Source organism: Enterococcus sp. AZ079, from assembly GCF_050547255.1.
Classification (GTDB): domain Bacteria; phylum Bacillota; class Bacilli; order Lactobacillales; family Enterococcaceae; genus Enterococcus_D; species Enterococcus_D casseliflavus.
Genome location: NZ_CP172955.1, coordinates 115,343 through 173,013 on the forward strand (window position 1 = coordinate 115,343; position 57,671 = coordinate 173,013).

Here is a 57,671-nt window from a genome sequence, read left to right on the forward strand (position 1 = left end):
AAGCTGACGATCAACGGCGATATCCCTGATCGTACCAAAGGTTTAGAGCTAGCAGAAAAATATGGCGTAGACGGAATCATGATCGGTCGGGGTATTTTCAAGAATCCTTATGCCTTTGAAAAAGAACCGAAAGAGCATACCTCAGAAGAGCTATTAGACTTGTTGCAGCTGCAATTAGACCTGCAGGACCATTACGCCAAAATGGTGCCACGCTCGATCGCAGGATTGCATCGTTTCTTTAAAATCTATGTCAAAGGCTTCCCTGGAGCCAGTGATTTGCGGGCAAAATTGATGAATACCAAATCAACGGATGAAGTTCGGCAACTGCTGGCAGAGTTTGCTGAGGGAAAGACAGAATAACTTAGGCTGCTCCTTAAAGAAAGACGAGTGAAATAGATCGAAAGTAAGATGATCGTTTGCTGAACGGGTGATTATTAATAAATGTAAACATAATAAAGCAGTTCCCTTTTTCTTTTATTCGAAAAATGGGACTGCTTTTTTGTTTTTGCATTGATCGATAGTGAAGCAACTATGTTTCTTATCTGTAGATAGTTCAATTAATATCGGTGAAAAGTGAATTGTATCCGTTTTCTATCTTGCTTAAAATAAGAAAAAAAGGAGGAATTCCATGAATATCAGGAAGATAATAATCAATCACTTAGACGCACCAATTGGTGTTGGCGGAGAACAAGTAAGTTTTTCGTGGCAAATCGATTCGGAAGATAGGAATATTAAACAAAAACGGTATGATTTGCAACTATCATTAGACAATGAGTTTAAAACGGTTATCTGGCATCACAATGAGTGGAGCGAGCAATCAACGAATATCCCATATAAAGGCCCCAAGCTGGCTTCTCGACAAACCTATCATGTACGGGTAAAAAGTCTGGCGAGCACTGGACAAGAAAGTGATTGGGGAGTAACTCATTTTGAGACAGGCTTGCTTGAAGCAGGTGATTGGCAAGCCGATTGGGTGACAACAAAATGTCCCATTGTTGAACAAGGGAAAATAAAACCGTTTACAGGTGCTTACAAGTTTACGATTCAACAAGAAGTTGTGAAAGCCAGAATTTATCTCAGTGCTCTGGGTATCTATTTTGCAGAATTAAATCAAATGAAAATTGGGGATGATTATTTTACTCCAGGCTGGACAGACTATAACGATCGTATTCAATATCAAGTTTATGACATCACTTCGCAGTTGCAGCGCCAAAACGAAGTGCAAATAACCGTTGCGGAAGGATGGTATAGCGGCTATCTTGGTTGGGAGAAAAAGAAAGACACTTATGGAAACTTTAATGCATTTATTGCTCAGATTGAACTGACTTATGCAGATGGATCCACCGAAATAATCGGTAGTGATGAAACGTGGCAGGAGTATAGCAATCAATGGCTTTTTGCTGATTTATACAATGGCGAGGAGCAAAATCTTCTTCTAGAAAGAAAGTATAACGGTCATTTGAAAGCGATCTCTTATTCAAAAAAACAATTAACCAATCAAGAAAATGAGCCAGTACGAAAGCAAGAGGAATTGACCCCGATTGATTTGTTCCGTGATCCTTCAGGGCGTCTGGTTTTAGACATGGGACAAAATATGGTGGGATGGGTGCGTTTTACGATTAAAGGAGAAAAGAACCAAGTCGTTCGTTTGATACACGGAGAGGTGTTAGATCGAGACGGTAATTTTTATCGTGGCAATATACGGGATGCCCAACAAACAGATACGTATACATTAGACGGTTCTGTTCAAACGATCGAGCCGATGTTCACCTTTCATGGCTTCCGTTATGTTCATTTAGAAAACTTTCCTGAAGGCATCAAAAAAGAAGATTTCTCAGGTGTGGTTTTACATTCTGACATGCCAAAGACTGGCCTTTTCGAGACCTCTGATGCAGCAATTAACCAACTACAGCACAATATTCTTTGGGGACAAAAAGGAAATTTTTTAGATGTCCCTACCGATTGCCCGCAAAGAGATGAACGGCTAGGCTGGACTGCTGATGCACAAATTTTCTTTCCTACGGCTAGTTTTAATATGGATACGTATCAATTCTTTTATAAGTGGTTGAAAGATTTACGATTTTCTCAAATGAAAGATGGCTCAGTTCCCTTCGTTGTTCCAGATGTCTTAAAAGGAGTCTTTGCAGATAATGCTGCAAGAACAACCGCAGCTTGGGGGGATGCTGCAACGATTGTACCGTGGGAAATGTACCAACGATACGGGGATCGCCAAATCTTAGAAGAAAGCTTTGACAGTATGAAAGCTTGGGTGGATTACATCCGAGGACAAGGGCCTGAAGAAGCGCTGTGGAATACGGGATTGCAACTTGGGGACTGGTTAGCGCTGGATGCAGAAGAAGGCAGTTTTTTTGGCGCAACGGATGAAACACTCGTTGCTACTTGTTATTTTGCTTATTCTACCAGAATCGTTGCAAACACTGCTCGCATATTAGGGAAGTATCAAGAATACAAGATTTATGATGAGCTGTATCGCACAGTCAAAACGAAAATAGGAGAAACTTATGTTACAGATAATGGGTTAACTAGCGATACTCAAACAGCCCATATTCTTATCCTGATGTTCGAACTTTATCCAGAAGGGCAAAAGCTTTCTATTGTCAATCGACTAGTAGAATTGATTGAACAAAAAGATCGGCACCTCGATACAGGCTTTATTGGGAGTCCCTATATCTGCCACGTTCTCTCGGAAAATGGTCATTTAGATTTAGCCTACCAGTTACTTTTTAACAAAGATCTTCCCTCATGGTTGTACCAAGTAGAAAAAGGAGCGACAACGGTTTGGGAGCATTGGGATGGAATCAAAAATGACGGAACGTTTTGGGATGATGGGATGAATTCGTTTAACCATTATGCATATGGATCGATTGGTAATTGGATGTATGAAATAATCGCCGGCATTAAGATAAAAGCTCCGGGTTATCAGCAATCAATTATTGCTCCTAAATTATCTCAGCACTTAACACATTGCAATGCTTCATTAGAAACGATGTTTGGTTCCTTGTGTAGTAGTTGGAAACGAAACGAAGAGACTTATGAACTAACGGTTGTAGTACCTGCTAATACAGAAGCAGAGATCGTTTTACCATCAGTAGCTGATCAAGAAAACGTGCGAAGAGAAATCAGTGAAACCTGGCAGCCAAAGCGATTTGGTCACAGATCAGGTCGCACAGTCGTTGATATCGGCATTGCGAAATATGTGGAACATGAAGCAGAGTATCCATCGGTACAAGAAGGACCAAATGATCTCACAGTCTTCGTGGGATCAGGCACCTATCATATACGTTATGAATTAGAAAGGAAAGAAAATAAATGACGAAAAAACGAGGTTTCCTATTTAAGTTAACGCTTTTGTCAATCTCTTTATTACTAACATCGGCGAATGCTATTTCCATGACAATTCCTATGATTCAAGCTAATTTTCCAGATATCAGCCAAACGACAATTGAATCTTTAGTGACCGTCCCCTCTTTTACCATGATGATTTTTGTCTTGTTAAGCGGTTTTATTTCATCAAAAATTGGAAGCAAGAAAACTGTTATGCTAGGCTTGTTGCTCTCTTTGGTTGGTGGTGTGTTTCCCCTATTTACCCAGAATTTTACGTTGATTTATCTGTCTCGCTTTATTTTTGGGGCAGGTCTAGGCTGTTACAACTCTTTAGCTGTAAGTTTAATCAACGATTTTTATGAAGGTGATGAAAAGCAAGCGCTGATTGGGTTTCAAAGCGCTGCCCAAAGTTTAGGATCAAGTTTTGCAACGTTTTTAGCAGGGATCCTTGCAACTGTCAATTGGCATTATGCTTTTGCCGTCTACTTATTGGCATTGCCTCTCTTGATCTTATTTCAGTTTGTTGTACCAGAGACTCAAGGAGCTTCTCAACAGACGAAAAAGACAAAACAACAGATCAATCTGCCAACGTTTTTTTATGCAGCTGGCCTCTTTGCGCTCTTGGCAATGGTAATGGTCGTCTTTACAAAAGTAGGCTCTTTGGTCAGCGAACAGCAGATGGCGCATGCTAATTTTCTAGGGACAGCACTCTCCTTAATGACGTTAGCAGGGTTTATTAGTGGCTTAGTGTACGGAAAGTTCTTTCAGATTTTTCGCCAATTTACCCCTGTGGTTGGTGGGGTAGTGGCAACGATCAGTTTCTTTTTGCTTTCGATGGCTACTAACATCTATGCAGTGACTAGTTATCTTGTGTTGATTGGATTTTGTTTATCTTTGTTCATTCCTTACATCTTTGGTGCTTTGCTGGGCGCTGCACCAAAAGGATCAGAAACATTAGCAGTTTCGGTGGGGATGGTCGGCTCGAATCTAGGGTCTTTTTCTTCCCCTTACATTAGCTCTTTTTTCGCTCGTATTTTTGGAAACACCACAGCAAGTTTTGCTTTAGGAATTGCTGGTGCTGGCTTTCTTATGTTAACGGTGATTTTCTTTGTGGATATTTTACGAAAAAGAAAGCAGGTAGCCAATAACTAAATGATTTTGCTGAACATACCCTAATGAGTTTTTCCATGGCTCCGCATACTTTTGGGAGTCATTTGAAACGCTCGTTTAAATTGCCGATAAAAATAGCTTGTGGAGTGAAAGCCTGCAGTAGCAGCAATTTCTTCTATTGAATAAGTCGAATGCAACAGTAGATCTTTCGCAACTAATAGCCTTTTTTGGAGGAGCGTCTCTTGGAAATTTTTCCCAGTTCCTTTTTTTAACGCGTTGCTGATATAGTTTGCATTGAAGTTGAAGACTTGACTAAGCTCGTTTAAGGACACACTTTGGTAGTGTTCATCAATATATTCAAGAACATCAAGCGCATTAAACTGACTGGTCTGATTTCTACTAACTTCGATCGTATAAAGCCGCATCAATTCTGAGAGGATCAGTTGTAAATATTGGCTAATAAAACGAAAATCGATGACTTCTGATCGCCAGTACTCTTGCAACAGTAATTGAACTTGTGTATGTAAGTGCGGCGTAGAGCTGGTATGAAAAAGTAGGAACTGATCATGTTGGGCTTGTTCATCAAATGCAGTAGCCAAAAAATTCCCGATCAAGCTATTATTACGTTCTAACTGTAGGCAAAATAATGAAGTAAAGGTTTGATCATTAATTAATATATTGATGAGTAAGTCGTCTTCTTTTAATGGATCGATAGAGTGGGGAACATCGCGATCTAACACACAAAAATCGCCTTCAGTTAGGAGTATTTTTTGACCTTTGATGTATTGGGTACATTCGCCACTATAAACATAATTTATTTCAATAAAGTCATGAATGTGTTCGATCATCGGACCAAAACGATTGTGCTTTGCAATATATACCTGATTTCCTTGGAAAAACGGGGCTTTGGGCAGTCGGAAATGACCTGTTGCAGAATCAAATAAATCGTTACCATTATCTGAAAGGTTCGGAATATTATTGATGCTCGTCCCTGTTTTTCGTTGTTCTTTTTCGTAGTCATTGATCTCTCTAAGGTAGGTTTCTAATTCTTGTTGATTCAAGAGCGATATCCTCCTATTAATTTAAAACATGGTATGTAATAAAAGTAGCAAGAGAAAGGAAAGATAGCAATGAAAACTTATTTGGCAATTGATATTGGCGGAACATATTTGAAATTCGCGCTAATCGATGCGTTTGGAAAAATGCAAGACGTCCAAAGAGAGAAAACGCCGCAAACCTTGTTCGGGTTAAAGCGATTGTTAGTATCGATCATAGCTGCACAAGGAGGAGATATTGCTGGTGTAGGAATTTGTTGCCCTGGTAAAATCGATCATACTCAAGGGATAATATTTAATGGAGGGGCATTACCGTTTCTACATGAATTTGCTATCTGTGATTTTATTGAAACAACATTTAATCTCCCTTGCTCAGTCTGCAATGATGGAAAGGCAGCAGCATTAGCTGAATTATGGTTGGGTAATCTAAAAGGAAAGAAGAATGCTGCAGCGATCGTTTTAGGAACAGGCGTTGGAGGTGGAATCATTTTAGATGGAGCGATTCTTCAGGGAGAGCATTTTCAGGCAGGGGAATTGAGTTTTTTGCCACGAACACCAGAATCTGGCGAAACAAAGAACCTCATGGGAGTTACGACTTCAGCTGTTCAATTTATTCAGCGTGCCGCAAAAGAATTAGGGTTACTAGATTTAGATGATGGAAAAGCTGTTTTTGAGGCATTAGAAATGGGGGATCCACGAATAAAAGAGCTCTTTAAAAATTATTGTCGAGAAGTTGTTCATATTATTTTGACGTTGCAAGCTGTGCTAGATATTGAAAAAGTAGTGATTGGTGGAGGTATTAGTCAGCAACCGCAATTGATCAGGGAAATTAAAGTTCTTTACCAGAATGTCAAGAAGCAGTCTTCTTTGGTTGAGGAAACCATCACTTCTGTTGTTATCGAAAAATGTAAATTTGGTAATGAAGCCAATCTTCTAGGGGCGCTTTATTTGCTGCAATTAAAAATAAACGAGAAACAAAAAGATGTGTTTAACAATGACTAACGAGTGGAACCAAAGGCCTACAGGAGGAAATGTTCTTTCCTGTAGGTGTTTTTCTATGGGCAATTGGTTGTGAAGGATGAATGAAACGTGGTCTGTCGCTTGTTCTTTTTTTGTTTTTGGTTGCTGTACCCGCTCTCATTGTCAATCCTTTCTTGACAATAGATAGGTACCTATGTAAAATGGAGAACGGACTTTTAACTAGGTACCTATCTAAATAGTGAAGAGGCGAAAGGAGCTGAAGGTCGATGGTTTCCGAACAAGAAATCGTGGAACGATTGTTTGAAGTGTATAAATTAAATCGGCGGTATGCGGAACAAAAATATGGGCGTTTTATGCCAGGTCGGGGACAGTTCAATTGCCTACTGGTATTGGACGAAAAAGGGACGTTGACCCAAAAAGATCTCGCCGCGTATTTAGCGATCCGTTCGACATCCACTGGCGAACTACTAAAGAAACTGGCTGAAAAAGGGCTGATCCAAAAAGAAGTCGATCCGAAAGATAAACGCAGCCATCTGATTTCGCTGACGGAAGCAGGCAAAGAAGAGGCACAGCGAATGAAAGAAAAACGCAGCAAGGCGCACCAAGAAATGCTGACCTATTTGACGGCAGAAGAAAAACAAGCCTTTGGTCAAGCCTTAGCAAAAATCGAACAGTTTTATCTTGAGAAGGAGGCGGACGTTGATTGAGTGAAACAGTCCAACGAACGGAACGTCAGCGGACGCTGATTTTTATTAATTTAATGATTACATGTATTGCCGTATCCATGTTGGCGACCGCCTTGACGACGGCTTTACCCGCCATCGTCATTGACCTGCAGATTTCCGTCACTACGGGCCAATGGCTGACAAGCGGTTATTCCTTGGCGATGGCGATCGTTATGCCCTTGACGGCATATCTTATGAATCGTGTGCCAACCAAAAAGCTGTATCTCGCTGCCTTAGGAATTGCGTTGGTGGGCTTGCTGCTCTGTGCTGCAGCGCCCAATTTTCTAGTCATGATGCTTGCTCGTATTTTGCAGGCCGTAGGCAATGGAATCTTGACCGCAATGGCGCAAGTGATCCTTTTATCGATCTATCCGATCAATCGTATCGGTGTCGTGATGGGCTGGTATGGACTCTCAATCACCGCGGCACCCGTGATTGCACCGACTCTTGCTGGGTTGATCGTAGACCGCTTGAACTGGCATGCGATTTTTTATATCGTTGCCGTGATTGTTTTGATTTCACTGATTTGGGCCATAAAGGTTTTTGATGATGTGTTGCCAGTAAGCAACAGCAAATTTGATCAGACCTCTTTTGTTTTGAGTGCCTTCGCTTTTGGTGGGATTACTTTAGGCTTTGGCAATATCGGCAGCTATGGCTTTTTCAGCTTACCCGTTTTAGGAACCTTAGGGCTCGGTTTGGTAGCAGGGATCTTCTTTGTCTTCCGTCAGTTAAGAGCGGAAACTCCATTTTTGGATCTGCGGGTCTTAAAAACAAAAGAGTATGCCATCAGTGTCTTTGGCAGTATCATGCTTTACTTGGTCTTGATGGGTTCGGCGATGCTGATGCCGCTATACGTGCAGTCGATTTTAGGCAAATCAGCGACGATCTCGGGATTAGTCGTTTTGCCAGGCTCTCTGGTCTCGGCTTTCTTAAGTCCCGTGGCTGGGCGAATCTATGACAAAGTCGGCATCCGTCTGTTGACGCTTTTTGGCGGCGGCTCACTGGTCTTGAGCAACATCGGCATGTATTTTATCCATATGCACACGGGTATTTGGGTAGCAGTGGTTTTGAACATGCTGCGCTGTGCCGCCACAGGCTGTTTGTTGATGCCCTTCGTGACGTGGGGAAATAAAAATATTCCGCCGCAGTTGACGGCGCATGGAACAGCATTATTGACTTCTTTGCGAACGGTGGCAGGCGCCATCGGGACAGCATTATTTGTCGGGATCATGAATAGTGTGGCGCAAAACAGCACGACCTTAACGGGGACGAGTGCACTGCTTCATGGGATGAATGTTTCTTTCTTATTGATGACGATCGCTTCTGGTCTGCTGTTTGCAACGGGGCTATTTTTGATTCGTGATCAGAAACCAGAAGCCGTGTGGCTGGAAGGTGCGGAAGAACCGCTGGAATAAAGAGGGGCACCTTTCTTTGAATGGTGCTTTTCTTGATTTATTTCATGAAACTCTATGAAAAACCAAAAAATTCGATATAATAAGATAACTTATGGTTTAGGAGGAGTATTTTTTTTCAGGAAAGACTTGCTTTAATGGAAAAAAATCAGGGAGAAAATGAAGAATAAAGGCGTTTATTTTGGGTTGTCTGCCTATGTCTTGTGGGGCTTGGTCACACTATATTGGAAAATAATCGTTGGGGTTTCCCCGTTAGCAACGATGTGCTACCGAATCGTGTGGTCCTTTGTTTTTATGGTGCTGTTTATTTTGCTTTCCGGGAAGAAAACGCAATTTTTACAAGAAGCGCGTCTGCTGTGGAAGAACAAAGCATTTGCTGGACTGATCGTTTTAGCGTCTGTGCTGATTTCCATCAACTGGTTCACCTTTATCTTCGCGGTGAGTGCGGGCCACGTGATGCAAGCCAGCTTAGGCTATTATATCAATCCGCTTGTCAATGTCTTGTTAGCGACCGTTTTTTTGAAGGAACGTCTTAGTCGTACTGGCATGCTGGCGTGTCTGCTGGCAAGTATCGGGGTGATCTTATTATCGATCCAAACAGGAACGATTCCTTATGCCTCACTGATCATGGCCTTTTCCTTTAGTACGTATGGCTTGATCAAAAAAAGAATCCCCATTAGTTCGGTTACTGGGTTAACGATCGAAACGATGGTGATTTTCCCCTTTGCCCTCGTGTATATTTTAGGATTTTCAACCGTCGGCTTTATGAACTATCCCTTGCAAACCAATCTCTTATTGATGGGTGCTGGGATCGTGACGGCTATTCCGCTGTTACTGTTTGCGGAAGCGGCGAAAAATGTTTCTTACATTACGCTTGGGTTTATTCAATACGTCAACCCGACGATCATGCTTTTGTTGGCCATCTTTTTGTTTCACGAAACCTATTCACTGGCCCAATTTTCCGCCTTTGCGTTTATTTGGCTGGGGATCGCGGTCTTCACCTATGGTACGTTAGGCACGGCGATGAAAGAGCGGCGCATGGGACAGCAAAGAAAGCAACTCTGATAGATCAGGAATGGCTGCAACTGGGCCGTTCCTTTTTTGATTAAAAAACAACTCAATTTAGATAGTGAAGGATGTTGCAAGGAGAATTGTTCAATGGTATAACAAAGGAAAAGCACGTTGCAGAAATTCTGATTGAAAAGGGTTGCATCTGCCACAGGGGTGTGTTATTATTCTTTCAGTTACAAGGATTGTTACTGTTCGGCAGGCAAAACCAGAATTGACCGTAGCGCGCTAATGGGGAGATTCTAGGTTTTTTTATTTTGGAGTGAGGGAAAACGATGGTTATTGGGAAAATATTAAATAATAATGTCGTCATCTCGACCAATGATGCCGGTCAGGAAGTGATCTATATGGGCCGCGGCATTGCGTTTAAGAAAAAAGTCGGCGATCCAGTGGATGAAGCCTTTGTCGAAAAAGAATTTGTGTTAAAGGATACCTTTACTGCAAATCAGTTTCAGCAATTGTTTTCAGACATTCCTGTGGAAGAAGTCGAAGCCGTCAAGCAAGTGGTGGATGATGCAGAAGCATCCTTGGGGATCGAGCTGTCGCCAAATATTTATTTGACACTGACCGACCATATCCATTATGCGCTGGTTCGGGCACGTGAAGGCATTGAGCTGCCGAATCCATTGTTGTTTGAGACCCGCAAATTTTATCCGAAAGAGTATGCGGTTGCAGCAGATGCCGTTGCTTATTTTGAAAAAGTCTTCGGGATTACATTGCCAGAATCGGAAATTGGCTTTATCGCCTTTCATATCGTCAATAGCGAACAAGCCAATGGCACGATGGAAACCACGATGCAAGCGGTAGAAATCGTACGTGATGTACTGGCGATCATCAGTCGTTTTTATGGACGGGTCTTTAACCCAGATTCCTTGAATTATCAACGGATCACCACGCATTTGCAGTATTTTGCGCAGCGTTATTTAAGCGATGAACTTTCAGGGGGAAAAGATGAGTTTTTATTTGCCCTTGTGCAATCGAAGTACCCTAAAGCGTTTCAAACGGTCCAACGGATCAACGAGTACTTGATCAAAACCTACGACAAATCGATCGGTGAATCAGAAATGATCTACTTAACGATCCACATCGAACGTGTCGTCAATGATCAAACCAATTAACATTCAATCATTAACGGATTGTTACTGTCAGGCAGGCAATACCCAGATTGAAAAGACAACAGTCAGCGAGGAAAAGACTCGTTGGACGGTCGTTTTTTCAATCTGGGTTTTTTTATTAAAAAAGGAGTGTTGAAAAAATGAGTTCAAATAAAGAAATTGCAGTTCGCGTCCTCGATGCGGTGGGCGGCAAAGAAAATGTCAACAGCGTGGTGCATTGTGCGACCCGCTTGCGTTTCAAATTAAAAGATGAGAACAAAGCGGATACGGCACGCTTGAATCAAGACGACGATGTGATCCAAGTCGTTCAAAGCGGCGGACAATACCAAGTGGTGATCGGCAGTCATGTCAGCGACGTTTACCGTGAATTGAATGGAGTAGCGAACTTCGATGGCGAAGCAGACAGCAAAGGCGACAAAGGCAATTTGTTGAATCAACTGGTGGATATTATTTCGTCGATCTTTACGCCGTTTTTAGGCGCAATGGCAGGTGCCGGGGTCTTAAAAGGATTCTTGACGCTGGCAGTAACCTTGAATTGGTTAGCAGCTGATTCTGGGGTCCACACCGTATTGTATGCGATTGCTGATGGGTTATTTACCTATTTACCAGTGATGTTGGCTTTTACTGCAGCGAAGAAATTTCGTACCAATGAATTTCTAGCGGTTTCCTTAGCGATGGCGTTGGTTCATCCAGACATTACCGCTTTGGCTGGGCAAACGTTGAGTTTCTTAGGCCTTCCGGTCATTATTGGTGCGAGTGCTTATACGTCTTCCGTCATTCCGATTATTTTAGCGGTCTTTTTACAAAGCTATGTGGAGCGTTTCTTTAAAAAAGTCATTCCTAGCTTCTTACAGATCATCTGTGTGCCTTTAGCGGTCTTCTTGATCATGGCGCCATTGACCTTTATTGTCGTCGGTCCACTAGGAACGATTTTAGGAAACTTGTTAGGTAGTGCTTATGACAGCATTTACCACTTTAGCCCACTGATCGCTGGCGCTGTCATGGGTGGTTTATGGCAAGTCTTTGTGATGTTTGGCATGCACTGGGGCTTCGTACCGATCATCATGTTGAATCTCAGTCAAACCGGTGTCGATACGATGGTGCCGATGCTGTTGCCAGCTGTCCTTTCTCAAGGGGGTGCAGCGCTAGCAGTGTTCTTTATGACAAAAAATGTGAAATTGAAAGGGTTGGCCCTTTCTTCAACGATCACCTCAATTTTTGGGATCACAGAACCGACGGTGTACGGGGTGACCTTACCTCTGAAAAAACCATTTATCGCCGCGTGTATCAGTGGTGCCATCGGGGGAGCCTTCATCGGCTTCAGCCAAGTCGAAAACTATACCTTTGGGTTAGTCAGCTTACTAAGCCTGCCTTCTTTTATCCCACAAGATACGAAAGATCTAAGTGGTCTGATCGCAGCTTCGATCGGAACGGCTATCGCTTTTGGCGCCGCGTTTGTCTTGACCTTCTTCTTACGTTTTGAAGATCAGCCAGCAACCGATGCCAGTGTAACACCAGCGAAAGAGCCAGCAGCACCCACAGAGAGTTCGTCTAAAGAACGAGTGATCCTCAGCAGTCCGTTAGAAGGCAAAGTGGTTCCCTTAGCAGAAGTCAAAGACCAAGTCTTTTCTTCGGGTGCATTAGGAAAAGGCATCGCCATCGAACCGACCGTCGGGGCTTTATATGCGCCAGCAGATGGCACCATCACGACGCTCTTTCCTACTGGCCATGCCGTTGGTTTGACCACCACGGATGGAGCAGAAGTCTTGATGCATATTGGTATGGATACTGTGGAACTAGACGGCAAAGGCTTTGAGGTCTTTGTTAAACAAGACGATCAAGTCAAACGCGGCGATTTGTTAGTGAAGTTTGATCTAGATACGATCAAAGCAGCTGGCTTATCCACGATCACACCGATCGTTGTGACGAACACCCCGCAATATTTAGATGTGATGGATATGAACCAAACCGATGTCTTGCAAGGAGAAGACTTCTTAGCCATCGTAAAATAAGCAAAAGAAACCCGATCCTCGACTGAATATCAGCAAGGATCGGGTTTTTTGTAAGAAAATAAGGCGCAGTTGCCCTTCTCGCTTGCCTTATTTGGTGGCAAACGCTTGTCACAGCGCGAGTTAAGGGCAAGACCAACATCAGGAACGCCTACTCAGGGAAAACCCGAACATTCTTGGAAACTGCTCCTTACACATGGCTTAAATTTTCGGCAAGCGACTCTAAAGCGGGGAAATCGAGAATCGCATAGCCCTGTTTTTGTTTTTCGATCAGCTTGTCTTCTCGAAAGCTGGTAAAGGTTCGCAGCAGGTGGCGATAGCTGACATTCAAGATCGCCGCACAGGTGGTCAACTGAAAGGAAAAGTGTTGATTTTCTTGATGCGCAAGAATAAATTTGGCCAACCGTGTCTCTACAGGTTCCGTCAATGAATTCGCTAAGTTGATCCCCGAATTCAAGCGGGAACTGAGCAACTGACAGATGGTTTGCAAAAAGCGGACGTCTTGTTGCAAGGTGTTGCGGTAGCGATTCAAAGGGATGCAGACACAGACGCAAGCAGAAGCGGCTTTGACACTGCTTTTCGGCAAGAGTTCCCATAAAGAGGAAGCTTCTCCTAATGGTGCAGCTGGCTTGGCGTAATCAATACAAATCGTTTGGGTATCCGAAGAGAAGGAATAGACCATCACGGTTCCTTCTACGAGAAAATACAAGTATTCAGAAGGCGTACCCGTTCGAATCAAGTGCTCTTCTTTTTCAAAGGAATGCAAAGTGGCCATCGCTAACAAATCATTGTCCATATAAGATTGCAGATCGTATGTGTCAATGTAATTACTGAGGCGTGCGGTATCATCGATTTTTTTCATGGAAATCAGCCACTCCTGAATGGTTTTCTTTAAGTATAGCTTAGTTCCCCTTTTGACTCAACACGAACGATAAATAAAATCTAATGTAAATTGTATGTAAAAATAAGGTAAAATAGGACATATGTCACTTCATTTTGACGGGATACTTGGTATGATTTGAATGTAAGAAAGCTTCAAACCATTAGGAGGAGAAAAAATGCCATTGAAACGAATTGTTAAAGGAATGTTAGGAATTGCGTTAGTTGCCGCATTGACCGGCTGTGGGAATGGGAGCAGCAGCAGCGACAGCAGTGCCGCAGCCGAAAAAGAAAAGCTGGTGGTACAATTCGTACCGACCAATAATGACGGCTCGATGCAAGCCAAAGCAAAACCGTTTGCTGAGTATTTATCAAAAAAATTAGACCGTGAAGTAGAAGTAACGTTAGCAACGGATTATTCGACGATCGTAGAAGCGATGGCTTCTGGACAAGTTGATTTAGGGATCATGCCGCCAGCCGCTTATGTTCAAGCCAAAGACATGGATGCAGCTGAAGCGATTTTGACTTCTCAATTAGGTGCTTATGATCCAGAGACGGGCTTGCCATTAGAAGGGGAAAAAACCAATACCTTCAAAGGGGAAATCTTGGTCCGTGCGGATAGCGATATGACAGAATTAACGGACTTAAAAGGGAAAAAAATCGCCACATTGAGTCCAAACTCTGCCAGCGGCTATATTTACCCAGTTGCCGAGTTGAAAGATGCAGGAGTTGATCCAACGACGGATGCTACATTAACGACGGTGAATGATATTCCAAGTGAGATCACTGCAGTCTTGAATGGTCAGATGGACGCCGCCTTTGTGTTCCAAGGGGCACGAAATGTCTTTGCGTCAAGCTTCCCAGACAACGACTTATTCAAAGACCTAAAAGTCCTTTACTTAACCGAAGGGGACATCCCGAATGACGCCATTGCCGTTCAACCGACGATGGATGCTGAACTAAAAGAGCAGATCAAAGAAGTGTTCTTGAATATGGCAGACGATGAAGAAGGCGCCGAAGCAATGAGCTTGTGGGGACACCAAGGGTATGAAGAAGCAGCTGATTCTGCTTACGATACCATTCGCGACTATACTAAACGAGCAGCAGAGTAAAAAATCAGGGATTGCGGTAGAAGGATAACGGGACACGGAGATGTGCAGCGATTTACTAGGGGAATAGGTGGAATACGCAGTACCAGTGCATTTTTTAGTGAAATAGACCGTGACCGATTGGGGAAACTTTGCCGCGGTCCCTACATAATGGAGAAAACAGATGATAACTTTTGAGAATGTATCCAAAGTCTACCCAAATGGGGTCAAAGGATTACAGAACATAGATGTAACGATTGAGCAAGGTGAATTTGTGGCCATCATTGGCTTGAGCGGTGCTGGTAAGAGTACCTTTTTGCGCTCGATCAATCGCTTAGTGCCAATCACTGAAGGAGATATCCGGATAGACGGCAAATCAGTCACGAAAGCCAATAAAAAAGAATTGCGCTTGATTCGTCGACAAATCGGATTGATCTCGCAAAGCTTCAATTTGGTCAAACGCAGTACCGTTCAAAAAAATGTTTTGTCTGGGCGCTTGGGGTATTACGGGACCTGGAAAAGTATTTTAGGGTTGTTTACGAAAGAAGACTACGAAAGAACGAAAGAAGCGCTAGCGACTGTCGGCTTGTCAGACAAACTGCAAACGAGAAGCGACCAGTTGAGTGGGGGGCAACAGCAGCGGGTATCCATCGCCCGTGCCTTGGTCCAACAAGCGCCGGTGATTTTAGCAGATGAACCTGTGGCATCACTAGATCCCATCACGACAGAGAAAGTGATGGAGGATCTGAAGAAGATCAATCAAGAAATGGGCAAAACGATTGTCATCAATCTGCATTCGATTCCCTTGGCTCGTCAGTATGCGACAAGGATCATTGCCTTAAAAGCAGGTGCGATCGTTTTTGACGGCAACGCAGCCGCTTTGACAGATCAGCGTTTAGAACAAATCTATGGCAAAGCAATTTTTGAAGAAAAGGCAGGAGAAATCGATGAAACTGAAAGAAACAGTTCATTTTAATTGGTACAAACACCTGCTGCTGGTTCTTTTATTGCTGCTCTTTTTTCAAAGTAGTGCCTGGATCACAGGGGCTGATTTTGCACAAGTGTGGTCGAATCGCAGCCAGATGACGGCTTTCATGGCTCGCTTTTTGCACCCAGACTTTAGTTATCTACCGCAACTGATGATGCCCTTGATCAAGACATTGCAGATGTCCTTTTTAGGCACCGTTTTAGGAGTAGTCGCAGCGATACCGGTGAGTCTGTTGGCGACAACAGTCGTGACAGAAAGCCGTTGGGTCTCGGTGCCGATGCGTTTTCTCTTAGGTCTGGTGCGGACGATCCCCAATCTATTGTTGGCGGCATTGTTCGTAGCTATTTTTGGAATCGGTGAAGCCACTGGTGTTTTGACCATCGCGGTCTTTACCTTTGGTATGGTTTCACAGTTGATGTTCCAAGCGATCGAAACCATTGATTTTGCGCCGATCGAAGCAGCAGCGGCGGTAGGAGCGAATAAATTTCAAGTGACCGTTTGGGCGATCATTCCCCAAGTCATCAGCCAGTTTGCCAGCTATACTTTTTATGCCTTTGAAGTCAATGTTCGAGCTTCGACGGTGTTAGGGTATGTGGGTGCTGGCGGGATTGGGGTCATCTTGAACGCCTCATTGGCATTGTTGAATTATGAGCGGGTCTCGATCATTATCTTGACGATTTTGCTGACGGTAGCGATCGTTGATTTTCTCAGTGAGCGGGTAAGGAGGTCTTTCCTATGATGATCAGAGAAGTGAAGAAAACGACTTGGCTGTTATGGGGGCTCTTTGCTGTCTTACTAGTTTTATCCGCTGCGACGCTGGATTATTCTGGATTAAGCACCTTTTCCTTAGCGATGGGAAGAGATGTCTTGCAAGGGCTGAGTCAGCCAGACTGGTCCTTCTTTTATGACGGCAGTGGGGAAGATCTGTGGAGCTTGTTGTTACTGACGATCGGGATCGCTTGTCTAGGAACGATGATTGCAACAGTCTGCGCGATTCCAGTGACCTTGCTGAGTGCCGCCAACCTATGGACCTCGACACCCTGGGTCGCAAAAATCGGCAAAATGATCTGCAATATCTTGCGGGCATTTCCCGAGCTGGTTTATGCGATTATTTTTGTCCGTGTGGTAGGTCCAGGACCTTTTGCTGGAGTTATGGCGATCGGTGTCCACCAGATCGGTATGCTGGGCAAGTTGTTTACCGAAGAAATGGAAGCCATGGATGAGCGCTTGACGGAAGAGATGCAAGCAGTCGGTGCCAATTTTTGGCAGACGATGTTTTTCGTGCGGGTCCCTTACTTAGCACCCATCTATAGTTCCTTTGCATTGAATCATTTTGAAATTGCGGTCCGCAGTGCGGCAACATTAGGGTTAGTCGGTGCTGGCGGGATCGGTGCACCATTGATTTTTGCTATTCAAACCAGAACCTGGAGCAAGGTAAGTATTATTTTGTTGGGCGTCGTTGTGACCGTCTTCTTATTAGACCAGTTGACTGGAATCATCAGAAAGAAATTGAGATAAACCTATGAATGTATTGCATATATCAGATATCCATTTTCGAGAAAGTTACCTGCCTTGTGAAGAAGGGTATCAAGGAATGCTGGCAGCCATGCAAAATCCTTTGATTCCTCTTGAAGAGTGTATCCAAGATGCCAAGGCGCGAGCAGCGATCGATTTGGTGGTGATCAGCGGCGATTTGACCGAAGATGGCGCGCCTGCCGATTATGCCTCTTTGAAGCAATATTTAGAAAAAGCCTTTGGCTCAGTGCCCATCGTAGTAACGCTAGGCAATCATGATATCAAACGGCATTTTCGCCAAGGCTGGCAAGGCAAGTCAGTAGAAACCGCCAGTGATACACCTTTTAATCAAGTCTATGAAACGGAGACATTGGCGATCGTGACTTTCGATAATTCCTGCTATGGCTATGCCGACGGTATCGTAGATGAGCGACAGTTTGAATGGCTGCAAGCCACGCTGGCACAGCTCAAAGAGAAAAAGATCGTTTTTGTGACACACCATCATTTGTTGCCCGACCAAGCAAGCACGCCGGCATGGGCCGGTGCCAATCGTTTGGTGGCATTATTGCAGCAGTATCAAATCTCTTGTATTCTCAGTGGACATACCCATCATGCGTTTACGGGAACGATCGCAGGGATTCCTTACTATACTGTGGCAAGTATGTCGTTTGTCGGGGAAGATGAAGGCGATGGGATGGTCCGTTTTGAAGAACGCTATGGATACAATTTGTATCGTTTCGAGGAAGGTGCATTGGTTCATCAATCCTCAGAAAACTATCGACCGAACCGTGTATTGATGCGGGTCAACATGCAAGGATAAAAAACAGACGTTCCGTCAACGCTGCCTTTAGCAGCAGGAAAGGAACGTCTGTTTTTGTGTGAAAAAGGCTTAACTTTGATTGCCAAAGGTTTTGACAACTTCAATCGTGCCGTCGATATGAAAAAACAAGGTATAATTTTCTTCGGTTTTGATGCCATCAAAACGGCGGGCATAATACGTGACCGCGTCTTTGAAGGTTTGTGGGGGAACCCCTAAAAAATCAGCGCATGCCGCCAATGTTTTGCAGCCTTCTTCAAAACAAGCGATGATATCATAGGGCGTGACCACGATCGCAGAACCAATGTCGCGGGCTTTGCGTTCTTGTTTGCGTTTTTCGTTGGTGTCTTGGGCGGTAATGTCGCCAGCACTGGTCAGATAATGACCGATTTCTTCACCGATGGTGCTCAAGAGGTCTTCTTGTGATTGGTCAGGGTTCAAGTAAATATGGTGATCGATGTACAATCCTTGCTGACCATCAGGCATATTTTTATCGAAAATAAAGTGCAAGTCTGGGTAGGCGGCCATCAGTTCTTCTACTTTATCCATTTCCATCATTCCTTTTGGGCGTGCCGCTGTTTTATAAATTCAATATAGCTGAGGATATCTTCCATCTGCTCATCGGTGACGTCATCATCAATATGGGCCGCAACGGTTTGAACTTTTGCAGAGGGCTGCGTAAAGCCTGACGGGACTTGTCTGCCTAATAAAAAATCGGTGGATACTTGAAAAATCTCCGCAAGTTTGACGATGGTCTCGCCATCGGGTTCGTTACGATCATTTTCGAAATGCGAATACGCTGCGCGGGTGATTCCCAGCTGATCTGCGATCTGCTGTTGGGTTTGATTGGTTCGTAGTCTGAGTGTTCTTAGCCGTTCGCCAAGCATGAGTGATCGCCTCCTTTTTTGTAGTATAGCACGTTAGATATAATTTGTATCTATTTTTGTATTATTTGATATAAAAAATATCACATCAGTTGACGATACGAATCGTATCTTTTATACTGGAAACAGATGATATGAATCGTATCAAAAGAAGGGGGGAGGATCATGGATACATCGATCGTAACAGTTGTCTTGCCGTCACTCATTACTGGTGTACTTACCTATTTGGCTACCCGAGTATCCAGCAAAGCGAATTTGGAACAAACGAATATCGAAAATGCCCAGAAGCTTTACCTAAAATATGAACAGATCAATCAAGAATTGACCCATAAAATCGATCAGTTGGAAGAAGAAGTCCAAAAGACCGCCAAAACCTACCAAGAAGAAGTCTTAGTTTATCAAGGAAAGCTTGCTACTGCCCAAAGCGAAAGGGATTTTTTGCGGGCAGAAAACCAGGTGCTGAAAGAATTACAGCGAGGGAATCAAGTGCCTGTGGCGCGTGAAGAGAAGCAACATTCAGCCGTTGGCTAATAAAAAAAACTGCTTATCCGTCAATAAGCAGTTCAGACTGTAGACAAAGTACTAGTTTTTAGTGCTTTGTCTTTTTTTATCCGTTAAAATAAGAGTATCAATTGGAGGTGTATCCAGATGCTCTCAAAACAAGATATGAGTAAACGCGCACAAATCGGTTTCTTTTCTCTTGAAGACTTGGTCCCACAGGACCATTTATTGCGGCAAATAGATCAATGTATTGATTTCTCCTTTATTTATGAATTGGTTAAAGAGAAATACGATGAAATCCAAGGACGTCCTAGCTTGGATCCTATTCTTCTAATTAAATTACCAATGATTCAATATCTATTTGGTATTAAAAGTATGAGACAAACAATAAAAGAAATAGAAGTGAATATCGCTTATCGCTGGTTTTTAGGTTTGAGTTTAGAAGATCCCGTTCCTCATTTTTCAACATTTGGTAAAAACTATACGCGACGGTTCAAAGGAACAGATCTCTTTGAAAAAATTTTTTATGAAATTCTAGAACAATGTATCGCTGAAGGTATCGTAGATACTTCCGAAGTATTTATTGATAGTACGCATATTAAAGCACATGCGAATCGTAACAAAAAAGAATCTGTCGAAGTAATGGAACAAGCTGTTTTTTATACAGATAAGCTGACAAAAGAAATCACCAAGAATCGAGAAAAACATTTAAAAAAGCCCTTAAAAGAAACAAACGCAGAAAGTAAAACTTCCTTGAAAAAAAGAAGTACGACTGATCCTGAAAGTGGTTGGTTTCATAAAGGTGAACACAAAGAAGTTTTTGCCTATAGCTCACAAGTGGCGTGTGATAAACATGGATGGATATTAGGTTATACTACACACCCAGGGAACTTTCATGACAGTCGTACGTTTGTTTCTTTATTTAACAAGCTCAAAGGAGCTTTTCCCCTAGAAAAATTAATTATGGATGCTGGGTATAAGACACCAGCAATTGCACATTTACTACTCGAACATAAATTGACCCCAATTTTCCCATACAAACGTCCTATGACTAAAAAAGGCTATTTCAAGAAACATGAATATGTTTATGACGATTACTATAATTGTTATATCTGTCCCAATAATAAAATACTCTCTTATGCCACTACCAATCGCAAAGGATATATCGAATACAAAAGCAATCCAAAGGATTGTAAAAATTGTCCTTTCTTGTCTAAGTGTACCAACTCAAAAAATCATATCAAAGTAATCACTAGACACATTTGGGCTGAAGCTATAGAGACCTGTGAAGAGATACGCCATCAAAGTTGGTTCAAAGAACTTTATAAAAAGAGAAAAGAAACCATTGAACGAATTTTTGGGACAGCAAAAGAATTTCATGGGTTACGTTATACCAATCAAATAGGAATTGAAAAAATGCACATGAAAATTGGGCTTACTTTTGCGTGTCTTAATATGAAAAAGCTAGCAAAAATAAAAAGGATCAGAGCGCAAAAGAGACGTTTTCCTAAAGGAAAACTGCCTAATCTATCGATTATCCATAGAATATTACATAGAAAAAAGACAAACCTCATGTTTGTATAAGGTTTGTCTACAGTCTGAGACATTCCAGCGAATGTCTTTTTTCTATTGTTTATTTTGATGATGGATTGTGATCCCCAACACCAAGGCTAAAATCCCTGAAACCACCCAGATAGTGCGGTGGAATAAGAAAATCCCTAGCAAGCTGCTTAAGACTGCACCAAAAAAGAAGCCGCCGATGATCAAGGAAATAGAAATAATCTTGGGCGTCACTGATCGGTCCTTTTTAAACCAGCGCATGTACACATAATCAGCCAGTGAACGTAAGTTGCCGGTGGTCATCGTGGTGGCATAGGGCATCCCTGCCAATCGACGATAGGCGGCATATTGAATCGCCGCAAAAAAAGATAACCCCGAATCGATCATGACATTGGGTAATGATCGAGCAAAAAAGCCCAGAACAAAAATACCGATTGCTTCAAAGATCAATGCGGCATTTTGCCAAACGATCCAGCCCCCTGTCGGAAAATGATGCTGCAGATAATTCGTCACTACGATCCCCACTAAAAACATGAAGATTGGTGGCAGATATCGAAAGGCTTGTTCAAACTGCCCCGTTGAAATATTGATCCCTAACAAAATGACATTCCCCGACTGCATACTTGCAAACACTTCCCCGTGAAACAAGTAGGTATACGCATCTAAAAAACCGCCCGCCATAGCAAGAAGAATCCCCACCGGTAAACTTTCATGCACGACAAACTCCGATTTTCTTTTGGCACTACTCAAACTTTTTTCCATTGGTTTCGCCTCTTGTTTTTTATACTTTCTGACAGCTTAACGCTTAAAAACGCCGAAAACTCGTTATCTTTTGCGGCGTTTAGGTGACTTTTTCGATAGCTGACAAATCAACCAGCCCAAAAGAACGGCGGTCAGTGCTCCAGCTGAATCCAGCATGACATCTTGAAAAAGCGGCGTCCGTCCTCCCGTCAGCATTTGATGGTATTCATCGATCCCAGCGTAGCCGGTGGCTGCCAACCAAGCAAAAAAAGCGGCTAGCCAATACGGCTGTTTTCGAAAAACAAGCGTTAAGAACAAACTGCCACCTAGGACAAAATAGGTAAAGAAATGCGCGCCTTTACGAATGAAAAATTCCACAAATGAGAAATAGCCTTTTTCCGCAATGCTGATCTCCGAACCAGCATAGGAAAAAGAAATCTTCTCTAGCCACTCTTTCAATGGTTCGTTTTTTAAGATTCGTGAAAGCAACCCAATTTGCGATTGCTGCTCATAGGTTTGTGAAGAGCTGATAAAGAGGATGACCATTACCGCAATTGCAATACAAAAGTAAAAATTCGGTTCTTTCAGTAATTTTTTCATAGTTTTCACTCCTCATTTTCCTATCTTACCATTTTCATTTGGTGATGCAACTGTTTTTCCAGCAAACCATGGAGACATTGCACACAAAAAAAGAGTGCTTCCGTCAAGATTAGAAGCACTCTTTCTTTTTAAAAATAGCCATCGGTATGAAAAGCCGTCACCCGTTTGGTTGTGAGATCTTGGGGCTTGTGACGTTCAGCTCCTTCAACGATTCTCAGGGCTGTTTTGCGTTTTTTTCTCCAGTAAACAATGACGAACCCATCTCGTAGCCTTCTACATAATGATTCAACCGCTCGACGACCTCTGCTGCCGCTTCTTGTGACGGCGTGATGATCAATAAAATATCAAACCCTGCAATCGTGCCGACAATTTCTGGCAGCTCCATTTCATCAAGATAATTGGCGATCACATCGGCGCCGTTTTCAGCCGTATGAACGACAACTAAAAAGTCAATCTGCGTAATCTTTTTTAGATACTCATACATCGAAAACGCAATTCTGTCTTCTAGATCCTGCTCTTTGGATTCAAAGATCGAATAATACGGTCGGCCATTTTTGGCATACGTTTTAGCGATGTTCATTTCCCGCATGTCTCTAGAAATCGTGGCTTGGGTAGCTGAAACATTTTCTTTTTTTAATAAATTCATCAATTCTTCTTGAGACTCAATCCGATGTAGGACAAAGAGTTTTTTGATAATTGCTTGTCGCTCTTTTTTTTTCATTTACTTGATCCGCTCCTCTCAAGTCGCCTCGCTTACTGAAATAGTTGATCCGTCTCGTTCACTTCTTGAAACGCAGCTTACAAGAACAACATCGAGAAGATTAAAATGGCAAGATTGGAAATTCCGATAACCAGTAACGGTTTGCGCATAAAGCGAGTCCAAGTAGAATAGTTGACCCGCGCCAGCTCCAATCCGCCCATCACGACGCCAGAAGTTGGTGTGATCAAATTCACTAATCCGCAACCAGCAGTAAAGATCATGACCATGACGTTCGGATTGAGTCCGATGCTTTGCGCCAAGGCACCCATGATAGGGATCGATACATATGCCAGTCCTGAAGTCGATGGAATCAAGAACGATAAGAGCAGATACAAAATATAGGCGCCAATTACGAACAGGACAGGTGATAACCCTTCTAAAAGATGGGAAGCCCGATCCAAAATAAACAGATCCAAGTACGTCGTTTGCATAATGTAGGAAGCCCCCCGTGCCACAACGATGATCAAGACAACGGATAAAATGTCTTTGACCCCATCGATAAAGTTGGTCACGATTTCTTTTTCTGAGAATCCTTGAATCAATGCAATGATGATACTGACGTAGAAGAACCACATAGCCAAATCACCAAAATACCATTCACCGAAGCTATTCCCGGTCAAAAAGGCGGTCCAACCGTCAAACACATGGATATCAAAGTCGCCCCAAGGAATCAAGGAAACCACCATGATCACAAAGGATAAGCCAAAAATCGTCAAAATCAAGCGATGCTTTTGCGTAAACGCCAAGGCTTCGTTCGTGTCTTTGACAAAATGCTCTTCCATTTCTTTTTGCTCTTGCAGCGATAAGATCGTGGAGCCTTTGTCGGCTTTGACTTTTTTTGCATAAGACATCACCACAAAGATACAATACGCGGTCGTGACTAACCAAAGCAATGCGCCAACTACTAGGATCGTGCCATTATTCGGAGCAATATCAATGCTTCGTAAGGCATCCATTGCCACCCCAGTAGCGAAAGGGTTAACGGTGGAGCCGATCACACCGGCACCCGCCCCCAACATGACGGTTCCTGCTGCGACGATCGTATCAAAGCCCGATGCCACCATTGTGATTGCTAATAAGGAATAGAACGGAATCGTTTCTTCCGCCATTCCATAAGTTGAGCCACCAATTGAAAACAACACCATCAAAATCGGGATCAAAATCAACTCGTTGCCTTTGAGTTTTTTGACTAAATGCTGAATACCAGCTTCTAAAGCGCCTGTTCGTGTGACAATATTCAAAAAGCCACCCAAACAAAGAATAAACACACAGATCTCGATCGCATCACGAAATCCGTTAAAAGGCGCCATAAAGAAATCAGAAAACTTGGCACCGACGACTTGGCTGACCATCTCTTCTTGGCCTGCTGGTAATGAAGGTGCAAAGGGCTGACCAGCTAGTAGCCAAGAAGCGACCGTCAACGCAATAATGATCAGAAATAAGATACTGAACGATGTCAGCGACTTTTTTTCTTTTTGCTTTTTTTTCATCTTCGTTCCTCCTCTATTGAATCAATCTTAGGTGCAAATTGCCAACAGCTAGTCTGTCTGTGGTCAATTCGCAACATGGGAAAAATAATCTTTGTCATAAATAATGAGTTCTTTGTAACGATAATAAATCTTTCTTTTGTGCACGAGCGCCTTGATGGTTTGACTGACCGTCTCTCGCGTCGTTCCACTGTATTTAGCGATATCATTGATAAAAACTGGAAAAGGAATGCGAATCTGCTCTCCTTGTGACTGTCCGTGCTCGATCATCAAGAGACCGATCGTATTGACGACTCTTGTCTGCGCGCTAGAGGTGACACAGTACTCCACTCGGCGTCTTTGCTTCTCCAACTGCTGGCTCATTTGCTTATTCAGCCACAGCAACTGACTTGTAGATGAAACAACCAGCGGTTCAAACAGCGACATCGCTGCAAACTGCACGACAATGTCTGTTGCAGCGAATGCCGATACATCATAGTTGTCTCTTTCAAACAAGCCAATCAAAGGAAATAACTGATCAGGCCCAACAAAATCTACATAACAATAGGAATCAGTTCCGTCGGTTTTTTCGATCCGTACGAGACCTTCGATCACATGGAATATCCGATCTCTTACGTCGCCTTCATAAAAAAGCACTTGGCCTTTTTTGTACGTACGGCAGTAAATATGCTCCTTCAACCGCTGTTGATTTTCTTCTTCCAGCCATTGAAAGCTATTCGCTCTTGTTGATGGATCTTTTATTTGGTAGTCGATCATTTCTCTCACTCCAATGTTTTGGACTTGCTTTGCTACTTCGCTTATTTCCAGGTGATCTGTGTACCAGCGTCTTCAATTTCTGCCAGCTTATCTAAGGAAGTAATCACTGCCCGTTTTTCCGTGCCCATTTTGACAAAATTCAAAGCTGCTTGTACTTTCGGTAACATGCTTCCCGGTGAAAAATGCCCTTCATCGACATAGGTTTCCAATTCAGCGGCGGTCACATGATCCAACCACTGCTCATTTTCCTTGCCAAAGTTCAAAGCGATTTTTTCCACGCCCGTCAAAATGATCAGCTGATCCGCATCGACTAAACGAGCCAATTTTTCAGAAGCAAAATCTTTATCGATCACGGCTTCAACCCCCAGCCCATTATCTAACACGGGAATGCCCCCGCCGCCTGCGCAAATAACGATCGTGTTTTGTTCAATCAGCGCCTTGATGCTGGCAACTTCTTGAATCGCTTGTGGTGCTGGACTGGCAACGACTTTCCGCCAACCACGACCAGCATCTTCACGATAGATGGCATCTGTTGCCGCCATGGCTTCTTTGGCAGCTGTTTCCGTTAAGAAAGGACCGATCGGTTTGGTCGGATGGGCAAATGCTGAATCTTGGGCATCGACTGTAATTTCCGTCACCACTGTCACCACCGGCTTAGCCATTTGGGCTTCTTTCAACTGGATTCTCAGCTCATTTTGTAACCAATAGCCAATACTGCCTTGCGTCATTGCCACACAGGTATCTAAAGGCATCGCTGGGTTTTTGCTAGAATCACTGGCTTGTTGCTGCAAAACCAAATTTCCCACTTGAGGCCCATTCCCATGGGTAATGATCAAATGAACATCTTTTTGGATCAGGGGAATTAAATACTCGACGGTCTGTTTAAGCCGTTCTTTTTGCCCTTTGGCACTGGCATCATCTGCTAGGATAGCGTTGCCGCCAAGGGCGACAACGATCGTTGGTTTCTTTTCACTCATCTGCTCACTGCTCCTTCTTACACTCTAGGAATAAAGAGATCGCCTAAGGTTACTGCCATGATTGCTTTGATCGAGTGCATTCGGTTTTCCGCCTCTTCAAATTGACGGCCCCATTGACTGCGGAAAATGTCGTCTGTGATCTCCATTTCAGAAATGCCGAATTTTTCTTCAATCATTTTTCCATACGTCGTATTCGTATCATGGAACGCTGGCAAGCAGTGAAGCACGATCAAGCCATCGTCTTGTTTTCCAGTAGCCATTACCATTTCGCGGTTGATTTGGTAAGCTTTCAACAGCTTCACCCGTTCTTCAAACTGGTCTTCTTCCCCCATTGAAACCCAAACATCGGTATACAGAACATCGGCATCTTTGACGCCTTTTTGAATATCGTCTGTTACCATCAGCTGACTGCCAGATTCTTTGGCAAATTTGTTGGCATAGTCTGTCACTTCTTCAGCTGGGAAAAGTTCTTTTGGTGCACAGATGCGAACATTGACACCTAAAATCGCCCCCGTCACTAACAAACTATTCGCCATATTGTTTCGGCCATCGCCCACATAGACTAACGTAATGTTTTCTAATGTACCGAAGTTTTCTTTGATCGTCATGAAGTCAGCGATCATTTGGGTTGGATGCCATTCATCGGTTAAGCCATTCCAAACAGGAACGCCAGAGAATTTGGCTAAATCTTCAACGACTTGTTGGCTGAACCCGCGGAACTCAATGCCATCAAACATACTGCCTAAAACTCTGGCGGTATCTTCAACGGATTCTTTTTTGCCTAGCTGGATATCATTCGCACCTAAAAATTCTGGATGGGCACCAAGATCGATGGCAGCCGTCGTAAATGCCGCCCGTGTCCGAGTCGACGTTTTTTCAAATAAGAGGGCGATGTTCTTGCCTTCCAAATAGCGATGAGAAATATTTTGCTTTTTCAACTGTTTCAAATAGATGGAAAAATCAATAAGGTATTCTAACTCGGCTTTCGTAAAATCTTTTTCTGCTAAGAAGCTTCTTCCTTTAAATACTTGTTTCATTAGTAATTCCTCCTCTAGATTAAATATCTTCTCTGATAAATGGCATGCTCATGCAGCGAGGGCCCCCACGGCCGCGAACCAATTCACTGCCGGAGATTTTATGCAATTTGATGCCGGCTTCAGTTAATTTTTGATTGGTGATCGTGTTACGGTCATAGACCACGACTTCACCAGGTGCGATCGTCAAGGTATTGGAACCGTCATTCCATTGTTCCCGAGCTGCAGCGACCAAATCGTTCCCCCCACAGCGAATCAATTCCACTGCATCTAATTCTAAGTAGCGGCACAAAATGTTTTCTAACGTATCTTTTTCTTCTTTGATGGTTACGCCATCCCCGTCACGTGAGATTGAATAAACGGTCAGTTCGCCTTCAATTTCTGGATGGATCGTAAATTTGTCATAATCAACCATTGTAAATACCGTATCTAAATGCATGAATTTGCGTTCTTGACCAATATCAAAAGCTAAGACGTACTCAAAACTTGGTTCATGTTGGAACACATTACGAGCCAACTGTTCAATGGAAGTGGCATCTGTTCGTTGGGAGATCCCGATCGCTAACACTCGTTTTGACAGAACCAATTCATCGCCACCTTCAATTCGTGTTGGCTGATCACGGTCATAAAGCAAGTGCGGTGGCTGTTGTTGGAACATTGGATGATGAGCAAAAATGTATTTGCCATACAATGTTTCACGACGTCTTGTTTCTGAATACATACGATTCAAGGAAACCCCGTTACCGATCGTCGCAAACGGATCGCGAGTGAAATACAAATTCGGCATTGGATCGATCAAAAACGGATACTGGTCATCCACAGCACCAGCTAAGCTTTGACTATGGGGCAATTTCAATTCATTTTTCGCTAGACCTGCCATCGTTTTATCGATGAATTGACGGTTATCTTCAAAAGATAAGAAATAATCGGTAATTTCAGCAATGATTTCTGGGCTTTGTAACGTTGTTTCTTCTAAATATTCCTTGATAAACTGCTCTTTGATTTCTTGACTAGTTAACGCTTCTGCTGCTAAATCTTCTAAATATAACACCTCCACATTATTATTACGCAATACATCGGCAAATTGATCATGTTCAGCCCTTGCTTGTTCCAAAAAGGGAATATCATCAAATAACAAGCGATTTAAATGATCGGGCACGAGGTTTTCTAATTCTCGACCAGGGCGATGGAGCATGACTTGCTTCAAGCGGCCGATTTCTGAAAAAACATGAATAGCATTTGACATTTCTTTACATCCTCCTTTGTTTTGATTACGCCTACATAGTACAAGAATGTATGCGCTTACCAAGCGACGTATTTCGCCTTCATTATGCAAAGCATTTGTCATTATGCAATAAAGAGTGAATATCTTCTTGCGAGCGTTTTTTTACTCGTTGTTATTTTTTTTTATGTAATATTTATTCAGCAATTTTTAAATAAGAATTTGATGAGAATGAAAAAATGATCGATTTTGTTCTTTTCTTTGATTTTGACGTCCCCGACCAATGCAGGCAAAGCTTGCGAAAGAAAAGAACTTTTTCAACCAACAGCTTTCCTTTTTCGATTAAAAAAATCCGATGGTTGCGACTAAATGTGGCTATGCTATACTTAATAAGATCGTAGGAAAAGAAAGGGGTTTGATAGGAATGACCTATTCAATCAATTGGGATCTAGAAACAATTTTTCCAGGAGGCAGTGATTCTGTTCAATTAAAAGAACGCATGAGCCAGCTGGAAGAAGAAATCAAAACTTACCGTGAAAAAGTTGACGCTTGGGCACCAAACGCTACAGACAATGCGACAAAATTAGAGGAATTAATCGAACTTTCTGGCACAATCAATCAGGGATTTTCACAATGTGGCAGCTTTATCAATGCCTTGCTTTCAGCGAATGTCAACGACAGCAAAGCCAAAATCCTGACAGGCGACCTCTACGCAAAACTGCCAGCATTGCAAGCAGCACAAACCGTTTTCTCGAAAAAATTGACAGAAATTTCTGAGGATGATTGGACCGCTTTACTTACCGCGGAAAACTTAGCACCAATCGCTTTTCGTCTAAGCGAGATTCGTCGCGACGGCAAAGAATTGTTATCTGAAGCAGAAGAAACCATCATCAACACGTTAAATTTAGATGGCTTAAATGCTTGGAGCCAACATTACGATACGATCGTTGCCTCGATCGAAATTCCTTTCCTTCAAGAAGACGGCACGACGATCAACTTGTCCGCTGGTCAAGCCTTCAATAAAATGATGGGTGATCCAGATCCAGAAGTTCGTGCACGTTTATTTGACACTTGGGAAAAGACTTGGGCAGAAAAAGAAGACCTCTTTGCAGATACCTTGAACCATTTAGACGGCTTCCGCCTTTCTACCTTCAAGCTTCACGGTGTCACTGATTACTTGAAAGAACCATTAGAATACAATCGTCTGCAAAAAGCGACATTGGATGCTATGTGGGGCACGATCCAAAAGAACAAACAGCCGATCGTTGATTTCTTGACCCGCAAAGCCCAGCTTTTCGGCAAAGAAAAAATGGAATGGCAAGATCAAGATGCGCCGATCATCCTTGGGGACATGGAAGAAAGAACCTACACCTTTGATGAAGCAGCTGACTTTATTTTGACAAACTTCCGTAAGTTCAGTCCGAAAATGGCTGACTTTGCCCAAGTTGCTTTTGAAAAAAGCTGGATCGAAGCAGAAGATCGTCCTGGCAAACGTCCTGGCGGCTATTGCACCAGCTTGCCAGAAACCAAAGAGTCACGTATATTCATGACCTACAGCAATTCAGTCAACGAAGTAGCGACGCTTGCCCATGAGTTAGGTCACGCGTTTCACAGCAGCGTTCTTTGGGAGCTACCAGAATTAAACCGCAACTATGCCATGAACGTCGCCGAAACAGCAAGTACCTTTGCTGAATTGATCGTTGCTGATGCAACCCTCAAAGAAGCGACAACGAAGGAAGAAAAAATCAATCTATTGGATGCCAAAATGCAAAATGCGATCGCGATGTTCATGAACATCCATGCACGCTTTATTTTTGAAAACAGCTTCTACCAAGCCCGTCAAAACGGCTTAGTTTCAGCGGAGCAAATCACGGAAATGATGACAGCGGCGCAAAAAGAAAGCTATGCGGATGGGTTAGCAACTTATCATCCACATTTCTGGGCAGCCAAATTGCACTTCTTTATTGATGATGTGCCGTTTTACAACTTCCCTTACACCTTTGGTTACCTCTTTAGCATGGGGATCTATGCGTATGCCAATGAAAAAGGGTCTAGCTTTGAAGAAGAGTACATTGCTTTATTGCAAGATACTGCTTCAATGACGACGGAAGAACTGGCGCAAAAACACCTTGGTGTTGATTTAACAAAACCAGACTTCTGGCAAGCAGGGATCGACATGGTCCTAAAAGATGTTGCCAGCTTTATGGAATTGACTGAAGACTATATCTAAAAGAAAAAACCCTCTTCCAACACGACGCTTGGAAGAGGGTTTTTCTATCAGGCATTCAATAAAGTTAAGCCAATCGTTAAGTAGCCTGCGTACAGACACCAAATCAAATAAGGAATAAACAAGTACATTGCTTTTTTGTCGATGCGAGCAAAGAGGATCATACAAATAATCACTGATAGGACTAACAAGACAATAATGACCGTTCCTGCCCAGTAAGCATTCCAGCCAAAGAAAACGATACTCCACAAGAAGTTTAGTACTTGCTGGATCGCAAAGAAGATATAGGCATTCTTTTTAAGCGCTGGATTGACTTTGGCTACGATCAACAGATACAATGCTGTTCCCATAAAGGCATACAAAATCGTCCAAACGATCCCAATGATCCCACCAGGAGGGGCTAAAAAGGGTTTTTCCATTTGCGCATACGTTCCAGCGATGTCTCCTGCAAACAAACTCGAGATGATTCCTGTTGCTTCGATGCCGATCACACAGACCAGCCAAATCAAAAATTTCATGTTCTCCACTCCTTCTTTTTTTCATGACTCTCTCATTTCATCGTACCATCGAATCGAAAAAAAGCAGAATAGAACGCTTAAAAAAGAAACGCCCGTGTGGACGTTTCTTTCAAGATAATTATATTCAATGACAGCTACTTTGATTGTTTTTCTTCAAACTTCCGTCGTTCATTTTCCACATACTTGTATAGCGCCCCGTAGCGGCTGCGGTAGCCTTTTTTCCATGGCTTCTCTTTGCCGCAAAAATGTAACAAAACGGTATGCTCGATGACCCAATCCAAACTCCATTCCCCTAAACTGATCGTTTCATAGGTACGGTTTTTTCGTACGTCATAGTTGTAGAGCTGATCAGGGATCGCCAGCACCCGATCGCCGTACAACCCATTCAAAATGTCTTGATCTGGCAAAAAGAGGTTCAAATGATTTTTCTCAATGAACGCTGCGATCTCTGCTTCTTTGACCTCTTGCCGCAGCTGGTGCACATTCATCAGCAAAACGCCTGAATTATAGTAGCCTTCCGACTCATAATTGCGCAAACGGACTTTATTGATGACTGTTGTTACTTCTGTCAGCTTAGAATGGCTGGCGGCGACATACAGAAAATCCCCTAACGTCAGCTCATACAAGGGGCGCAAATCATTGATGCACAAAATATCCGCATCCAGATACAGGATTTTTTCCACTTGCTGCGGCAAGTAATTTTGTGCCAATAATCGATAGTAGATCGACTCAGGGTAGCGATCACTGACTGGCGCGGTTTTAAAAATCGAGCCAGAACCGATGATGATGGGATGATAGGTCATCGCCAGCTTTTGACAAAAAGCCTCCAGCTCTGCAGCATGGCTCAATTCTTTTTCTTGTAAGACATAGACATCAAAGGATGCTGCTGTCGTATGACGTTTGATTGAATATAACGTTGTTTTTAATTGTTCACTGAATCGATCATCAATCGCAAAAAGTAGATTCATGCTCTTGTTCACTCCTCTGTTACTGGCAGCGTGCAGGTTTTTGGAAAAAAATCGATTGCTGTTGCACGCAGCTTCTGTTCTTCTAGTATACCCGATTTTTGGTCTTTCTTTCAGTGAAACACCCTTGCCAATCGAACCCTTGCTTGGCAGACGCCAAAAAAGCTGTTCCATCCATGGGATGAAACAGCAAAGGATCGCTTATAAATGATTGTGTCTTAAAAACAGATCAGCGGATCGTTGCAAAAGCTTTTGACCACAACAACAATTCATCTAGCATATCATTGACACCCGCCGCCATGTGCGCACCGGGTTTGAAGGTACTGAAACTTTCAAAATCAGTAAATAAGTTGAAGGCTGGGTTGGTCCGCACGGTGGCAACTTTTTGTTCAGCTAATACGTTGCGCAATTGTTCAGCGGCCCGAATCCCACCGCCAGAACCGTAGCTGACGATCCCAGCAGCTTTATCAAACCATTCTTCCCGAGCAGAATCTACGGCATTTTTCAAGGAAGCTGCAAAACCGTGGTTGTATTCTTGCACGATGAAGATATAGCCATCTAATTCAGAAATTTTTTTGTTCCATGCCAGGTTTGGCTCAGCTGTTCCCATAAACGGTAGATCAAATGCCTTTACATCAACGATCTCAAACTGATGCTCTGACCGTTGATTAGCAATTTCTTGAATATATGCTCCGACTTGCGGACTTACGCGTCCTTCTCTTGTACTGCCTAAAATAATACCAAATTTCATGATAGGTTCCTCCTAAGATTGTTTTCGTTTGTTTTTTTAACGATTGGCAAATGTGTCTGCCCAGTCCAATAATTCCGTCAACATGTCGTTCATTCCTGCAGTCATATGCTCGCCAGGGGTAAAGGTGGCAAAGTTTTCAAAATCAGTAAATAAGTTGAAGGCAGGATTGGTGCGCACCGTGGCTACTTTTTGTTCCGCCAAAATCAAGCGAACTTGCTCAGCGGCACGAATCCCTCCTGCCGAACCATAGCTGACGATCGCTGCTGCTTTGTTGAACCATTCCTCTCGAGCGCTGTCCAACGCATTTTTCAAGGAAGCTGATATGCCATGATTGTATTCTTGTACGATGAAGAGGTAGCCGTCTAACTCAGCGATTTTTTCGTTCCACGCTTGGTTCACTTCACCTGTACCCATAAATGGCAAGTCATAGTCTTTGATATCAATGATTTCAAACGAGCGGTCGCTATGCGCGCGTGCTGTTTGTAAAACATAATTGGCTACTTGCGGACTCACGCGGCCTTCTCTCGTACTGCCAACGATGATCCCGATTTTTTGCGCTTTTTTCTTTTCAGGGGTGCGATACACCTCTTTAATTACTTCTTTTTCAATTATTTGTTCTTTTTTCCCAAATCCAAAGACCATTCTTTTGTACTCCTTTTGTTGTGGTTTCTTTAACGATGGACTCAGCATACCAAACTTACTTTTAGTAAGTCAATCATTCTGCTTACTTTTTGTTAGAAAAAACTCTCAGCTGCTTCTTATTGACATTCGTTCGGTACCGAACTATAATCAACTCATCGATATCGTTAGGTACCGAACGATAAACCAAAAGGAGTGTACACCATGAGTACAATGACCGACCACTTAATGAAACAGCTTCGTTTTATCAGCGAAGCCAGCAATGCCTTTATGAGTCAAAACAACCAGCGCCTTTCGGGACAGCAACGTGTCCTGGCCGTTTTAAATTTAGAAGACGGCTTGGTGCAAAGTTATCTTGCAGAAGTCTTAGACCTACGGCCAAGCTCTCTAGCGGAACTATTGAAGAAAATGGAAAATAGTGGCGATATTCAGCGCAAAGAAGATGCTGCTGACAAACGGATCAAACGAATCTACCTGACAGAAACTGGCCGAAAAAAAGCAGAAAAATTACTGGCACAAAAAGAAGCCACCAGCAGTCAGTCGTTTTTTGCAGGGCTCTCAGAGGAGGAACAAACCGAATTTGCTCGTCTGCTTGAAAACATTGCCGCTGGGTGGGAGACGGACTTCCAACAGCAGGCACAACGCTTTATTGACCCAATGGATCGTTTGCAAGCCATGCAAGAGATTCGGGAAGAAATGGTGAAGCAATGGGGCGGAAATTGGCAGGAAATGTCGAATGACGAGCGCCGAAAAATGAGGCAACAAATGAAAGATACTTGGCAAGAAATGGGCGTTGATGAGCGACGCAAAATGAAAAAACAGATCGAGGAAGCCATGCGGCAAATGCCGTTTCCTGGACATCGCGGCATGGTTGGCAATCGACCATTTGAGCCGTTTGGGCCGTTTGGGCCGTTTGATAATAGCGAGGCGAATGATCCACGGTACACATGGGTAAAAGGCAACTTTTTTGATGCCTACGGGTTTGGACAAGACCGCAAAGCAAGACCGACTTCCGCTTCTAAAGACGAAGCAGCCGAGGAGGATTGGCAGGATTTCTAATAACACCTAATTAAAAAGAAAAAGCAGTGAGCCATCTTGCTTGCTGCGGAGGAAAACGAATGGAAACAACGACACCAACAGTGAACAAAAACAAATTTAAAATGAAAGACTTTATCCACCTGATCGTCAGTGTCAATCCTAAGAAAGGCTTGTTTCTTTTAGGGATGCTCTTTAGCCTGATCACAAGTGTCGCCAGTTTGGTCGTGCCGCAGCTGACGAAAACGCTAGTCGATGCCAGCGGCACCCCCACGTTCAGCACCTCCATGCTGGTCGTTTTGATCCTAGCCTTTGTGCTGCAATTAGGCGTAGGGACTTTAGGCGGCTTTCTCTTGCGCTATGTGGGAGAAAGTGCTGTGAAAACGTTGCGGGAACGTCTTTGGAAACATCTGCTGCATTTGCCAGTCAGCTATTTTGATGACCACAAGTCGGGGGAAAGCAGTTCGCGACTCGTCAATGATACTTCCGTGATCAAAGAGCTAGTCACCTCGCAATTTCCCAGCTTTGTCACTGGCTTGATCCAATTGGTCGGTTCGATGATCATCTTGTTTTTGATGGACTGGAAGATGGCTGCGATCATGTTCAGTGCGGTGCCTTTGATCACCTTGATCATGTGGCCAATCGGCAAGATCATGTCAAAACTAGGACGCCAGTTGCAAGCAGCGACCGCCGATTTCAATGCGGATGCCAGCGAAAAACTCTCAGAGATCCGTTTGATCAAAGCCAGCAACGGAGAAGCCAGTGAACAAGAAAACGGTCGGCGCAACATTGGGGCAATTTTTACCCTCGGGGTCAAGGATGCGAAAGTCAGTGCGATTTTGCAGCCAATCATGACGACGGCCATGCTGGGCTTACTCGTAGGAATTCTCGGTTATGGCGCGATCCGTGTGCAAGCCGGCACCTTGACGAGCGGCGCATTGATCGCTTTTCTACTGTATCTCTTTAATATTATTGCGCCTGTAACGACGTTTGCAATGTTCTTTTCACAAGTCCAAAAAGCGATGGGTGCTACGGAACGGATCCAAGAAATTTTGGATACGCCGCTAGAACCAATTCAAGCAGCACCCAAAGCCGCCATCGATGGAGCAGTCTTACGAGCAGAACAAATCGATTTCAGTTACGTTCCCAAACGGCCGATTTTGCAAAACATTTCTTTTGAAGCCAAACCCAACACCGTGATTGCTTTTGCAGGACCAAGCGGCGGCGGAAAATCCACGATTTTTGCTTTACTGGAACGCTTTTATGAGCCCACCAGAGGGCGCTTGCTGATTGGAGATCAGCCGATAGCTGATATTGATCTGCAAAACTGGCGGGCACAGATCGGCTATGTTTCCCAAGACAGTGCGGTCTTTGCTGGTACGATTCGGGAAAACTTGCAATACGGATTGGACCGAACACTGTCAGAGGAGGAATTGTGGCAAGGACTGGCATTGGCTTATGCCGATCAGTTCGTCCAAGAGTTCCCCGAAAAACTAGAAACACAAATCGGTGAACGCGGCGTCAAACTATCTGGTGGTCAAAAACAACGGATCGCCATCGCTCGAGCATTCTTGCGGGATCCCAAGCTGCTGATGCTGGATGAAGCGACTGCCAGCCTAGATTCTCAGTCAGAAGAAAAAGTCCAGCGGGCGTTGGATCATCTGATGGAAGGACGTACGACATTAGTGATCGCTCATCGCTTATCGACCATCGTGGATGCCGACCAAATCTACTTTATAGAAAAAGGCACCATTACCGGTCAAGGTACCCATGCACAATTAATCAACAACCACCCGCTTTATGCTGCCTATGTCAATGAACAAATGATCAACTAATCGAAAAAACTGCTTATTGACGGATAAGCAGTTCAGACTGTAGACAAACCTTATACAAACATGAGGTTTGTCTTTTTTCTATGTAATATTCTATGGATAATCGATAGATTAGGCAGTTTTCCTTTAGGAAAACGTCTCTTTTGCGCTCTGATCCTTTTTATTTTTGCTAGCTTTTTCATATTAAGACACGCAAAAGTAAGCCCAATTTTCATGTGCATTTTTTCAATTCCTATTTGATTGGTATAACGTAACCCATGAAATTCTTTTGCTGTCCCAAAAATTCGTTCAATGGTTTCTTTTCTCTTTTTATAAAGTTCTTTGAACCAACTTTGATGGCGTATCTCTTCACAGGTCTCTATAGCTTCAGCCCAAATGTGTCTAGTGATTACTTTGATATGATTTTTTGAGTTGGTACACTTAGACAAGAAAGGACAATTTTTACAATCCTTTGGATTGCTTTTGTATTCGATATATCCTTTGCGATTGGTAGTGGCATAAGAGAGTATTTTATTATTGGGACAGATATAACAATTATAGTAATCGTCATAAACATATTCATGTTTCTTGAAATAGCCTTTTTTAGTCATAGGACGTTTGTATGGGAAAATTGGGGTCAATTTATGTTCGAGTAGTAAATGTGCAATTGCTGGTGTCTTATACCCAGCATCCATAATTAATTTTTCTAGGGGAAAAGCTCCTTTGAGCTTGTTAAATAAAGAAACAAACGTACGACTGTCATGAAAGTTCCCTGGGTGTGTAGTATAACCTAATATCCATCCATGTTTATCACACGCCACTTGTGAGCTATAGGCAAAAACTTCTTTGTGTTCACCTTTATGAAACCAACCACTTTCAGGATCAGTCGTACTTCTTTTTTTCAAGGAAGTTTTACTTTCTGCGTTTGTTTCTTTTAAGGGCTTTTTTAAATGTTTTTCTCGATTCTTGGTGATTTCTTTTGTCAGCTTATCTGTATAAAAAACAGCTTGTTCCATTACTTCGACAGATTCTTTTTTGTTACGATTCGCATGTGCTTTAATATGCGTACTATCAATAAATACTTCGGAAGTATCTACGATACCTTCAGCGATACATTGTTCTAGAATTTCATAAAAAATTTTTTCAAAGAGATCTGTTCCTTTGAACCGTCGCGTATAGTTTTTACCAAATGTTGAAAAATGAGGAACGGGATCTTCTAAACTCAAACCTAAAAACCAGCGATAAGCGATATTCACTTCTATTTCTTTTATTGTTTGTCTCATACTTTTAATACCAAATAGATATTGAATCATTGGTAATTTAATTAGAAGAATAGGATCCAAGCTAGGACGTCCTTGGATTTCATCGTATTTCTCTTTAACCAATTCATAAATAAAGGAGAAATCAATACATTGATCTATTTGCCGCAATAAATGGTCCTGTGGGACCAAGTCTTCAAGAGAAAAGAAACCGATTTGTGCGCGTTTACTCATATCTTGTTTTGAGAGCATCTGGATACACCTCCAATTGATACTCTTATTTTAACGGATAAAAAAAGACAAAGCACTAAAAACTAGTACTTTGTCTACAGTCTGAGACATTCGCTGGAATGTCTTTTTTGTCTTACTTTTTGGTGCTTGTGCGTGAATCTTTGAGATACAGTGCCGTTTCTACGAGTAGCGCTGCTAGAAGATAGCTGCCAAAAACGGCTACTTGGTAAAAAGCCTCTGTGATCAGCTCGTTGCGCTGCAATAAAACGACCCCGCCTAGAAAGAGCATTGCTAACAGGGAGAACCACTGCTGGGCAAAACGCCAATTGCTGACACTGGCTGTACTGCGCTTGGTGCGAAAGCCGAATACATAATTGGGTTCTTCTCGGTAAAAGCACCAGAAGACGATGAAAAAAATACCCGTAAAAATCAACAACAAAAGTCCAATATCGATCGAGATCACTACCTTTCACGTGCGATTTGTTGGATAAGTAAGTGAAGCCGCTAAAGATGAGTACATACTTATTGTATCCGCTATGAACGCTTCTATGAAGGGGAACAATCGAAAAATACGTGCTTCTAGCAAAAAAAACGGATGGCGATTTGCAGCGCCATCCGTTTTTTATCCCCGTTGAAAAGGGCCTTTTGGTGCAATCAATTCAAGATTGGTGCCGTCTGGATCTGTAAAGTAAGCGACGCCTGTCCCAAAGCCGCTTTTCAAACCGTCTTGTGCTTCAAAAACGATGGGGGTGCCGTCAGGCTCAACGCCAATGGCTTTTAGACGAGCAACGGCTTCATCAATATTTTCGACTTCAAAACAAAGATGCATCGCGCTGATTTGCTCATTGGAATAGCTAGCTTTGTTGGATCTTGGTTCGACGTATTCTAAAAGATCGATGTTGAGATTGTCTAAATGAAGATTGGCATATTTGATCAGTGTATCTGCTAATCCTTGCGTTTGCGCCATGCGTTTGCCGCCGATCGTATCTTGATTGGCGATTTTCTTTCCCGTTAATGCTTCATAAAATTGGATGGAACGTTCGAGATTGCTGACGGTGATTCCAACATGGTTGACCATTGAAAAGCCTGTGTTTGTGTTTGTCATTATACTTCCTCCTAAGGTTTTGTTTAGTATATCGTTTGGTTAATGAAAATCGAATGTGTCTGGATCTGGACCCACTCGTAAGTCTTCATTTAATGCGTTCAAGCGGTCCATGTCAGCTTCTGATAAATGGAAATCAAAAATCGCTGCATTAGCGATCATTCGCTCAGGGTGCGTCGATTTGACATTGACTAAGATCCCTTGTTGAATAGCCCAGCGTAAAAGCACTTGTGCCGCTGATTTTTGCTGTGCATCGGCGATCGCCAAGACGGTGTCATCTTTCAGCAGTTTGCCTTGCATCAATGGCGACCAAGCTTGGATCGCAATTGCTTTTTCGCCACAAAAAGCCCGCAGGTCTTGTTGCGTCAGTTTGGGGTGCAGCTCGATCTGATTGATAACAGGAACGACCTTAGCAATGGCCAATAATTGCTCCAGATGATGGATCTGGAAGTTGCTGACCCCGATCGCTTTGATTTTTCCAGCCGCATAGAGGTCTTCCAAGGCACGCCAGGACTCTTGAAATGCTTGATTTCCTGGCCAATGGATCAAGTACAAGTCGAGATACTCGAGGTTTAAGCGGGCCAGACTTTCATTGAAGGCGTGGATCGTTTCATCATAAGTTAAATGATCGTTCCAAAGTTTGGAAGTGACAAAGAGTTCTTCACGAGCCAACCCCGTTTCTTGTAAGCCTTGTTTGATTCCTGCCCCTGTTCCTGTTTCATTGCCGTAAATCGCTGCTGTATCAATCAGGCGATAGCCATTGATAATCGCTTGCTTCACGACCTCTGCTGTGTCAGCTTCAGGGATTTGAAAGACACCTAACCCCAACCCGGGGATTTCGCTGCCATTGTTCAGGGTAACGGTATCTGATAATTTTCCGATCATAAAAACATCTCCTTTATTTTTTTCTGGTATCATCATATAATGAGGAGGTAAGGTTGTATAGTACGTACTTTTTTGTTTGATACACACCTTTTGGTAACATTTATGTGTTTGCAGACTTGATGAGGTGGAAAAAATGGAAGAAAAAATTTATAATATCGGTGTTGAAGCAACCATGGATGTCATCGGCGGGAAGTGGAAACCCATCATTCTTTGTAATTTACGCCATGGGGCATTACGTCCCAGTGATTTACGGCGGAAGATCCCTGGCATCAGTCAAAAAATGTTGACCCAGCAATTGCGGGAATTAGAAGAATCTGACATCGTTACTCGCAAGTCCTATAATCAAGTACCACCTAAAGTTGAGTATTCCTTGAGTGAATATGGAGAAACCTTAGGCGGCTTATTGGATACTCTTTGCCAGTGGGGCACGATGCACGTTGCTGCACTGCAAGACAAAGGAGAGCAAGTTACTTTGTTAGAACAAGAAGAAGCGATTGTCTAGCAGAGGGCAATTGGCATGAGAAAAGGCGGCAGAAACCATTGGTTTCCGTCGGCCTTTTTAGGTTATGCTTGTTGGATCAATTCTAGAATGGCCTCAGTATTCATCCCGCTGTAATGATTGACGGGAAACGAAAGGCGCTTGATGCGTGGTGGGATGGCCTGCTTGATCATCGGATCTGTTAAAGAAAGCAAGGGATCGACCAAAACGAGTTTTTCTTGCGCAAAACGATAATTCGCCAGACGTTCTGGTGTCACAACAGTTACGCTGATTTGATCCTCTGACAGCAGTTGGATGTTGCGGGCGAAAATTTTAATCAGACTTCCAGCTAAAGTAGAACGATCAATAAAAACGACTTTTTCCAAAATGATTCTCCTTATTAATTAAAATGGTTAATTAAGTATATTAATTAAATCGTTCTTTGTAAATAGGAACATTTGGGAGACAACAAAAAAGCCGCAAAAGATTTTCTTTTGCAGCTTTTGGTTCGTCTATAAAAAGGTTTGATTCTTTTTCGATTAAATCACGATCACGGGTGTCCCGACTTCGGCTTTGCTGTACAATTCTTTCATCACGCCTGGCGGAGTATTGATACAGCCGTGAGAACCACGGGTTTTCCAAAGATCGCCACCGTATTCCGTCTGCCAATCAGAATCATGGATACCGACACCAGTCCAATCGATGGGCATCCAGTAATCAACAGGGGACGCATAATCTTCACCAGTCAAGGTTGCATCTTCTTCTTTGTTCCAGACATAGAAGACGCCAGTTGGTGTTGGTGTGGCTGGTTTTCCGGAAATTATGGCTGTTTCAAGAACAAGCTGTCCGTCTTTGTAATACCACATGTGTTGGTTTTTTAGATCAACTTCGATATAGGTGTTGCCAAACAGCGGACTGCCTGCATCGGTGCTTCCTTGAGCGATCGGTGTACGCGTGAAGTCTTCGCCAGCTTTTAACGCCTCGATCAATGCTTCTGTTTCTGCATCGGTTTGGATCGTCCAGCTAAGAGTACCGGCTGGGACTGTCACTTCGCCTTGCTTGGTACTTTTGAAGGTCGAAGAATTGGTGCTAGTATTGTATTGTTCGCCGATTGATGTGACATAGCTTCGTACTTTGTCTTCGTCGATCGTTGTGTTGCCGTCTTTATAAGAGAGCCAATCCATGATCGTTTCTCTTGGGATTTGAAACGTATTTCCGTTGATCGTATAATTGCCAGTTACTTTGGCGATTTTATTCAACGAATCCATTTCTTTCGTTAAGTCTGGATCATCGGCGGTCACACTTGGTTTTGTGACATAATCAACGAGATTCAGTTCCTTTTCGCCGCTGACGATGGCTTCTTGCAAGTCTGCCACTGCTTTGTCAACATCGATGGCATCGCCGTCAACTTCTGATTTGATAGAAAAGCCGTCTTCGCCTTTTTCCAACGTGGCATCAGCCGATTTGGTACGATCTTCATTTAAGGTTTCGAGTTCTTTTTGGATCGTGTTGGTCTCGCTAGTCAAGGTGTCTTGGTCTACTGAGAGATTGTCTAATGTTTTTTCTTCGGCAGCCGAAACGTAAGCCATTCCCCAGCTCCACTGGTTTTGTTCATCTTTTAATGATTGCAGCTCATCGGTGAAATCCGTCTGCAAACCAAATTGAGCAAGGTTGACTGTTTTCCATTCGCTATCACCATCTTTGATGGTAAAGTCTTCTTGTGAATAGCGATCATGCAGCAGGGCGTTGGCCTCGACAACGGTTTTGTTGCTGATGTCGATCCCATCGATTTCAGTCTTTGGTAGAAAACGGTTTGCATAATATGTACTTCGGTAGGTATAGCCGCCAGCGATCACTACGAGTAAAGCAGCCACAACGATCAGAACAATTTTCTTCGTATTATTCTTGGCGTCAGTATGTTTGTTTGAACGAGTCATTCAACTACTCCTTTTTTTCTAATGGCATAATAGATAATAACGCTTAAATCATACCATATTCCCACGGGAAAGCGAATATGGCAAATGAAACTTCCATGAAAAATAGAAAATTCTTAAACTATCTTTAGGCAAGCTGTAGAAACGCATTTCTTACGATAAAAAAACTGAACGAATCGGCAGCAAGCCATCTTGATCAAAGGATTCTGAAAAAGAGTGAGCTGGAGGATTCGTTCAGTCGCATAATTGACTAACTAAAATTGACTATTTAACACGAGGGAAAAGAAATTATTGATTGTCTTCCGCATCTAATTTTGCAAAAGCTTCATCAAGAATATCTTTTAATTGTTTTGCCGAAGCGGCCATCCGGTCTTTTTCACCATCTGTTAATGGGATCTCAATTACTTTTTGAATCCCTTGGGCATTGATGACTGCAGGCGCACCGATGTACAAGTCGTTTAAGCCGTATTCGCCGTTCATGTACACAGATAATGGGAGAACAGCATTTTCATCGTCTAAGATCGCACGAGTGATCCGTGCTAAGGCTACCGCGATCCCGTAGAAGGTCGCACCTTTTTTCTCGATGATGGTGTAGGCTGCATCACGAACACTGAAGAAAATGTTGACCATTGCTTCTTCATCGATGTCTGGGTTGTTTTTGACCCATTCATAGATTTGTAAGCCAGCTACGTTGGCATGAGACCAAACAGGGAATTCTGAATCGCCGTGTTCCCCTAAGATATAGGCATGGACGTTACGGGCATCGACATCGACCAATTCAGCCAATGCTTGACGGAAACGGGCAGAGTCTAATGAGGTACCTGAACCGATAACGCGTTCTTTCGGGAAGCCTGAGAATTTCCAAGTAGAATAAGTCAAAATATCGACTGGGTTTGCTGCAACTAAGAAAATTCCGTTAAAGCCTGAATCAACGATTTGGGTAACTACTTCACGGTTGATTTTCAAGTTTTTATGAACTAAGTCTAAACGGGTTTCGCCTGGTTTTTGAGGCGCACCAGCAGTAATAACGACTAAATCAGCATCATGTGCATCTTCATAAGAAGCGGCATAGATTTTTTTAGGGGAAGTAAATGCCAAAGCATGGGACAAGTCAATTGCGTCGCCTTCTGTTTTTGCTGTATTTATATCAATGATTCCGACTTCTTGCGCAATGTTTTGGGTCACCAGCGCAAACGCGTAACTAGAACCAACCGCACCGTCTCCAACAAGAATTACCTTTTGGTGATCTTTTTTGTTCGTTTTTGCAGTCATCTGTGTATCATTCCTTCCGCATAATTGTTTTACTCGCTATCATCCTACCATTTTCAAGTATGTTTGTCATGTGATTTGCACAACAATATTACACAAAATATCGCTGTTTCAGTTGTAAATGCTTTCTTTGTTATTACGTCAAAAAGAAGATATATCAAGGTTTTATTAAGATTCGTTAAGAAAGATAAAAACTGAGCAAGAGGGTGCCACCATAACAGTCCATTTCGTGTTATAATTACCTAAGCAAAAGAACTGGGCGCATTTGTGTGCCCAGTATTTTGTGTTTGGATAAGAAAACCGATAAAATAGATGAAGAATCAGCTTGAAACTAGAAATAATGGAGCGTAAATAAAAAATGAAAATGATTGTAGGCTTGGGAAATCCTGGCAAAAAATATGAAAAAACCAAACATAATGTTGGCTTTATGGTAGTGGATGCGTTGGCACAAAAGTACCAAGCAACCTTTAAAAAGTCGGCTTTTGAAGCAGAGGTGGCAGAGTTTTTCTTGAATGGTGAAAAAATCCTTTTGGTCAAACCACAAACTTTCATGAATGAATCCGGTCGTGCGGTAGGCCCGTTGATGACCTATTTTGGCATCTACCAAGAAGAACTAGTGGTGGTCTATGATGACCTCGATTTAGCATTAGGGAAAATTCGTTTGCGCCAAAAAGGCAGTGCAGGTGGCCACAATGGGATCAAGAGTTTGATCGCTCATTTGGATTCAACAGTCTTTGACCGTATCAAAATCGGGATCGATCGTCCACGTCCAGGACAAACCGTGGTCAATCATGTCCTGAGTCCTTTTGCAAAAGACGACCTGCCCATCGTTTTACAAAGTATTGATAAAGCGGTCGAGGCAAGTAGTGATTACTTGACCAACGGCGACTTTCTTGCCACAATGAATCGATTTAACTAAGGAGGGCCGAGATGGATTTAATTGAATTAATAAATAAAGTGCCGACAGTGGCGGCTTGGCATACAGGTTTACGTGAACAGGCCCCCCGGCAATTACTGACCGGTCTAGCTGGATCGGCAAAAACATTAGCGATCACTGGTGTGTATCAGGCATTTCAAAAACAAGTGATCGTCGTGACCCCAAATCTCTATTATACAAATCAACTAGCCGAAGATCTGCGCAATGTGACGGAAGATGTCTATGTTTTTCCAGTGGATGAAGTGTTGTCAGCCGAAATGGCTTTTTCTTCACCAGAAGCCAGAGAAGAACGCGTGGCAGCGCTGAATGCTGTTTCTCAAGGGAAAACGGGGATCTATGTGTTGCCGGTAGCGGCTTTGCGAAAGTATTTGCCTGAAAAGAAAACCTGGTTAGCCAATCAATTTCAATGGCAGATCGGCGATGAGATCGATTTAGAGCGTTTGCCGCAACAATTGATCTTGATGGGTTACGAACGTCAGTCAATGATTGGCAAACCTGGCGAATTCAGTATTCGTGGGAGCATCCTCGATATTTATCCATTAAACGCCGAATATCCCGTACGGATCGAGTTATTCGATGTAGAAATCGACTCGATGCGTTCTTTCAACGTGGAAACGCAACGCTCAGTGGAAACGCTGCAGCAAGTGGCTATTTTACCCACTACCGAATTGGTTTTCTCAGCGGAAGATTTAGCTGCGGGGCAAAAGCAGCTGCAAGAATTATTGAACAAACGGTTGGCAGTCACCAAAGAAGCAACCGATCGCGCCTTTTTAGAAGATTATTTTGGCCAGTTGGCTTCTCAATGGCAAGCAGGGATTCCTGGTGAAAGTGCCCGTTATTACACGGATTTACTGTATCGTCAGCAAACGAGTGTCTTAGATTATTTTTCTGAAGATGCCTTTTTGATGATCGATGATTATGCTCGGATCATGGAGACCAATCGTGAGATCGAACGGGAAGAGGCGGAGTGGCATACCCAAAAATTAGCGGAGCTGCGAGTCTTTTCTGAACAGCAATTCGGGATCGATGTCCATCAGCTGCTGCAAAAAGAAACCTTTGTGACCAGCTTCTTTTCTTTATTCCAAAAAGGAATGGGGAACATTCGCTTCCAAGCGATCCATCAATTCCAATACCGGCCGATGCAGCAGTTTTTCAGCCAAATGGGTCTCTTGAAAGTTGAAATCGATCGCTGGGAGAAGCAGCAGCAGACGGTGATTTTTCTGGTCAGTGACCAAGAGCGGGCCAAGAAGTTAGAGCAAGATCTGCGAGATCATGATATCTATGCCGTGCAGACGCAACAAGATCGCCTGTTTACAGGACGCACCCAAATCGTGGTGGAACGTTTGCAAAGCGGCTTTGAAATGCCGCAAGACAAGCTAGTGGTGGTTACGGAAAAAGAAATTTTCCAAAAGATGAACAAAAAAAGAGCCCGCAGGCAAAATGTCACCAATGCGGAACGGCTCAAAAGCTACAATGAGTTAAAAGCGGGCGATTATGTCGTCCATGCGAATCATGGGATCGGGAAGTACATCGGCATGGAAACCTTAGAAGTCGATGGCGTCCACCAAGATTACATGACGATCTTGTACCAAAACGAAGACAAGCTCTTTATTCCAGTCACCCAACTGAATTTGATTCAAAAATATGTGGCTTCCGAATCGAAAACACCGAAAATCAATAAATTAGGTGGCAGCGAGTGGGCGAAGACCAAGCGCAAAGTGACGGCTAAAATTGAAGACATTGCAGATGATTTGATTTTATTGTATGCCAAACGCGAATCAGAAAAAGGCTATGCCTTTCAACCAGACGATGCCTATCAAAAAGAGTTTGAAGATGCCTTTCCGTATTCGGAAACCGATGATCAGCTGCGCAGTACGGCAGAGATCAAGCGGGATATGGAAAAAGAAAAGCCGATGGACCGCTTGTTAGTCGGGGATGTCGGTTTTGGGAAAACAGAAGTGGCGCTGCGGGCTGCTTTTAAAGCGATCAAAGAAAGCAAACAAGTGGCTTTCTTAGTACCGACAACGATCTTGGCGCAGCAGCACTATGAAACGATGGTCGATCGTTTTGAAGGATTCCCCGTCAATGTTGGGGTACTGAGTCGTTTTCGGACGAAAAAACAGCAGAATGAAACGATCGAGCAAGTGCGCAAAGGGCAAGTCGATATTTTGGTGGGGACCCACCGATTATTGTCAAAAGATGTCGAGTTTGCTGATTTGGGCTTATTGGTGATCGATGAAGAACAACGGTTTGGGGTCAAACACAAAGAGCGCTTGAAACAACTGCGTTCGCAAGTCGATGTGTTGACGTTGACGGCAACGCCGATCCCACGAACATTGCATATGTCGATGCTGGGGGTACGGGACCTATCTGTGATCGAAACACCACCAGAAAATCGTTACCCGATCCAAACCTATGTGATGGAGATGAATCCAGGAGCAGTGCGAGAAGCGATCCAACGGGAGATGGCACGGGGAGGTCAAGTGTTTTATCTCTATAATCGTGTCGATACGATCGAGCGAAAAGTCGAAGAACTGCAGGCGTTAGTGCCAGACGCACGAATCGCGTATGCCCACGGGCAAATGACCGAGATTCAATTGGAAAATACCCTGTTTGACTTTATTGAAGGGCAATACGATGTGTTGGTGACGACGACGATCATTGAAACCGGTGTGGATATTCCCAATGCCAATACGTTGTTTGTGGAAAATGCCGATTACATGGGGCTTTCGACGTTGTATCAGCTGCGCGGCCGTGTCGGTCGGAGCAATCGGGTCGCCTATGCGTATTTCATGTACGAACAGCAAAAAGTGTTGAATGAAGTCAGTGAAAAACGGCTGCAAGCCATTAAGGACTTTACCGAGTTGGGGTCAGGTTTCAAAATCGCGATGCGAGATCTTTCGATTCGTGGAGCGGGTAATCTATTGGGGGCGCAGCAGCACGGCTTTATCGATGCAGTCGGGTTTGACATGTACTCGCAAATGCTGTCTGAAGCAGTCACTCGGAAACAAGGGAAAAATACCCAAACAGAAAAAACGACCGTCGAGATCGATCTGGGGATCGATGCCTACTTACCGACTTCGTATATTGAAGACGAACGGCAAAAAATCGAGATCTACAAACGAATTCGTGAGCTGGAATCCCAAGAAGCAGTTGATGAACTTCAAGATGATCTGTTAGACCGTTTCGGTGAATACCCTGTAGAAGTGGCACATCTCTTAACGGTGGGCGAGATCAAGATGAACGGCGATCGTGCCTTGTTAGAAACTATCCGTAAGCAGCAGCAGACGGTGTCGTTTATTTTGAGTAAAGTCGGCACGAAAAATTATTCGGTGGAGCAGCTGTTTGAAGCATTGAAAGCTACTAAATTAAAAGCCACGATGGGTGTCGATCATGAGCAAATGACCATCAAATTACAGATTCCGCCAGTGATGAAGGAAAGCACCTGGCTATTAGAAATCCAAGATTTTGTCAAAGCGTTACGGGAACAAAAATACGCCAGCCAAGGCTAGAAAGGAACCAGAGGGATGCCGAAATCACAATTGAAGCGTACGATGGAAGGGGCGTTTATTTTAACGATCGCTTCCTTTATCGCAAAAATCTTAAGTGCCGTTTATCGGGTCCCTTTTCAGAACCTGGTAGGGGACGAAGGGTTTTATGTGTATCAACAAGTCTATCCGATTTATGGATTGGCGATGACGTTAGCGTTGTCAGGGTTGCCACAGTTTATCTCCCGCATCGTCGCTGAAGAACCCGATCCTTTGAAAAGCAAGGAACGGCTGCAAGCGTTGACGCCTTTCGTGCTTTGGTCTGCGATCAGTTTATGGGCGGTGACCTTTTTATTTGCTGGTCCGATCGCGCAAGTGATGGGGGACCACCAACTGGCGGGCTTGATTCGAGTCGTTTCTTTTACCTTCTTATTTGTCCCGCCTTTGACCTTTTATCGAGGAATGTTTCAAGGGAATTTGCAAATGGTGCCGACAGCAGTTTCCCAAGTCGTAGAGCAGCTGCTTAGAGTTGGTGTGATTTTAGGTGCTGCGGCAGCTTTCCAGCAATTGGGCTGGACGATTTATCAAACGGGGACTGTCGCCATGATGGGTGCCTTAGTCGGGGGCCTTGCGGCGTGGTGGATCTTAAGTTATTATAGCCGACAAATCAACGGCAAACGCTTATCGCTATGGCATAAACCAGTCACCAGTACAGGAGAAAATCCCGCTGGTTTATCCGCCTCGTTGAAGAAACGGTTCTTCTTAGAAGGCGGTCTGTTGACGATTTATAGCGGCTATTTGATCTTGTTCCAGTTAGCGGATTCGTTTTTATTGACCAATGCGCTAGAAGCGGGGGGGATGACGGCACAAGCAGCCCGAATTTCAAAAGGGATCTATGATCGCGGACAACCCCTCGTCCAACTAGGTCTTGTGGTGGCGATGGCGTTAAGCTCGACGTTTTTGCCAACGTTGACCAAGTATTTGACGGTAAAAAATCAGCAGCTGTTTGAAAAGTCGGCAAAAATGTATTTGCGCCTAACGATCGGGATTGCTTCGGCTTCTGCCGTGGGCTTAGCGATTTTGCTGCCTTATATTAACTTTGCCTTATTCAAAGACGGTTCTGGCAATGCGGCGCTGGTATTGTTTGTCTTTTCTATCGCTCTGATGGCGACGATCCAAGCCTATCAAAGCATTCAACAAAGTCGCAATACCTATACCTTCGGCTTGCTCGCTGCGGGGATCGGTCTTTTGATCAAATGTCTATCGATGTGGCCGCTGACTGCTTCGTATGGGACTGCAGGAGCGAGTATCAGTACACTGTTGGGGTTAGGCGCGACCTTATGCTGTTTTGTGGTTTCCGAACAGCGTCGAGCACAAAGCAGCATCAATCACTTTTGGCATGAAGGAAATTATGGAAAAAAACTATTTATTTGTTTAGGGATCATGGCAAGCGTGCTATTCTTATATTATAGCTTCGTTGCGATCTTATTGAACGGTCCTTTGACCCATCGACTACAGGCACTGCTTTTTTGCCTAGGCGGTGTCGGTCTGGGAGGCGCAGCCTTTATCGGGGCAGCGATCAAAATCAAATTGTTAACGATTCGCGAATGGCTGTTAGTTCCATTTGGAAAGAAACTATTAAGAAGAGGTGAAAAACATGAGATTAGATAAATTTCTTAAAATCTCCCGTATCATCAAGCGTCGCTCTGTGGCCAAAGAAGTGGCAGACAAGGGACGCATTCAGATCAACGGCAAATTAGCCAAGTCAAGCAGTGACGTCAAAGTAGGCGATACCATGCGTATTCAATTCGGGAATAAGGTCTTGGAAGTAAAAGTCAATGAATTGCATGAATCGACGAAAAAAGAAGACGCTGCAAAAATGTATGAGATCGTTTCAGAGGAAAGAATCTCAGAAAATGCTTGATTTTTACGGCATTTTCAGTTAGACAAGCTTTGCGGATGTTGGTATAATGTAAAAAACAAAGACAGCGACGGGAGCGAGTTCAGGTGGCAAAAGAATCAAATAAAAAAATAGAACTATTGCAGACCGATTATGCGAAAGAGCAATTTGCCAAGTTTGAAAAAGAGCGGCGACAAGTCGTGTTTCGCCGACGTCGGCTGGTGGCGTTTTTCGTGGCGGCATTAGCGATATTTGCAATCGTAGGGATTCAAATGTTCAACGATCAAATGCGCCTGCAAAAGCTAAAGGAATATAAGGCGGAAACAGTCGCCGAACAAAAAGAGGCAGAACAAAAGGTGGCTTCACTGGAGCGAGACGTTGCCTTGCTGCAAGACGATGAGTATGTGGCAAAATTGGCCCGCAGCCGATTCTTCTACTCAAAAGATGGCGAAAAAATCTATCCAGTCTTGCCAGACGGGACGGATTCTCAAAACACCAATGAGCGTTCTTCGCAAAGCGGACAAGAATCATCATCCACAGAGTCACAAGATTAAGCAATGTCATACCTACTCAGCGCAGTAGTTTGAATTATTTTAAATGGGTAAAAATTAGGAGGAACATTTTTTATATGTCAATCGAAGTTGGAGCGAAACTAAAGGGCAAAGTGTCTGGTATTACAAATTTTGGTGCGTTCATTGATCTTGGTGAAGGGAAAACTGGTTTGGTGCATATCAGTGAAGTATCAAACGGATTCGTCAAAGACATTCACGACGTGTTGTCTGTTGGGGATGAAGTGACAGTACTTGTTACGGCAATCGGCAACGATGGAAAAATCGGCCTATCGATCCGCAAAGCAGAAGATAAACCGGAAGAAAAACGTGAATACCCGAAAAAAGAATTCAATCGACCAAATCCGAAAAAATCTTTTTCACGCAATCAAAATACGAATGTAAATAAACAAGACTTCGATTCATTGATGAGTTCTTTTCTAAAAGATAGTGATGATCGTCTTTCGTCATTACGTCGAAATACAGAAGGAAAACGCGGTGGCCGCGGCGGACGCCGTAACTAAACATGAATAGCAAGTTGGAAAAAGCTGGAACAAAACTGTTGGTTCGTTTTGTTTCAGCTTTCTTTCTTGTGGGTCTACCAAATGAAAAGGAGGTCAAACGATGGTCATTCAAACCGTTCGAGGGCAACTCACTGCCATCGATCCTGATAAAAACCGCCGCTTTTTGCTGGCGGTATCGACGGGCGTCGATTCGATGGTCTTGTTGCAGAGCTTTTGTCAGTTGTTTCCTGAAATGCAAAAAGAGCCATGTTTTGGTGTGGCACATGTGAACCATCAATTGCGTCCAGCATCTGCCAAGGAAGCGGCTTTTTTACGGCAGTACTGCCAAGAACGCGGCATTCCTTTTTATGAACGGTGTTGGGAAAATCCGCCAGAAACCGGCGTAGAAGCTAGCGCTCGAAACTTTCGCTATACATTTTTTGCCGACGTCATGTCTCAAGAAGGCTATGATGTTTTGCTGACTGCTCACCACAGTGATGACCAAGTAGAAACGATGTTGATGAAGATGATGCGAGAAGGGCGCTTGCGATCGGCTGGCGGGATGAAACAGCAGCAGCCTTTTCACACAGGGATCTTGTTGCGTCCACTGCTTACTGTCAGCAAGGCAGCGATTTACGACTATGCGCAAGCACAGCAGATTCCCTACTTTGAAGACGAAAGCAATCACGAACCGCTGTATTTGCGAAACCGACTACGCCAGCAAGTAGTGCCAGCCTTAAAAGCGGAAAATCCGCAGCTGCTGCCGCATTTTCAACAGCTTTCTGAAGAAGTACAGTTCGCCAATCAGCTGATCCAACAAGAGCAGCAGCAATGGTTGTCTGCATTCGTTCAACAGCAAGCTGCTCGCTTAGTGATCGATCTGCAACAGCTGCCGACGTTTTCGCCAGCGCAACGCTATTTTTTCTATGCGGGTTTTTTACAGCAAGCAGAGGCTTTCACGAAGCAGCCCCTCAATCAAAAACAGCTGTCGCAGTTATTGCGTCTGCTGGATGAAAAGAAAGGGCAATGGCAATTGGCGTTGCACAAACAGTGGCAGCTGCGGCGCAGTTATGACCAATTGTTATTGGAACCTGTTACTGTTCCCCAAAAGCCTGCAGCGCCGTTGACAGAAGTTAGTCAGCGACTGGTTTTAGGGGAGGGGATCTATCTTTCTGAAAAGGAATGGATTGGGTATTTTCCGATAAATGAACAGCATATTCCCAAAAAAATCACAAATTGGTCAGAGTTTTCCCAAGATTTACCGCTAAACTATTCCTCTGAGCTGGTGGTGCGTAAGCGCCAGCCGGGAGACCGAATCCGCTTGGCTCGTGGTCTGACCAAAAAGATCAGTCGTTTTTTTATCGATTCAAAAATTCCTAATGAAGTGCGAGAAAAAAGTTGGGTCGTCACAAACCTTGAAAAAGAGGTGATTGCCTTACTACCTCATACATTTTCCTATTTGAGTATTGCGCCAGAAACTGATAAAATACACTACATACTTCTTTATAAATATCAGAAGTAAGAGTTGGAAGGAGAACTTTATGCTAGATAAAGATATTGAGAAAATTTTGATTTCCCGTGACGAAATCAAAAATCGTTGTGTGGAACTTGGTCAAGAATTAACGGCGGCTTATGCGGATAAAAATCCTCTAGTCGTAGGTGTGCTGAAAGGTGCCGTTCCTTTCATGGCAGACATCGTCCGTGAGATGGATTGTTACTTGGAGTTAGACTTCATGGATGTCTCAAGTTATGGCAATGCCATGATTTCATCTGGAGAAGTCAAGATCATCAAAGATTTAGATACAAATGTTGAGGGCCGTGATCTCTTGATCGTTGAAGACATCATTGACAGCGGTCGCACATTGGCTTATCTGGTGGATCTATTCAAATACCGTAAAGCGAAATCAGTGAAAATCGTAACGTTATTAGATAAGCCAGAAGGTCGTGTCGTTGAGATCGATGCAGATTATGTCGGCTTCGATGTGCCAAATGAGTTTGTTGTTGGATATGGACTGGACTATGCAGAGCAATATCGAAACTTACCTTACGTTGGCGTCTTAAAACCTAGTGTTTATCAGTCAAATTAGTGACTGTTCTAAATCAATTGTGATACAATTAAATGGTCAGGATTGATAAAACAAAATAGCCAGGGAGGTACGCATGAATAAGAAAAATAACGGTATGGTAAAAAATACCTTATATTATGTACTTGTCTTGTTGGCGATGGTCATGGTCGTATATTTCATTTTTGGAAATGGCAATCAGCAGACCCCAACGATCGAGTACTCCACGTTTACAGAGCAACTGAAAGACGGGAAGATCAAACAGTTTACTGTTCAACCCGCTAACGGTGTGTATCGAATCGTGGGTGAATACAATGAAGAACAAACCGTCAGCAATGACAACAGCTTGTCTGTTTTAGGCAATACACAGGCGAGTTCGACCCGCTTTTCAACGATCATTTTACCAAATGATTCTACATTGAGCGAAGTCACTAGTTTGGCCTCGGCAGAAGGGGTCAAAACTACCATCGAAGAAGAATCCAACAGCGGCATTTGGTTATCGCTTTTGGTTAGTTTCTTACCACTTGTGATCATCATTTTCTTCTTCTACATGATGATGAGCCAACAAGGTGGCGGCGGTGGCGGTGGCGGCCGTGTGATGAACTTTGGCAAATCAAAAGCCAAAGAAGCGGATAAAAAAGCCAACCGCGTACGTTTTTCAGACGTAGCCGGCGCAGAAGAAGAAAAACAAGAGCTTGTCGAAGTCGTGGAATTCTTGAAAGATCCTCGACGTTTCGTTGAATTAGGTGCTCGTATCCCAGCAGGTGTCTTACTTGAGGGACCTCCGGGAACCGGGAAAACGTTACTAGCCAAAGCCGTTGCTGGTGAGGCTGGCGTACCGTTTTACTCGATCTCTGGTTCAGATTTCGTTGAAATGTTTGTCGGTGTCGGTGCAAGCCGGGTACGTGACTTATTTGAAACAGCGAAGAAAAATGCACCAGCCATCATCTTTATTGATGAAATCGATGCCGTCGGTCGCCAACGTGGTGCCGGTATGGGTGGCGGGCATGATGAACGGGAACAAACATTGAACCAATTATTGGTTGAGATGGATGGTTTTGATGGGAATGAAGGCGTGATCGTCATTGCCGCAACGAACCGTTCGGATGTTCTAGATCCAGCGTTGCTGCGTCCAGGTCGTTTTGACCGTCAGATTTTGGTTGGTCGTCCAGACGTGAAAGGTCGTGAAGCGATCCTCCGTGTCCATGCCCGCAACAAACCATTATCAGATGATGTTGATTTGAAAGTTGTTGCCCAACAAACACCAGGCTTTGCCGGTGCGGATCTGGAAAACGTCTTGAACGAAGCGGCATTAGTTGCTGCTCGTCGTAACAAGAAAAAAATCGATGCTTCAGATATCGATGAAGCAGAAGACCGCGTGATCGCTGGTCCTGCGAAGAAAGATCGGGTCATCAACAAACGCGAACGTGAAATGGTTGCTTACCATGAAGCAGGACATACCATTGTTGGGTTAGTCTTGAGTCGTGCCCGTGTGGTACACAAAGTAACGATCATTCCTCGGGGACGTGCGGGTGGTTACATGATCGCCTTGCCGAAAGAAGATCAATTCTTGATGACCAAAGAAGATATGTTTGAACAAATCGTTGGGTTGCTTGGTGGACGTACGGCTGAAGAAATCATCTTCGGGGTACAATCAACAGGTGCTTCCAATGACTTTGAACAAGCAACTGCGCTTGCAAGAAGCATGGTGACAGAATATGGAATGAGCGACAAATTAGGTCCAGTTCAATATGAAGGAAACCATCAAGTCTTTGTCGGTCGTGATTATGGTCAAACAAAAGCTTACTCTGAACAAGTTGCCTTTGAAATCGATCAAGAAGTTCGCAAGATTTTAATGGATGCTCATCAAAAAGCCCATGAAATCATTGAAGAACACCGTGCACAGCACAAATTGATCGCTGAAAAACTGCTTGAACATGAAACATTAGATGCCAAAGCAATCAAATCCTTGTTTGAAGAAGGCAAAATGCCTGAAGGAACCGAAAGCTCTGAGTATCCTAGTGAAAAAGCTCAAACGTTTGAAGAAGCGAAACGTGCGCTGGAAGAAAAAGATGCAGAGAAGCAAGCTGCAGAAAAACACAGCGAAGATGCACCATCAAACGATTTTGATCAACAATTGGAAGATGTTCGCCGCAATAGCGAAAGCCAACCGACTGATCAAGAAAACAAAGATGATAACGCCTAAAATAAGACGTATCAAGGCACCGAGGAAACTCGGTGCCTTTTTGTTTCTATTTAAGAAGACTTTCCTTAAATTCAAACACATTCAGTTGAAAAAAGCGGCGCTTCCTAGTATGATTCATTAATGAATAAAAAGGAGAATCAAGATGAAGGATTATTTAGTAAAAGCACTAGCATATGACGGCTTCGTCCGAGCATACGCCGTATCGGCAACAGAAACGATCGCCGAAGCACAACGACGCCATGAAACATGGAATACGGCATCCGCTGCTTTAGGGCGAGCGATGGTGGGAAGTTTGTTATTAGGCAGTACCTTAAAAGGGGAAGACAAATTGACCGTCAAAATCCAAGGAAATGGTCCTGCTGGGGCAATCGTCGTAGACAGCAATGGTCGTGGGGACGTAAAAGGATACATAAAAAATCCGCAGATCAGTCTGCCGTTGAACCCTCAAGGAAAATTGGATGTTCAGGGCGCAGTGGGTGACCAAGGGATCTTTACCGTGATCAAAGACTTAGGGCTAAAAGAACCCTTCTCTGGACAAACACCGATCGTCTCTGGGGAGCTTGGGGAAGACTTTACTTATTATTTAGCAGTGTCAGAACAGATTCCTTCTGCTGTTGGTCTAAGTGTATTAGTAGAAACCGATGATTCGATTCGGGCAGCCGGCGGTTTTATGCTACAGATCATGCCTGGTGCCAGTGAAGAAATCATTGATGCCATCGAAAAACGTTTGGGAGAATTGCCTCGAGTATCAACCTTGATCGATGAAGGCCAATCACCAGAAGAGATCTTAGCGACATTGTTGCCAGATACGACGATCGAAGTACTAGAAAAAATGCCCGTCCAGTTCCATTGTGATTGCACGAAAGAAAAATTTGCGACAGCGATCATCACCTTAGGGGCTGACGAGATCCAAGCGATGATCGATGAAGACCACGGGGCAGAGGCAGTCTGCTCATTTTGTGGCAACAAGTATCATTTTGATGAAACGGAATTGGCGGCATTGAAGAAAGAGGCGGAAGCGTAAGTGAAAGATAGACAGACATGGCAGATCGGCTCGGTTGAGATTCCTAACCGCGTCGTCGTTGCGCCAATGGCAGGGATCACCAATTCTGCATTTCGTGTGACAGTCAAAGAATTTGGCGCGGGTTTAGTCGTCTGTGAAATGATTAGTGACCGAGGGATTCAACTGCGTAATAAGAAGACCCTTGAGATGCTGTTTATTGACGAGACGGAGCATCCTCTTAGTATTCAGATTTTTGGTGGGAATAAAGCATCTTTGGTAGAAGCAGCGCAATTTGTCGCAGAGAACACAACTGCCGATATCATTGATATCAACATGGGGTGTCCTGTAAACAAAATCATCAAAGCAGAAGCTGGTGCGAAGTGGCTTTTAGATCCCGACAAGGTTTATGAAATGGTCCATGCTGTTTCCAGTGCGATCGACAAGCCCGTTACCGTCAAAATGCGGATCGGTTGGGATGAGCAGCACGTCTTTGCGGTTGAGAATGCCCAAGCCGCAGAAGCAGCGGGTGCCGCAGCGATCGGTATGCATGGCAGAACCCGTGTACAGATGTATGAAGGATCGGCTGATTGGGACGTGTTGAAACAAGTGAAGCAAAGTATCACGATTCCCTTTATGGGCAACGGCGATGTCAAAACCCCTGAAGATGCCAAACGAATGTTGGAAGAAGTCGGTGCAGATGCAGTGATGATCGGACGGGCAGCGTTAGGCAATCCGTGGATGATCCACCGCACCAAGCAATACTTGGAGACAGGCGAGTTATTGCCGGAACCAACACCACGAGAAAAAATTTCGACAGCGAAACTTCATTTAGAACGGTTGGCTGATCTAAAAGGGGAAAAAATCGCTTCGCGAGAATTTCGTCAACATGCTGCGTACTACTTAAAAGGTATTTCGCGGGCAGCCAAAGTCAAAGCGGCAATCAACCAAGCGGAAGATAAGCAGACGATTTTTGATTTATTAGATGCATTTGTGGAAAAGACCGAAAAACAGCCGCTAGCAACTCTTAAGGAATAAGAAACAAATCAAGTCGATTCGAAAGTTCGGCTTGATTTTTTGTGTCATCATTGGCATTATAAGAAGGAAACCCAAGTTAAGAATGGAGGAAAACTCGTGACAGAGGAACGACAAACACAAGAAGAATTGAATGATCAAATGTTGGTTCGCCGTGAAAAGATGGAAAAACTACGGGAAGAAGGCATTGATCCTTTTGGCAAGCGATTCGAACGCACCCATAATTCTGCCGAGTTACATGAGTTATTTGATCAAAGA

At 43.5% G+C, this 57,671-nt stretch carries 55 protein-coding genes (2 of these 55 running past the window's edge); 32 read left to right on the top strand and 23 right to left on the bottom strand.

All coding sequences use genetic code 11. From position 1 onward, the window contains the following. The 3 genes from IGJ15_RS00545 to IGJ15_RS00555 all read left to right on the top strand — a co-directional run. A protein-coding gene (locus IGJ15_RS00545) for a tRNA dihydrouridine synthase (RefSeq protein ID WP_010748960.1) crosses the window boundary here: on the top strand, positions 1–360 show its 3' end. Its footprint begins 609 nt before the window's first position; only the last 360 of its 969 coding nucleotides appear in the window; its start codon lies beyond the left edge, outside the window; it ends in the stop codon at positions 358–360. Positions 361–628: 268 nt separating this feature from the next. Beyond that, entirely contained in the window at positions 629–3,334 is a 2,706-nt protein-coding gene (locus IGJ15_RS00550) for an alpha-L-rhamnosidase (protein WP_010748961.1), read from the top strand. Next, entirely contained in the window at positions 3,331–4,497 is a 1,167-nt protein-coding gene (locus IGJ15_RS00555) for an MFS transporter (RefSeq protein ID WP_010748962.1), read from the top strand. Before IGJ15_RS00550 ends, IGJ15_RS00555 begins: the two co-directional genes overlap by 4 nt. Positions 4,498–4,517: 20 nt before the next feature. Here the strand turns inward: IGJ15_RS00555 and IGJ15_RS00560 are convergent, their stop codons facing one another. Continuing rightward, entirely contained in the window at positions 4,518–5,516 is a 999-nt protein-coding gene (locus IGJ15_RS00560) for an AraC family transcriptional regulator (protein ID WP_010748963.1), read from the bottom strand. A gap of 69 nt (positions 5,517–5,585) precedes the next feature. On the opposite strand from IGJ15_RS00560, the gene IGJ15_RS00565 reads away from it, so the two are divergent. From IGJ15_RS00565 to IGJ15_RS00590, 6 genes are all read left to right on the top strand, one after another. After that, the gene (locus tag IGJ15_RS00565) at positions 5,586–6,512 is read left to right on the top strand and encodes an ROK family protein (RefSeq protein WP_010748964.1); all 927 of its coding nucleotides are present in this window, start codon (positions 5,586–5,588) and stop codon (positions 6,510–6,512) included. A gap of 245 nt (positions 6,513–6,757) precedes the next feature. Then, positions 6,758–7,198: a MarR family winged helix-turn-helix transcriptional regulator gene (locus IGJ15_RS00570; protein WP_005230651.1), complete on the top strand. Its 441-nt coding sequence runs from the start codon at positions 6,758–6,760 to the stop codon at positions 7,196–7,198. Next, the gene (locus IGJ15_RS00575) at positions 7,195–8,631 is read left to right on the top strand and encodes an MDR family MFS transporter (protein WP_010748965.1); all 1,437 of its coding nucleotides are present in this window, start codon (positions 7,195–7,197) and stop codon (positions 8,629–8,631) included. Before IGJ15_RS00570 ends, IGJ15_RS00575 begins: the two co-directional genes overlap by 4 nt. Before the next feature lie 156 nt (positions 8,632–8,787). Beyond that, positions 8,788–9,693: an EamA family transporter RarD gene (rarD, locus tag IGJ15_RS00580; RefSeq protein ID WP_010748966.1), complete on the top strand. Its 906-nt coding sequence runs from the start codon at positions 8,788–8,790 to the stop codon at positions 9,691–9,693. Positions 9,694–9,971: 278 nt separating this feature from the next. Further along, positions 9,972–10,814, top strand: a complete 843-nt coding sequence (licT, locus tag IGJ15_RS00585) for a BglG family transcription antiterminator LicT (RefSeq protein ID WP_010748967.1) — start codon at positions 9,972–9,974, stop codon at positions 10,812–10,814. Positions 10,815–10,951: 137 nt separating this feature from the next. Continuing rightward, on the top strand, positions 10,952–12,823 hold the full coding sequence (locus IGJ15_RS00590) for a beta-glucoside-specific PTS transporter subunit IIABC (protein WP_010748968.1): 1,872 nt from the start codon (positions 10,952–10,954) through the stop codon (positions 12,821–12,823). A gap of 187 nt (positions 12,824–13,010) precedes the next feature. Here the strand turns inward: IGJ15_RS00590 and IGJ15_RS00595 are convergent, their stop codons facing one another. Then, positions 13,011–13,682 (bottom strand): cyclic nucleotide-binding domain-containing protein, encoded by a 672-nt coding sequence (locus IGJ15_RS00595; RefSeq protein ID WP_005230657.1) that lies wholly within the window; start codon positions 13,680–13,682, stop codon positions 13,011–13,013. Positions 13,683–13,878: 196 nt separating this feature from the next. Here IGJ15_RS00595 and IGJ15_RS00600 point away from each other — a divergent pair, with 196 nt between their 5' ends. From IGJ15_RS00600 to IGJ15_RS00620, 5 genes are all read left to right on the top strand, one after another. Continuing rightward, complete coding sequence (locus tag IGJ15_RS00600) at positions 13,879–14,811, top strand: phosphate/phosphite/phosphonate ABC transporter substrate-binding protein (protein ID WP_010748969.1); 933 nt, start codon at positions 13,879–13,881, stop codon at positions 14,809–14,811. 160 nt (positions 14,812–14,971) lie between these two features. Further along, a complete protein-coding gene (gene phnC / locus IGJ15_RS00605; protein WP_010748970.1) occupies positions 14,972–15,763 on the top strand; it encodes a phosphonate ABC transporter ATP-binding protein in 792 nt (263 codons plus the stop codon). Further along, entirely contained in the window at positions 15,735–16,514 is a 780-nt protein-coding gene (gene phnE / locus IGJ15_RS00610; protein WP_010748971.1) for a phosphonate ABC transporter, permease protein PhnE, read from the top strand. The genes phnC and phnE (IGJ15_RS00610) overlap by 29 nt, the downstream gene beginning before the upstream one ends. Beyond that, positions 16,511–17,293, top strand: coding sequence for a phosphonate ABC transporter, permease protein PhnE (gene phnE / locus IGJ15_RS00615; protein WP_010748972.1), 783 nt, complete (start codon positions 16,511–16,513; stop codon positions 17,291–17,293). The genes phnE (IGJ15_RS00610) and phnE (IGJ15_RS00615) overlap by 4 nt, the downstream gene beginning before the upstream one ends. A gap of 4 nt (positions 17,294–17,297) precedes the next feature. Then, positions 17,298–18,110: a metallophosphoesterase family protein gene (locus tag IGJ15_RS00620; RefSeq protein WP_010748973.1), complete on the top strand. Its 813-nt coding sequence runs from the start codon at positions 17,298–17,300 to the stop codon at positions 18,108–18,110. 69 nt (positions 18,111–18,179) lie between these two features. Here the strand turns inward: IGJ15_RS00620 and IGJ15_RS00625 are convergent, their stop codons facing one another. Together IGJ15_RS00625 and IGJ15_RS00630 are read right to left on the bottom strand one after the other, a co-directional pair. Next, entirely contained in the window at positions 18,180–18,656 is a 477-nt protein-coding gene (locus IGJ15_RS00625; protein WP_010748974.1) for an ImmA/IrrE family metallo-endopeptidase, read from the bottom strand. A 5-nt stretch (positions 18,657–18,661) separates the two neighbouring features. After that, positions 18,662–18,994, bottom strand: coding sequence for a helix-turn-helix domain-containing protein (locus IGJ15_RS00630; RefSeq protein ID WP_010748975.1), 333 nt, complete (start codon positions 18,992–18,994; stop codon positions 18,662–18,664). A gap of 162 nt (positions 18,995–19,156) precedes the next feature. Here IGJ15_RS00630 and IGJ15_RS00635 point away from each other — a divergent pair, with 162 nt between their 5' ends. Together IGJ15_RS00635 and IGJ15_RS00640 are read left to right on the top strand one after the other, a co-directional pair. After that, the gene (locus IGJ15_RS00635) at positions 19,157–19,522 is read left to right on the top strand and encodes a hypothetical protein (RefSeq protein ID WP_008380201.1); all 366 of its coding nucleotides are present in this window, start codon (positions 19,157–19,159) and stop codon (positions 19,520–19,522) included. A gap of 117 nt (positions 19,523–19,639) precedes the next feature. Continuing rightward, the gene (locus IGJ15_RS00640; protein ID WP_010748976.1) at positions 19,640–21,076 is read left to right on the top strand and encodes an IS1182 family transposase; all 1,437 of its coding nucleotides are present in this window, start codon (positions 19,640–19,642) and stop codon (positions 21,074–21,076) included. Positions 21,077–21,118: 42 nt separating this feature from the next. Here the strand turns inward: IGJ15_RS00640 and IGJ15_RS00645 are convergent, their stop codons facing one another. The 8 genes from IGJ15_RS00645 to arcA form a co-directional block, all read right to left on the bottom strand. Then, entirely contained in the window at positions 21,119–21,814 is a 696-nt protein-coding gene (locus IGJ15_RS00645; protein WP_010748977.1) for a YoaK family protein, read from the bottom strand. Positions 21,815–21,877: 63 nt separating this feature from the next. Next, positions 21,878–22,393: a VanZ family protein gene (locus tag IGJ15_RS00650; protein ID WP_010748978.1), complete on the bottom strand. Its 516-nt coding sequence runs from the start codon at positions 22,391–22,393 to the stop codon at positions 21,878–21,880. 214 nt (positions 22,394–22,607) lie between these two features. Next, complete coding sequence (locus IGJ15_RS00655; RefSeq protein WP_005230706.1) at positions 22,608–23,114, bottom strand: arginine repressor; 507 nt, start codon at positions 23,112–23,114, stop codon at positions 22,608–22,610. Between the two features lie 77 nt (positions 23,115–23,191). Continuing rightward, entirely contained in the window at positions 23,192–24,643 is a 1,452-nt protein-coding gene (locus IGJ15_RS00660) for a YfcC family protein (protein ID WP_010748979.1), read from the bottom strand. A gap of 63 nt (positions 24,644–24,706) precedes the next feature. Then, positions 24,707–25,396: a Crp/Fnr family transcriptional regulator gene (locus tag IGJ15_RS00665; RefSeq protein WP_010748980.1), complete on the bottom strand. Its 690-nt coding sequence runs from the start codon at positions 25,394–25,396 to the stop codon at positions 24,707–24,709. 41 nt (positions 25,397–25,437) lie between these two features. After that, positions 25,438–26,373 carry a carbamate kinase gene (gene arcC, locus IGJ15_RS00670; protein ID WP_010748981.1) on the bottom strand — a complete coding sequence of 312 codons (936 nt, stop codon included), beginning with the start codon at positions 26,371–26,373 and terminating at the stop codon, positions 25,438–25,440. A 17-nt stretch (positions 26,374–26,390) separates the two neighbouring features. Continuing rightward, a complete protein-coding gene (argF, locus tag IGJ15_RS00675; protein WP_010748982.1) occupies positions 26,391–27,410 on the bottom strand; it encodes an ornithine carbamoyltransferase in 1,020 nt (339 codons plus the stop codon). 19 nt (positions 27,411–27,429) lie between these two features. Continuing rightward, entirely contained in the window at positions 27,430–28,653 is a 1,224-nt protein-coding gene (arcA, locus tag IGJ15_RS00680; protein ID WP_010748983.1) for an arginine deiminase, read from the bottom strand. Between the two features lie 400 nt (positions 28,654–29,053). On the opposite strand from arcA, the gene IGJ15_RS00685 reads away from it, so the two are divergent. Further along, positions 29,054–30,859, top strand: coding sequence for a M3 family oligoendopeptidase (locus IGJ15_RS00685; protein ID WP_010748984.1), 1,806 nt, complete (start codon positions 29,054–29,056; stop codon positions 30,857–30,859). Positions 30,860–30,906: 47 nt separating this feature from the next. Here IGJ15_RS00685 and IGJ15_RS00690 read toward each other — a convergent pair whose 3' ends face one another. The 4 genes from IGJ15_RS00690 to IGJ15_RS00705 all read right to left on the bottom strand — a co-directional run bounded on the left by IGJ15_RS00690 (position 30,907) and on the right by IGJ15_RS00705 (position 33,732). Then, entirely contained in the window at positions 30,907–31,374 is a 468-nt protein-coding gene (locus IGJ15_RS00690) for a TspO/MBR family protein (RefSeq protein WP_010748985.1), read from the bottom strand. A 134-nt stretch (positions 31,375–31,508) separates the two neighbouring features. Further along, complete coding sequence (locus tag IGJ15_RS00695) at positions 31,509–32,342, bottom strand: glycosyltransferase family 8 protein (protein ID WP_430599239.1); 834 nt, start codon at positions 32,340–32,342, stop codon at positions 31,509–31,511. Positions 32,343–32,568: 226 nt separating this feature from the next. Beyond that, positions 32,569–33,090, bottom strand: a complete 522-nt coding sequence (locus IGJ15_RS00700) for an NADPH-dependent FMN reductase (RefSeq protein WP_010748987.1) — start codon at positions 33,088–33,090, stop codon at positions 32,569–32,571. Between the two features lie 36 nt (positions 33,091–33,126). Beyond that, positions 33,127–33,732 (bottom strand): NADPH-dependent FMN reductase, encoded by a 606-nt coding sequence (locus IGJ15_RS00705; protein WP_010748988.1) that lies wholly within the window; start codon positions 33,730–33,732, stop codon positions 33,127–33,129. 201 nt (positions 33,733–33,933) lie between these two features. Here IGJ15_RS00705 and IGJ15_RS00710 point away from each other — a divergent pair, with 201 nt between their 5' ends. Next, complete coding sequence (locus IGJ15_RS00710; protein WP_010748989.1) at positions 33,934–34,788, top strand: MarR family transcriptional regulator; 855 nt, start codon at positions 33,934–33,936, stop codon at positions 34,786–34,788. A gap of 59 nt (positions 34,789–34,847) precedes the next feature. Next, entirely contained in the window at positions 34,848–36,599 is a 1,752-nt protein-coding gene (locus IGJ15_RS00715; RefSeq protein WP_143112474.1) for an ABC transporter ATP-binding protein, read from the top strand. Between the two features lie 50 nt (positions 36,600–36,649). Here IGJ15_RS00715 and IGJ15_RS00720 read toward each other — a convergent pair whose 3' ends face one another. From IGJ15_RS00720 to IGJ15_RS00735, 4 genes are all read right to left on the bottom strand, one after another. Beyond that, on the bottom strand, positions 36,650–38,086 hold the full coding sequence (locus tag IGJ15_RS00720; RefSeq protein ID WP_010748976.1) for an IS1182 family transposase: 1,437 nt from the start codon (positions 38,084–38,086) through the stop codon (positions 36,650–36,652). Positions 38,087–38,198: 112 nt separating this feature from the next. Next, positions 38,199–38,528 carry an SdpI family protein gene (locus IGJ15_RS00725; protein WP_034696220.1) on the bottom strand — a complete coding sequence of 110 codons (330 nt, stop codon included), beginning with the start codon at positions 38,526–38,528 and terminating at the stop codon, positions 38,199–38,201. Positions 38,529–38,687: 159 nt separating this feature from the next. Then, the gene (locus tag IGJ15_RS00730; RefSeq protein WP_010748992.1) at positions 38,688–39,170 is read right to left on the bottom strand and encodes a VOC family protein; all 483 of its coding nucleotides are present in this window, start codon (positions 39,168–39,170) and stop codon (positions 38,688–38,690) included. A gap of 39 nt (positions 39,171–39,209) precedes the next feature. Next, entirely contained in the window at positions 39,210–40,088 is an 879-nt protein-coding gene (locus tag IGJ15_RS00735) for an aldo/keto reductase (RefSeq protein ID WP_371179787.1), read from the bottom strand. 97 nt (positions 40,089–40,185) lie between these two features. Between IGJ15_RS00735 and IGJ15_RS00740 the strand changes: the two genes are divergently transcribed. After that, entirely contained in the window at positions 40,186–40,554 is a 369-nt protein-coding gene (locus tag IGJ15_RS00740; RefSeq protein WP_005233339.1) for a winged helix-turn-helix transcriptional regulator, read from the top strand. 62 nt (positions 40,555–40,616) lie between these two features. Here the strand turns inward: IGJ15_RS00740 and IGJ15_RS00745 are convergent, their stop codons facing one another. The 3 genes from IGJ15_RS00745 to IGJ15_RS00755 all read right to left on the bottom strand — a co-directional run bounded on the left by IGJ15_RS00745 (position 40,617) and on the right by IGJ15_RS00755 (position 43,736). Further along, positions 40,617–40,916, bottom strand: coding sequence for a hypothetical protein (locus IGJ15_RS00745; protein ID WP_010748994.1), 300 nt, complete (start codon positions 40,914–40,916; stop codon positions 40,617–40,619). Between the two features lie 153 nt (positions 40,917–41,069). Next, positions 41,070–42,467 carry a L,D-transpeptidase family protein gene (locus IGJ15_RS00750; RefSeq protein ID WP_010748995.1) on the bottom strand — a complete coding sequence of 466 codons (1,398 nt, stop codon included), beginning with the start codon at positions 42,465–42,467 and terminating at the stop codon, positions 41,070–41,072. Positions 42,468–42,752: 285 nt separating this feature from the next. Next, the gene (locus tag IGJ15_RS00755; RefSeq protein WP_005230720.1) at positions 42,753–43,736 is read right to left on the bottom strand and encodes an L-lactate dehydrogenase; all 984 of its coding nucleotides are present in this window, start codon (positions 43,734–43,736) and stop codon (positions 42,753–42,755) included. Positions 43,737–44,091: 355 nt separating this feature from the next. Here IGJ15_RS00755 and pth point away from each other — a divergent pair, with 355 nt between their 5' ends. The 12 genes from pth to lysS form a co-directional block, all read left to right on the top strand. After that, positions 44,092–44,652 carry an aminoacyl-tRNA hydrolase gene (pth, locus tag IGJ15_RS00760; protein WP_005230721.1) on the top strand — a complete coding sequence of 187 codons (561 nt, stop codon included), beginning with the start codon at positions 44,092–44,094 and terminating at the stop codon, positions 44,650–44,652. Between the two features lie 11 nt (positions 44,653–44,663). Then, the gene (mfd, locus tag IGJ15_RS00765; protein ID WP_010748996.1) at positions 44,664–48,182 is read left to right on the top strand and encodes a transcription-repair coupling factor; all 3,519 of its coding nucleotides are present in this window, start codon (positions 44,664–44,666) and stop codon (positions 48,180–48,182) included. 15 nt (positions 48,183–48,197) lie between these two features. Then, entirely contained in the window at positions 48,198–49,829 is a 1,632-nt protein-coding gene (locus IGJ15_RS00770) for a polysaccharide biosynthesis protein (protein ID WP_010748997.1), read from the top strand. Beyond that, positions 49,816–50,082, top strand: a complete 267-nt coding sequence (locus IGJ15_RS00775; RefSeq protein ID WP_005230745.1) for an RNA-binding S4 domain-containing protein — start codon at positions 49,816–49,818, stop codon at positions 50,080–50,082. Before IGJ15_RS00770 ends, IGJ15_RS00775 begins: the two co-directional genes overlap by 14 nt. An 83-nt stretch (positions 50,083–50,165) precedes the next feature. Further along, entirely contained in the window at positions 50,166–50,612 is a 447-nt protein-coding gene (locus IGJ15_RS00780) for an FtsB family cell division protein (protein ID WP_005230746.1), read from the top strand. Positions 50,613–50,686: 74 nt separating this feature from the next. Beyond that, positions 50,687–51,130: a S1 domain-containing RNA-binding protein gene (locus tag IGJ15_RS00785; RefSeq protein WP_010748998.1), complete on the top strand. Its 444-nt coding sequence runs from the start codon at positions 50,687–50,689 to the stop codon at positions 51,128–51,130. 100 nt (positions 51,131–51,230) lie between these two features. Next, entirely contained in the window at positions 51,231–52,631 is a 1,401-nt protein-coding gene (gene tilS, locus IGJ15_RS00790; RefSeq protein ID WP_010748999.1) for a tRNA lysidine(34) synthetase TilS, read from the top strand. Positions 52,632–52,650: 19 nt separating this feature from the next. Continuing rightward, positions 52,651–53,196, top strand: a complete 546-nt coding sequence (hpt, locus tag IGJ15_RS00795) for a hypoxanthine phosphoribosyltransferase (protein WP_005230750.1) — start codon at positions 52,651–52,653, stop codon at positions 53,194–53,196. A 73-nt stretch (positions 53,197–53,269) separates the two neighbouring features. Next, positions 53,270–55,378, top strand: a complete 2,109-nt coding sequence (gene ftsH, locus IGJ15_RS00800) for an ATP-dependent zinc metalloprotease FtsH (RefSeq protein WP_010749000.1) — start codon at positions 53,270–53,272, stop codon at positions 55,376–55,378. A 142-nt stretch (positions 55,379–55,520) separates the two neighbouring features. Continuing rightward, complete coding sequence (hslO, locus tag IGJ15_RS00805) at positions 55,521–56,402, top strand: Hsp33 family molecular chaperone HslO (RefSeq protein ID WP_010749001.1); 882 nt, start codon at positions 55,521–55,523, stop codon at positions 56,400–56,402. After that, complete coding sequence (gene dusB / locus IGJ15_RS00810) at positions 56,403–57,416, top strand: tRNA dihydrouridine synthase DusB (protein ID WP_005230757.1); 1,014 nt, start codon at positions 56,403–56,405, stop codon at positions 57,414–57,416. It abuts the gene before it with no gap. 96 nt (positions 57,417–57,512) lie between these two features. Next, positions 57,513–57,671, top strand: partial view of a lysine--tRNA ligase gene (gene lysS / locus IGJ15_RS00815; RefSeq protein WP_005230758.1) — the beginning only. The gene runs 1,335 nt beyond the window's last position; only the first 159 of its 1,494 coding nucleotides appear in the window; its start codon is at positions 57,513–57,515; its stop codon lies beyond the right edge, outside the window.

Bases quoted from the DNA above. Each gene is read 5' to 3' on its own strand.
- IGJ15_RS00770 (WP_010748997.1), top strand. From the start codon at position 48,198: ATGCCGAAATCACAATTGAAGCGTACGATGGAAGGGGCGTTTATTTTA.
- IGJ15_RS00730 (WP_010748992.1), bottom strand. From the start codon at position 39,170: ATGACAAACACAAACACAGGCTTTTCAATGGTCAACCATGTTGGAATC.
- licT (WP_010748967.1), top strand. From the start codon at position 9,972: ATGGTTATTGGGAAAATATTAAATAATAATGTCGTCATCTCGACCAAT.
- IGJ15_RS00640 (WP_010748976.1), top strand. From the start codon at position 19,640: ATGCTCTCAAAACAAGATATGAGTAAACGCGCACAAATCGGTTTCTTT.
- IGJ15_RS00775 (WP_005230745.1), top strand. From the start codon at position 49,816: ATGAGATTAGATAAATTTCTTAAAATCTCCCGTATCATCAAGCGTCGC.
- IGJ15_RS00740 (WP_005233339.1), top strand. From the start codon at position 40,186: ATGGAAGAAAAAATTTATAATATCGGTGTTGAAGCAACCATGGATGTC.
- IGJ15_RS00715 (WP_143112474.1), top strand. From the start codon at position 34,848: ATGGAAACAACGACACCAACAGTGAACAAAAACAAATTTAAAATGAAA.
- IGJ15_RS00600 (WP_010748969.1), top strand. From the start codon at position 13,879: ATGCCATTGAAACGAATTGTTAAAGGAATGTTAGGAATTGCGTTAGTT.
- IGJ15_RS00705 (WP_010748988.1), bottom strand. From the start codon at position 33,732: ATGGTCTTTGGATTTGGGAAAAAAGAACAAATAATTGAAAAAGAAGTA.
- IGJ15_RS00665 (WP_010748980.1), bottom strand. From the start codon at position 25,396: ATGATCGACTACCAAATAAAAGATCCATCAACAAGAGCGAATAGCTTT.
- phnC (WP_010748970.1), top strand. From the start codon at position 14,972: ATGATAACTTTTGAGAATGTATCCAAAGTCTACCCAAATGGGGTCAAA.
- pth (WP_005230721.1), top strand. From the start codon at position 44,092: ATGAAAATGATTGTAGGCTTGGGAAATCCTGGCAAAAAATATGAAAAA.
- phnE (WP_010748972.1), top strand. From the start codon at position 16,511: ATGATGATCAGAGAAGTGAAGAAAACGACTTGGCTGTTATGGGGGCTC.
- tilS (WP_010748999.1), top strand. From the start codon at position 51,231: ATGGTCATTCAAACCGTTCGAGGGCAACTCACTGCCATCGATCCTGAT.
- argF (WP_010748982.1), bottom strand. From the start codon at position 27,410: ATGAAACAAGTATTTAAAGGAAGAAGCTTCTTAGCAGAAAAAGATTTT.
- hpt (WP_005230750.1), top strand. From the start codon at position 52,651: ATGCTAGATAAAGATATTGAGAAAATTTTGATTTCCCGTGACGAAATC.
- IGJ15_RS00735 (WP_371179787.1), bottom strand. From the start codon at position 40,088: ATGATGATACCAGAAAAAAATAAAGGAGATGTTTTTATGATCGGAAAA.
- IGJ15_RS00645 (WP_010748977.1), bottom strand. From the start codon at position 21,814: ATGGAAAAAAGTTTGAGTAGTGCCAAAAGAAAATCGGAGTTTGTCGTG.
- IGJ15_RS00655 (WP_005230706.1), bottom strand. From the start codon at position 23,114: ATGAAAAAAAAAGAGCGACAAGCAATTATCAAAAAACTCTTTGTCCTA.
- IGJ15_RS00785 (WP_010748998.1), top strand. From the start codon at position 50,687: ATGTCAATCGAAGTTGGAGCGAAACTAAAGGGCAAAGTGTCTGGTATT.
- IGJ15_RS00755 (WP_005230720.1), bottom strand. From the start codon at position 43,736: ATGACTGCAAAAACGAACAAAAAAGATCACCAAAAGGTAATTCTTGTT.
- IGJ15_RS00555 (WP_010748962.1), top strand. From the start codon at position 3,331: ATGACGAAAAAACGAGGTTTCCTATTTAAGTTAACGCTTTTGTCAATC.
- IGJ15_RS00720 (WP_010748976.1), bottom strand. From the start codon at position 38,086: ATGCTCTCAAAACAAGATATGAGTAAACGCGCACAAATCGGTTTCTTT.
- IGJ15_RS00710 (WP_010748989.1), top strand. From the start codon at position 33,934: ATGAGTACAATGACCGACCACTTAATGAAACAGCTTCGTTTTATCAGC.
- IGJ15_RS00570 (WP_005230651.1), top strand. From the start codon at position 6,758: ATGGTTTCCGAACAAGAAATCGTGGAACGATTGTTTGAAGTGTATAAA.
- IGJ15_RS00635 (WP_008380201.1), top strand. From the start codon at position 19,157: ATGGATACATCGATCGTAACAGTTGTCTTGCCGTCACTCATTACTGGT.
- IGJ15_RS00590 (WP_010748968.1), top strand. From the start codon at position 10,952: ATGAGTTCAAATAAAGAAATTGCAGTTCGCGTCCTCGATGCGGTGGGC.
- IGJ15_RS00630 (WP_010748975.1), bottom strand. From the start codon at position 18,994: ATGCTTGGCGAACGGCTAAGAACACTCAGACTACGAACCAATCAAACC.
- IGJ15_RS00625 (WP_010748974.1), bottom strand. From the start codon at position 18,656: ATGGATAAAGTAGAAGAACTGATGGCCGCCTACCCAGACTTGCACTTT.
- mfd (WP_010748996.1), top strand. From the start codon at position 44,664: ATGGATTTAATTGAATTAATAAATAAAGTGCCGACAGTGGCGGCTTGG.
- IGJ15_RS00650 (WP_010748978.1), bottom strand. From the start codon at position 22,393: ATGAAAAAATTACTGAAAGAACCGAATTTTTACTTTTGTATTGCAATT.
- IGJ15_RS00695 (WP_430599239.1), bottom strand. From the start codon at position 32,342: ATGAATCTACTTTTTGCGATTGATGATCGATTCAGTGAACAATTAAAA.
- IGJ15_RS00700 (WP_010748987.1), bottom strand. From the start codon at position 33,090: ATGAAATTTGGTATTATTTTAGGCAGTACAAGAGAAGGACGCGTAAGT.
- rarD (WP_010748966.1), top strand. From the start codon at position 8,788: ATGAAGAATAAAGGCGTTTATTTTGGGTTGTCTGCCTATGTCTTGTGG.
- phnE (WP_010748971.1), top strand. From the start codon at position 15,735: ATGAAACTGAAAGAAACAGTTCATTTTAATTGGTACAAACACCTGCTG.
- IGJ15_RS00550 (WP_010748961.1), top strand. From the start codon at position 629: ATGAATATCAGGAAGATAATAATCAATCACTTAGACGCACCAATTGGT.
- IGJ15_RS00750 (WP_010748995.1), bottom strand. From the start codon at position 42,467: ATGACTCGTTCAAACAAACATACTGACGCCAAGAATAATACGAAGAAA.
- hslO (WP_010749001.1), top strand. From the start codon at position 55,521: ATGAAGGATTATTTAGTAAAAGCACTAGCATATGACGGCTTCGTCCGA.
- IGJ15_RS00660 (WP_010748979.1), bottom strand. From the start codon at position 24,643: ATGAAAAAAAAGCAAAAAGAAAAAAAGTCGCTGACATCGTTCAGTATC.
- IGJ15_RS00620 (WP_010748973.1), top strand. From the start codon at position 17,298: ATGAATGTATTGCATATATCAGATATCCATTTTCGAGAAAGTTACCTG.
- ftsH (WP_010749000.1), top strand. From the start codon at position 53,270: ATGAATAAGAAAAATAACGGTATGGTAAAAAATACCTTATATTATGTA.
- IGJ15_RS00690 (WP_010748985.1), bottom strand. From the start codon at position 31,374: ATGAAATTTTTGATTTGGCTGGTCTGTGTGATCGGCATCGAAGCAACA.
- IGJ15_RS00595 (WP_005230657.1), bottom strand. From the start codon at position 13,682: ATGAAAAAAATCGATGATACCGCACGCCTCAGTAATTACATTGACACA.
- IGJ15_RS00565 (WP_010748964.1), top strand. From the start codon at position 5,586: ATGAAAACTTATTTGGCAATTGATATTGGCGGAACATATTTGAAATTC.
- arcC (WP_010748981.1), bottom strand. From the start codon at position 26,373: ATGAGTGAAAAGAAACCAACGATCGTTGTCGCCCTTGGCGGCAACGCT.
- arcA (WP_010748983.1), bottom strand. From the start codon at position 28,653: ATGTCAAATGCTATTCATGTTTTTTCAGAAATCGGCCGCTTGAAGCAA.
- IGJ15_RS00685 (WP_010748984.1), top strand. From the start codon at position 29,054: ATGACCTATTCAATCAATTGGGATCTAGAAACAATTTTTCCAGGAGGC.